The organism is Microbacterium sp. GXF0217, from assembly GCF_054798195.1.
The window spans coordinates 170,010-226,864 of sequence record NZ_JBSJZG010000003.1 but is presented as its reverse complement, the minus strand read 5'-3'; the positions used below and the strand labels follow the sequence as shown (position 1 = coordinate 226,864).

Here is a 56,855-nt window from a genome sequence, read left to right as displayed (position 1 = left end):
CATGACCAATGCCCTCGAGTGGGCTCCCGAGGTCGCGGAGCACCGACGGGTCCGCACGCTCGCCGACTGGCCGAGTGCGATGGTCCACGCCGATGACATCGCGGCGGCGGCGATCGTCCTGCTGACCGAGGACGGGCATGACGGTCAGCTCTACTATCTGACCGGTCCGGAGGCGCTGACACCGGCCGAGCGCGCAGCCCGGCTCGGAGAGGCGCTCGGCGAGAGGGTGGAGTGGATCCACCTCGACGAGGACGAGGAGATCGAGCGGCTGCGCGCGCTCGGCCACGACGAGGAGTACGTCGCGTTCGGCCTCGAGCTGGCGAAGAATCCGCCGGAGGTCGGGCAGACCGTCCAGGACACGGTCACGCGGCTCACGGGACAGCCGGGTCGCACCTTCGCCCAGTGGGCGCGGGAGAACGTCGAGGCCTTCCGCGGGTGACGAGTGCGAGCGGGCCCGGGTTTCATGCTCCGGGCCCGCTTCGCCTCAGTCGGTTCGGGTGGAGAAGGCGGCGTCGAAGGCCGCGGCCGGTGGAGTGATCGCGTTCAACTCGCGCACGAACGCCAACGCCTCCGGAGCACCCTGCAACCGGTCCATGCCGGCATCCTCCCACTCCACACTCGTCGGCCCCTCATACCCGATCGCGTTCAACGCACGGAACAACGGATGCCACGGCACCTCACCATGCGCCGTCGACACGAACGTCCACCCGCGGCGCGGATTCGCCCACGGCAGATGCGAACCCAGCACCCCGTTGCGCCCGTCCAGGTTCGTCACCGACTCCTTCACATGCACATGGAAGATATGCGGCGCGAAATCCAGCACGAACGCCACCGGATCGAGCTGCTGCCACATGAAATGCGAGGGATCGAAGTTGATCCCGAAACTCTCCCGATACCCGATCGCCTCCAACGTGCGCTTCGCCGTCCAATAGTCATACGCGATCTCGGACGGATGCACCTCCAACGCGAACCGCACCCCGACCTCCTCGAACACATCCAGAATCGGATGGAACCGGTCTGCGAAGTCCTGATACCCCGCCGCAACCCACTCGTCGGACGCGGGCGGGAACATGGCCACGCCCTTCCAGATCGACGACCCGCTGAACCCCACCACCGTCCTCACACCCAGCGCGGCGGCCATTCGGGCCGTCATCTTGAGCTCCTCGGCTGCCCGCTGCCGGACGCCCTCCGGGTCGCCGTCGCCCCACACCCGATCGTTGAGAATGTCACGATGACGCTGATCGATCGGATCATCGCACACCGCCTGTCCCGCCAAATGATTCGAGATCGTCCACACCTTCAGCCCGTTCCGCTCGAGGATGTCGCGACGCGACTGCACGTACTCCTCGTCATCCCAACGGGCCACATCCAGATGGTCGCCCCAGCAGGCGATCTCCAGCCCGTCATACCCCCACTCCCCCGCCAGCCGAGCCACCTCCTCGAACGGAAGATCAGCCCACTGCCCCGTGAACAACGTGATCGGACGCGTCATATCCAGCTCCTTCGCTCGATTGGTGTACTTCTGGTGTCTAGGCCGTCGGCGGCGCCGTCGACTCCCGGCTCTGAACTACGCGAGCAGCCGCGCGAAGAGCTCGTCCATCGCCGGGTCGACCCGCTGCAGCTCGGGGTGCGCGTCGTGCCAGTCGATGATCTCGCGCGCGGCGTGATGCAGCGCTGTGGTCGGGCGGAAATCCGGAACCACGCTGCGGATCTTCGTGTTGTCGAACACGACCGAGTGCGCCATGTCGCCGGTCAGCTGACCGGCGCGCCCGGGGGCGGCCTGCTCGATCGCGGCGCTGGTGGCGTACCGGATCTTCGGCTCTGCGCCTGCCGCGCGGCCGAGGATCGCGTAGATCTCGTTCCAGGTGTAGACGAAGTCGCTGGTGATCTGGAACGTGTCGCCGTGCGCGAGCGGGTTGTCGAGCAGCCCGACGAAGCCGACCGCGAAGTCGCGCGCGTGGGTCAGCGTCCACAGGGAGGTGCCGTCTCCGTGCACGACGATCTCCTCGCCTCGACGGATGCGGTCGATCGCCGTCCAGCCGCCGAACGCCGGGATCGTCCACTTGTCGTACGTGTGGGACGGACGCAGCACCGTGACGGGGAACCCGCGGTCCCGGTACGCGGCCGACAGCAGATCCTCGCAGGCGATCTTGTCCCGCGAGTACCGCCAGTACGGGTTGCGCAGCGGCGTCGACTCGGTGATCGGCAGCCGCGCGACCGGCTTCTGATACGCCGACGCCGAGCTGATGAAGACGTACTGCCCCGTCCGCCCCTCGAAGCGGTCGATGTCGCGCTGCACCTGCTCAGGGGTGAAGGCGATCATGTCGGCGACGACATCGAACTCGCGCCCGGCGAGAGCGGCGTCAACGGCCGCGGCATCCGAGATGTCCGCCGTGAGCACTTCCACGCCGTCGGCCGGCGCGCGACGCGACTGCCCCCGGTTCAGCAGCGTCACCTCCATGCCGCGCTGCGCCGCAAGGGCGCTCGCCGCCGAGGAGATGATTCCGGTTCCACCGATGAACAACACCTTCGTCGCAGACATGCTCAGCACTCTATCGAGACGAAGGCCCTGTGCGGGCCGACGGGTCAGTCCGCCGAGTCGAACGCCAGCAGCACCTTGCTGGAGACCGTGGGATCCGCGGCGAGCGCGAACGCCTGCTCGACCGCATTCCACGGTTCGACATGACTGACGACCGGCGAGATCGCGAGCGATCCGTCCGCCAGCGCACCGATGACCTCGTCGATCTCGTCGTTGAAGCGGAACGATCCGAGCAGATCGAGCTCGCGCGCGATCGCCAACGAGATCTGCACCGGCTGCGGGCCGCTCGGCAGCAGCCCGACCATGGCGACCGCACCACCGCGCGATGCACCGCGGATCGCGATGTCGAGCCCGCTGTGATGCCCGGAGGACTCGATCACGACGTCCGCGTCGATCGCGGCGACATCGGCCGCATCCGGCTGCTTGAGAACGCGGTCGGCGCCGACCTGCTTCGCGATCTCGAGCGGCCGGTCGTGCAGATCCACTGCCGTGACCTCGCTCGCGCCGCGCGCCTTGAGCACGGCGATCGCCAACAGCCCGATCGGCCCGCAGCCGACGACGAGGGCGGACAGTCCCGTCACATCGCCGAGGCGTGAGACGGCGTGCCACGCGACGCTCGCCGGCTCGATGAGTGCCGCCTCGCGCAGATCGATCTCGTCCGGGAGGACGCGGAGCATCCGCGTCGGCAGCGCGATCTGCTGCGCGAACGCTCCGTCACGATGCGGGAATCGCGCCGCGGAGCCGAGGTAGCCGCCTCCGGAGATGTTCGGCCGGTCCGCGGGGTGGCGCACGTACTCCTTCGCCGGCGTCGCCGGATGCACGGCCACGCGGGCTCCGGCCCACGGGCCGCTGCCGTCCGGAGCGGCCGTGCGGACGACGCCGACGACCTCGTGGCCGAGCACCATCGGCGCCTTCAGGATCGACTCCCCCGCCGCACCGTGCCGCCAGTAGTGCAGATCGGAACCGCAGATGCCGCCGTAGACGACGTCGATCACGGCTTCGTCGGATGCCGGGACGGGCGAGGGGACCTCGTCGATGCGCAGGTCTCCTGCCTCGTGGATGACGATCGCGTGGTTCTGGTCGCTCATCACACCACCGCCGTCATTCCGCCGTCGACGAAGACGACCTGGCCGGTGACGAAACGCGAGGCATCGGACGAGAGCCACACCACGGCACCGCCGATGTCCTCCGCTTCTCCCCAGCGACCGGCCGGCGTGCGGCCGAGCACCCACGTGTTGAAGGCCGGGTCGTCGACGAGCGCCTGGGTGAGCTCCGTGCGGATGTAACCGGGGGCCACGCCGTTGACGCGCACGCCGTGCGGCGCCCACTCGGCCGTCATGGCCTTCGTGAGGTTGCGCAGCCCGCCCTTGGCCGCCGTGTAGGCGCCGATCGTGGGGCGGGCGAGGTCGGTCTGCACCGAGCAGATGTTCACGATCGCCCCGCGTCCGCGCGGAATCATCGCCCGCGCGACCTCGCGGCCGACGAGGAACGCGCTCGTGAGATCGGTGCGCAGCACGCGGTCCCAGTTCTCGAGACTCACATCCAGCATCGGCTCCCGGTGCTGCACACCGGCGTTGTTCACGAGGATCTCGATCGGGCCGGCTTCGTCGATGGCGCGGATGCCGCGGGCGACGGCATCCTCGTCGGTGATGTCGAAAGCCGCAGAGGACACGGCATCCGCACCGTATTCACCCGCGATCGCCGCAGCCGTGGCCTCTGCGGCCTCGGCTCCTCGGCCGTGGATGACGACGTGCGCACCGGCATCGAGCAGCGATCGTGCGATCGCCAGGCCGATGCCTCTGCTGGATCCCGTCACGAGCGCGCGGCGCCCGGTGAGATCGAAAGGATTGGTCATGTTCGTGTCCTCTGCGTGCTCAATAGAATTCGACCGTATCGACGACGTTACGCAACGGCGAGCCGTCGAGGAACCGCGTGGCGTTGTCGGCGAACAGTTCGGCGATGCGGCGATCCTCGAGATCGGTCAGCGCCGCCGTGTGCGGGCTGACCAGCACGCGCGCGTGAGCCCACAACGGGCTCTCCGCCGGCAGCGGCTCGACCTCGAACACATCGAGGGCGGCGAAGCCGACCTTTTCCGATTCGAGGGCAGCGAGCAGCGCGGTCTCGTCGACCACTGTCCCGCGGCCGACGTTGACGATCGTCGCGCCCGGACGCAGCGCCGAGAAGAACTCGGGTCCGATCAGGTGATGCGTCGCGTCCGTCCCGGGAAGGGTCGTGACGACCGCGTCGACCTGCCCGAGCACCTCGGCGACGTCATCCGGATGCACGGTCCGGGCGACGCCTCGCGCGCTGGCTCCCGACCGCGAGGTTCCGATGACCGTCATCCCGAGGGCGGCGAGCTTGGCCGCGACCGACGAGCCGATGCCGCCGAGACCGAGCACGAGAACGGTCTGCTCCGACAGTTGCGACATCATCCAGCGACCGCCCCATTCCCCGGCGCGCTGCTGGGCCTGCAGCCGGGGGAGGTGCTTGGCGCCGGCGAGTACGCCGAACACGGCGAACTCGGCGAGCGCGTCGCCGTGCACGCCGGCGGACGTCGTGAAGACGACGCGCTCGAGCTCCTCAGTGGTGAGGCCTGCGGCGCGGACCTGACCGCCGCCGCCTGCGGCCATCGTGTGCACCCAGCGCAGCCGCGGATTGGCGCGGACCGTGCGCGCGAGCGCAGCGGGATCCACATCGGGGATGCCGTACAGGACGTCCGCGCTGTCCAGCATCGCTTCGTAGGCCGCCTGCTGCGGCGGGGTCCGGGTGAAGGACGGGTCACCGGAGAAGTCGGCGGGATGCCGCATCGGCGGCAGCAGCGTCTGATCGACGATCAGATCGATCCGCGGCTCGAGGGAGGTGAGCAGCGCGCACAGCTCGGGCGCCAGGGGGGCTGCGACAGCGACGCGGAGCGCGCTCATCGCAGCGCTCCGACGGCTGCGGCGATCGCCTCGACCGCGTCGGTGATGGTGTCCAGATCCGTCGCGAAAGAGATGCGGAAGCACGGGGACTGCCCGTACGCCGACCCCTGGATCACGGCGACTCCGGCCTCATCCAGCAGGTGCAGCGTCACGTCCTGATCGTTCTCGAGAACGTGTCCGTCGCTCGTGCGCCTGCCGATCAGGCCCGCGCAGTCGACGTAGAGGTAGAAGGCGCCGTCCGGCACCACGGGCGTGAGCCCGTCGATGGCTCGCAGCCCAGCCAGTGCCGCGTCGCGGCGAGCACGGTAGACGGGGACGGAGTCCGCGATGAAGTCCTGCGGACCGTCCAGAGCCGCCGCGGCGGCCGCCTGGCTGATCGAGGACGGGCACGACGAGGTCTGGGACTGCAGGGTGTTGATCGCCCCGACGAGAGCCGGGTCTCCGGCGGCATAGCCGAGGCGCCACCCGGTCATCGCGTACGACTTCGAGACTCCGGACACGACCAGCACACGATGGCGGAGATCGGGTGCGACGGCCGCGAGGCTCGGCGCCGGAGACCCGGTGAACGAGATCTCGCTGTAGATCTCATCGGAGAGGACCGAGACCGCTGGGTGGCGCCGCAGGACATCGGCGAGACCCGCGAGCTCCTGCTCGGTGTAGACGGCACCGCTCGGGTTGCCTGGGCTGTTCAGGATCAGCCAGGTCGTGCGCTCGCCGATCGCTTCCTCGAGCGCGTCAGGGGTGAGCTTGTATCCGGTCTCCGCGGACGTCGGAACGATGACGGGCGTGCCCTCGTTCGCCCGCACCATGTCGGGGTACGACACCCAGTACGGCGCGGGGATCAGCACCTCGTCTCCGGCATCCACCGTGGCCATCAGCGCGAGGAAGATGACCTGCTTACCGCCGCCGCCGACCGTGAGTTCGGCATCCGAGTACTCGATGCCGTGCGTGCGGCGGAGCGATCCGCGGATCGCCTCGCGCAGCCGCGGGGTGCCGTTGACCGGGGTGTACTTGGTCTCCCCTGCCGTGATCGCGTCGATCGCGGCCTGCTTGATGTGCTCGGGCGTATCGAAATCGGGCTCTCCGACCGTGAGGTCGAGGATGCGGCGGCCGGCCGCCTTCAGCTCGCGCACTCGGGCGGCCGCCGCCGTGCTCGGCGAGGGGTTGATGCGCCCCAGCCTCGCCGCGGCGCGGAAGGAGGAGGACGGGGTCATGAGGCGTCCTCGATGTCGGTGGTCAGGCCCTTCGCCTTGAGCACATCGGTCAGGTTGCACAGCTCGATCGTCGTGCCACCGGCCCAGTACTTCTCGATCAGCTCCGCCTCGTGCGCGTCACGGGCGGCGGAGAGCTCGGCGACTTCGCGCGCTTCCTCACGGCGGACGACGACGACGCCGTCGGCATCGCCCTTGACGATGTCACCCGGACGGATGTATTCGTCGCCGAACACGACGGGCTGGTTCAGCGCGCCGAGGGTCTCCTTCACCGTGCCCTTGATCGACACGCTTCCGGAGAACACCGGCAGGCCGAGCTCGCGCAGCTCACGGGTGTCGCGTACACCGGCATCCGTCACGAGCGCCGCGATCCCCTTGGCCTTGCAGGCGTTGCCGAGCACGTCGCCGAACATTCCGGCCTCGGAGAACTCCCCCGCCGCGACGATGAGGACGTCGCCGGGCTGGGCGTAGTGGATCGCGACCTGGAGCATGAGGTTGTCGCGGGGGGCGCAGACCACGGTGAATGCGGAGCCGACGAACGAGCTGGCGTCGTCGATCGGCTTGATGTGCGAGGAGACGGCGCCGCGGCGTCCCTGTGCCTCATGGATGGTGGCGGCGGTGAACTCGCCCAGCCGTGCGATGTCCGCGGCTGCGGCCCGTTCGATCTTCGTCGTGACGTGAACCATGGTGTTCTCCTTAATCGGCGTCCTGCTGGCGGCGGTCGAAGGTGAGGCCGCCAGGGACCTGGAATGTGGGCATGAGCTCGATGAGCCCGATGTTGACGTGCACGGGGGCGCTCACTGCATAGTCGATGGCGGCGATGACGTCGTCGACGGTCAGGGACTCGTAGCCCTCGTAGAAGGTTGCCCAGGCCTGGGCATCCGTCTCGGGTGTGCCGCCCAGATTGCGCGAGAAGATCTCGGTCTCGATGCGCCCGGGGCTCAGCTCCGTCACGCGGACGCGCTTGCCCAGCGCATCGTTGCGGAGCTGGCGCGAGAGCTGGTGCACGGCGGCCTTGGTCGCGTGGTAGCCGGTGTGGCCGAAGAAGTTGTAGTGCCCGGCGATCGAGGAGATGTTGAGCACGTGCCCGCGGTCGCGCTCGACCATCCCCGGGTACAGCAGCCGGAGGAGGTGCATGACGGCGCCGAGGTTGACCTCGATCATGTCGTCGATGTCGTCGGCCGACGAGTCCAGGATGTTGCCCGCGCGGCTGACGCCGGCGCTGTTGAGGACGATGTCGGCCTCGACGCCGTCCAGCGCGCGCGTGAGCGCGGCGGTGTCGCGGACGTCGAGCGCGTGGGTGATGACCCCCTTCTCGGCGAGGGCCGCCAGGCGGTTCTCATCGCGCGCGATGGCGTGAACGGTGAGTCCCTTCGCGAGGAAGAGGTCGACGGCGCCGCGGCCGACGCCACTGGTCGCGCCGGTCACGACGGCGACTCGATAGTCGGAGAAGGTCATGAAAGGGTCCTTTCGAAGGAGGGATCTGAGGGCGCCTCGAGCGCCGCGAAGACGCTTTCGGTGCGAGAACGGAGGGCATCGAGCGACGCGCGGTCGGCCCGCACTCGGGCGGCGGCGTCCGCTGCCGATATGCGACGGAAGCGGAGTTGCTGCCCCGGCCGGATCTGGGCGAGCACATCGAGTGAATACGAGGTGACGACCGCCAGCACGGGGTAACCCGCCGTCACGCCGCGTCCGCGATGCAGCACGAGCAGTTCGTCTCCCGGCGGAGCCTCGACCGCACCGACCGGCACCCCGCGCGACAGCACCTCGCCGCGCGACCGACGCTCAGGAAGCGGCCCGGTCATGCGCAGCCCGATGTGGTTGCTCGCGGGGCCGACGAGGTAGGGCTGCTCGAAGATCCGCTCGGCTGTCTCGCCGAAGTCCGCGATGTCGGGGCCGTCGGTGACGTCGACGATGAATCCGGTCCTCGCCGGGGGCACGGCGAGCCGGTAGAGCTCCGAGCCGAAGTGGTCGTTGATGACCGGCGCTGTCTCGTCGCGCACCGGGATCGTGTCCCCCGCGGCGAGTCGTCCGCCGAAGCCGAGCACCGAATCCGGCGCGCAGCTGCCCAGCAGCTGCGGCACGTCGAAGGAGCCCCGCACCGCGACGTAGGCGCGCAGACCTCCGTGGATGCCGCCGACCGCGACGAGCTCGCCCGCCTGCACGGACACCGGCTGATCGCTGTCGCGCTGGATGCCGCCGACGGTCACGAATGCATCTGCACCTGCCACCGCGATGAGGACGTCGACGTCCACGACGAACTCGAAGTCGAGAGCAGTGAGCTCCAGCAGGGGCGCCGCTTCGGCGTTGCCGACGAGGATGTTCGCGATGCGCGCCGACCGCTGGTCGAGCGCACCGTTCACCGGAACGCCGAAGCTCGGCCCGCGTCGGCGTCCGAGGTCGGTGATCTGCGTCGAGCCCGCTGCGACGACGGTCAGCTGTCCCGCGTTCACAGCGCGGCCATCCGGGTTCCGAGCAGCGCGTCGTACTCGTCCCTGTCGATCGAGCGGAAGCGGATGAGGTCGCCGGGCTCGTAGGGCACGAACGGCTCGGCATCCAGATCCAGCACGGTCAGCGGGGTGCGTCCGATCAGTGCCCAACCCCCGGGGGCTGCGGCGGGAGTGATCGTGGCCTGGCGTCCGGCGACGGACACGACGCCCTGGGGCACGTGCGCGCGCGGGCTGGCCAGACGCGGCACCGGTTCGGGGAACGGCGGGCCGTCGAGCATGGGCGAACCGCCGGGAGCGCCGAGACACCGCACCACGTAGGTCGACTCGCTGTGCAGCCGGATGATGTCGGAGACCGCGACGCCCTGCGCGCGCGCGACGTCGGCGAGATCAAGTTCGCCGTCCTCGTCGTAGAGGACGGGGACCTCGAAGGTGCGCGGATCGGCACTGAGCGGCTGTTCGCAGTCGATCCCCGCGACCACGTTGAGGAGGAATTCGCGAAGGCGATCGATCGACACGTCGATCGGATCGAGCTCGATCAGTGCGGCGTCGTACGTGGGGATGACGCATTCCACTCCTGGCACCCCTGCGGATTCCAGGTACCGCGCGAGATGGTGGACGAGTCGCCAGCCCGCTTCGCGGTCAGCCATCGTGCTGGCGACCCGCAGGGCGGCGGTACCGCTTGCGGAGATGACGACGGAGGGCTCGGTCACGATGCCCTCACTCCAGCCAGTCCGCGAGCGGGGCGATCGTCACGTCCGCGGCCTCGAGGCCTGCCCGGATCCGGTTCGCGAGTGCGACGGCTCCGTCGGTGTCGCCGTGCACGAGCACCGTGTCGCAGGCGACGGGGATGAGGACGCCGTTGCGGCTCTCGATCACGCCGTCGACGACCATGCACACCGTCCGCTGTTCGATCTCTGCCGGGTCGTGGATGACCGCTCCCGATTCGCTGCGGCGCACGAGTGTGCCGTCGTCCTCGTATGCCCTGTCCGCGATGCCGACGATGCCGACGCGCAGCCCTGCGGCACGTGCCGCCTCCGCGAGCTTGCCGTCCTTGGCCAGCACGATCAGCTCGGGGTCGAGTCGACGGGCGGCCGTCGCGACGGCATCCGCGTAGTCCTCGCGCACCGCGACGAGATTGCCGAGGCGGCCGTGCGGCGCGATGTGCGTCACGGAAGCTCCGTGGAAGGCGGCGATCGCCTGCAGGGCGCCGAACTGGTACAGCACGTCCGTGCGGACCTCTTCGGCCGTCAGGCCCATGTCGCGTCGCCCGAAGCCCTGAAGGTCGGGGAACGACGGGTGCGCACCGATGCCGACGCCGCGCTGAACACACGCCTGGACGGTCTGATCCATGATCTGCGCGTCGCCGGCGTGGAATCCGCAGGCGATGTTGGCGGAGGTGAGGACGTCGAGCAGAGCGGCGTCGTCGCCCATCCGCCAGGGTCCGAATCCCTCGCCGAGATCCGCGACGAGATCGATCATCCGGCTCATGGCCACCTCCGCTCCGAGTGCTTGCGCTGTCCTGATCAGGTTAGAACTGTGGCATCGGATCGTGCAGGACTATGCCAGATCTATGCCAGATAGGCCGTGCTTGAGTCGCTATTGAGCGCATATACTTCGATTCGATGGCACAAACCGTGCCATCAAATCGTCGCCAAGGCGACTCGGGAGGAGACGTTCTCATGGTCGTTCCGGCACGCAGAGTCCAGCGCCGCGTCACGCTGACCGAGATCGCCGAAGCGTGCGGCGTCGCACCATCCACCGTCTCGCGTGCGCTTTCGAATCCGAACCGGGTCAGCCCTGGCATGTACCAGCGGATCACGAGCAAGGCGCAGGAACTGGGCTACACCTCAGCGCTCCTCCCCAGCCGCGACGATCGACTGGCCCGCGGGACCATTGCGCTCGTCCTGCCGAACCTCACGAATCCTTTCAACCTCGACGTGACGCGCGGCGCTCAGGCGCAGATCCGCGCGGCGAGCTACCTGCACCTGATCGTGAGCACCGAGGAATCGCTGCCGATGGAGGAGCAGTGGCTGCGCGAGATGGCTCGGACCGTCGACGGCATCGTCGTGTCGTCCCCCCGCGTCGACGACGAGACGCTGCGATCGGTCGCTCAGATCGCTCCGACCGTCCTCATCAACCGCGAGGCACCCGGCCTGTCCGGTGTCGTCATCGACACCCCTGGCGGGCTTGCGCAGTCGCTTCAGTACCTGCAGTCGCTCGGACACTCGCGCATCGCCTATGTCAGGGGTCCGCACGGATCGTGGACGGATCAAGCGCGCTTCGACGCGATCGCCGAGGCCGCAGCCGCGCTGGAGGTCGATCTCGTGACGGTCGGCAGGTATCAGCCGACGCTGCCGAACGGTGCGGCCGCCGCCGATGCCGTGGTGCTGACGCGAGCGACGGCCTGCATCTTCTTCAACGACGTGCTCGCGATCGGCGCCCTCGATCGCTTCCGGCAGCTCGGGGTGTCGATCCCCGACGACCTCAGCGTCGTCGGCTGCGACGACATCTTCGGTTCGTCGTTCTCCCACCCGCCGCTCACGACCGTGACCTCACCGGGCGAGAGTGCGGGACGAGCGGCCGTCGACATGCTCATCGGGCGGTTCGCGACGCGGGACCGCTCGGACCGGATCGATCACATCTCCGCGCATCTCACCGTGCGCGCGTCGACGGGTCCCTCCCCGCGCTGATCCGGCGGACGCGCACAGGGCCCCGGACCGACTGAACGGTCCGGGGCCCTGGTCTCGGGGTTCTCAGCGGGCGACCGGCAGCACGATCGCAGCGGTGACGGTGTCCTTCTCGAGCGTCGTCTGCTGCACGTCGTCGAGCTCGTCGAGCGTGTACCGACGGGTCTCCTTGGCGGTCAGCGCGGAGACGGTGGCGATCAGCATGAGTCCGATCGCGAGCGCCGCAGGCCCGATCCAGTTCGTGAGGTCCGCTCCGGCCAGCGCGGTCGAGGCCACCGGTCCGATCGCTCCCGCGATCGCGAACCCGATCTGGGTGCCGGTCGCGAGGCCCGAGACGCGCACGCGGTTCGGGAACATCTCGGCGAAGAACGCCGGCCACGCGGCGTTGGCCGTCGAGTAGAAGAAGCCGTTGCACAGGATGCCGAGGACGAAGATCAGCGGCCAGTTGCCCTCGGTGATCGCCCACAGGTACGGCACGGTCGTGACGCCGGCGCCAACGGCCCCGATGATGAACACCGTCTTGCGCCCGATCCGATCCGCCAGGATGCCGGCGAGCGGCGTGTACAGGATCGCCAGGAAGCTCGCGCAGACAGGGACCCAGAGCATCGTCGCCTTGTCCAGTCCGAACCCGACCGTCGCGAAGGAGATCGAGAAGGAGGCGAACAGGTAGCTGACCCCGGCGATCATCGCGCAGGCCGCGATGCGGGTGATCGCGACCCAGTGGAATCGCGTGGCCTGCTTGAGCGGCGACAGGCTCACCTTGATGGCCTGGGTCTCGAGGAAGGCGGGCGGCTCCTCGAGTGTGCGTCGGATGATGTACGCGACGACGACCACGACGGCGGAGAGCCAGAACGGGATGCGCCATGCCCAGCCGAGCAGAGCCTCCTGAGGGAGAGCCGCGAAGGGGATGAACACGGCGGTGGCGAGCAGGCCACCGGATGCCGATCCGCTCGTCACGAAGCTCGTCGCGAACGACCGGCGGTTGTCCGGGGCGTGCTCCAGCGTCATGGTGATAGCGCTCGCCTGCTCGCCCGAGACCGAGAGCCCCTGGATGATGCGGATAATGATCAGCAGGATCGGTGCGAGGATGCCGACCTCGTCGTACGTCGGCAGGCAGCCGATCAGGAAGGTGCAGGCGCCGATTCCGAAGAGCGTGATCATCATCACGAACTTCCGTCCGAAGCGATCGCCGAGCGGCCCGAGGATGAAGGCGCCCAGCGGTCGTACGACGAATCCGATCGCGAACGTGGCCATGCTGAGCAGGACCTTGATCCCCTCTGGCAGGTCCTCGGGGAAGAACAGCACGTTGAAGACCAGCGCAGCGGCGGTGCCGTACACGGCGAAGTCGTAGTATTCCAGCGTCGTGCCGACCCAGGAGGCGATCGCTGCTTTCGCCGGGGTCTTCTTGTGAGGTGCGGTCGTCATCATTCGCCTCCATTGGCGGGTTCTCGGGGGCCGCCAGGTTGCCGGGTGGGTAGTCACGGCCTGGCCTGCAGGTGCCCTGATCTGAACGGTGCTCGATGGCGGGGTGCTTCCCGCCTGCTGGAACTGTATGAACGGGCGTGACGGCGCGGCAAGCAACGTGCCGGTTCTGTGCCAGGAATCGCGAACGCATCCCCGGAAAATCAACCACCTCGACGACGGCACACCCCTGATCGTGCCGTCGGTTTTGCCAACTTTGCCGTGGCGGATCAGCGTAGGCCTCCTCGCCTTCGCCGGCCGGAGACGCCGCTGATCAGCTCGAGGGCCCCCGGACCAGCGTGGGTTCCACGAAACGCTCGCCGCCGGCGGGCACAGGTTCGATGATGTTTCCGGCGGCGACAGCGCCCACCCGCATGAGATCGAGATCGATCGTGGTGAGACGCCTCAGCTTCTGATCGACGATGGTCTCTTCCCAGTTGTCGACGCCGACCACCGCGACGTCGTCCGGCACGCGCATGCCACGAGTCGCCAGCGCGTCCAGAACGCCGAACCCCATGTGGTCGTTGCCGCAGAACACCGCGTCGAACGAGGTCCCGGCGGTCACCAGCTGGTCAACGGCCTGGTCGCCCCATTCCTGGCGCCATTACCCGTAGAGCGTGGCGACCGGTTGCAGCCCCACCTCCTCGAGTGCACGCCGCAGGCCTCGCTCGCGACGCCGAACAGCGAGGTCGTCATGATCGGCTGTCACGTAGGCGACGCGGGTTCGGCCCCCCTCGATGAGGTGGCGTGCGGCGAGATAGCCCGCCTGTTCGTTGTCGGGCAGGAAGACCGAATCGTCCGGGTTGTCGGAGGCTGCGAACGCGTACGTCACCGGGACTCCGAACTGATCGGTGATCGACGGCGTCACACGGCCGTACCCGGCACCGACCACGAGCAGCCCGTCGATACGGCGGTCGGCGACCTCGCGTACGCGAGCCTTCGTCGCCGCCGAGACCAACGGGCTCCCGTTGAGCTCCTTCGACGCGGTGGCCTTCGAGACTCCTGCCACGGCGGCCACGTCACTCAGCCGCACAGTTCGTTGTGTGACCATCAGGCGACCCTACTGACCGGCACGCGCGAACAGCGCATTCGAGGCCGCGCCGAAGGGAAGCTCAGTCGTGCGGACCGGCATCCCCGTCTCGAGAGATCTGTTGCCTGCTACGCCGACAGCCATTGCGCGCACGCCGTCCAGCCCCTTCGAGATTGCGACGCTTCGGTTCTCGCCGGCACCGAGCACCTCGTCGGGAACCGAAGGGTGACCCGAAGTTTGAACCCGTCGCGCCGCGACGATCTGTCACGCCCGGAAACGACAAAACCCCCGGCATCACCGGGGGTTTTCGTCTGTAGCAGGAGCGGGGCTTGAACCCGCGACCTCACGATTATGAGTCGTGCGCTCTCACCAACTGAGCTACCCTGCCGCACGTGCATTCTCATCGAAGTGAGAATGCTGCGAGCCCCGAGTCAGGATTGAACTGACGACCCCTTCCTTACCATGGAAGTGCTCTGCCACTGAGCTATCGGGGCGTTGTCACCTTGTTCAGGCAACCACACGAGAATACCAGATCCCCGCGCTACTCACGAAACCGGGGTGACCCCGTCGTAGCGCCCAGCGTTCTCCCGCATCCACGGCAACGGGTCGATCGTGGAGCCGTTGACGATGATCTCGAAGTGCAGGTGCGCGCCGTACGAGTGACCGGTGTTGCCGACCAGCCCGATGATGTCGCCGACCTTGATCTTCTCGCCGGCCTTCACGCGCAGCGAGCCGTACTGCATGTGCGAGTAATGGCTTGTCACGACCTTGCCGTCGATCACGTGATCGACATAGGCGGTCACGCCGTACCCGCCACCGGACTCCGTGGCGATGCGGACGGTGCCGTCAGCGATCGCCTGGATCGGGGCGCCGTCACCCGGCACGAGGTCGATACCGGCGTGCAGACGGCCCCAGCGCGGCCCGTAGCCCGAGCTCATCGCCACGCCGACCTTGAACGGCCACTGGATCGCCGCCTCCGGGTCGTTCGTGTACAGCGCGTCGGAGTACTGGATGCCCTCTTCAGCGGCGACATCGATCAGCGAGACGGTCGAGTAGTCCTCGCTGCGCTCGAGGTTCGGGTCCGCGACATCCGAGGATGCGACGAAGGCCTGGATCTCTTCATCGGAGGCATCCGCGCCCGGCACATCGGTTCCGGTCGCCACGAGCGACATCGCTGACGTCACCTGCGCGCCCTGGGCGGCGGCGACGGCCTCAGCGGGAAGCGTCATGGACACGGCGAGCAGACCGGCGATCCCCATGACTCCGAGGGTCGCACCGGCGGCGACGAGCTTGCGCGCGCGCGAGCGGCGCACGCGTCGGGGCGCGACATGCTCAGTCGTCTCGGCAGGTGCGGCTTCGGATGCTGCGGACGGAGCGGCGCCGGCAGGTGCTGCAGTCGCCTGCGATCGGAAGGTCTGGGATGCCGCGGTGAAGAGGTCTCCGTCCGCGGCCGGCGCCAGGGGAATGCGCGGGGCGTCGGCGGTCGCCTGGGCGGCGACCTCGACCTCCTCCACAGCAGCTGGCACGTCGATCGGACCGGTCTGAGAGGTCACGATCACGACGGATGCCGCGAGGATCGCCTCGACGGGAACCTCGGGCCTGGGGATGGCGGGTGCCTCGGGACGCTGAGCCGCACCGTTCGTCGCGGGCATCGGCGAGAGATCGACCGCGGGCGATGCGATCGGCTGCGTCATTCGCTGGCGCGCTGCGCGTCGCGAAAGCGGTGCGGCGGCACCGGACTCGGCCGACGTCTCGCGGATCTCACCGGTGGTCACTTCGTCCACCGGGGTCGCGGAGGCCGCGATGCGGTGGCGGCTCGAGCGGCGCGTGGGCGCACTCTCAGCCTCGGATGTGTCGAAGGGCAAAACGGGATTCTTTCGGTCAAGCTCGGGGGCGCTTACTCACCTGCGTCTTCGGGTGACGAAGGTAACGAATGGATAAACACTACAGGGCGGACGCTGAGAATGCCATGAGCGCCCGCCGCATCAGGCGACGATCGAACTCAGGCGATCGTAGGCCCCGACCCCCGCGGCGATCAGCATCGGGCGCGGCGACGACGAGTCGACTCGACGGACGCGACCGCCTGCCTCCTCGACGAGCAGCGCTCCGGCCGCGTGGTCCCACGCTTTGAGCCCGCGCTCGAAGTAGCCGTCGAGCCGACCGGCCGCCACGTAGGCGAGATCGATCGCGGCCGAGCCTCCGCGACGCAGATCGCGTGCGATGGGCATGACCGATCGCACGGTCTGCAGGTCTCCGTCGTGCGTATCAGGGTCGTAGCCGAACCCGGTGGCGAGCAGCGCTCCGGCCGGGATCTCCGTCGTGACGTGCAACGCGCGCCCGTCGTGCCAGGCGCCCCCACCACGCCAGGCCGAGAACAGTTCACCGAGCGCCGGCGCGTAGACCGCCGCGGCCAGTGCCTCCCACTCGTCGGGCAGTGCTGGCCCGCGAACCGCGGCGATGCTCACGCTGTACCACGGGATGCCGTAAGCGTAGTTCACCGTGCCGTCGATGGGGTCGACGACCCACGTCACGCCCGTGGCACCGGCATCCGGAGCCGACTCCTCACCGAGGAACCCGTCGCCCGGCCGTTCGGCGGCGAGCCGCGCGCGGATGAGGTCCTCAACCTCGCGATCGGCCTCGGTGACGATGTCCGCCAGAGTCGACTTCGTCGCCGCGAGCGAGACGCCCGCGGACCGGCGCAGCTTCGCCAGGTCGCCGGCCTCGCGTGCGATATCGACCGCGAGCTCGTGCAGCTGCGCGGCGTCGACCTCTCCCCCGCTCACTGCTGCGGAGCCGCGGGCGGGACGACCGGCGGCGCGGGAGGCGCCGGTGGCGGGGGCGCGAATGCGGTGGTCTGCTCGGGTGCGGCGGGCTGTGCCGGGGCCGCAGGAGGCGTCTGCTCCTGCGCCGGAGGCGTCGCCTGGACCGAATCGGCTGCGGCCGGCTGCGCACCGGGAGCGAAAGGCTCCACGGTCTGCCATCCCGGCGCCGTCGTGGCCGCAGCATCCGGAACCGACCACGCCTGAGCCTGCTCCTGGGCGGGCCAGACCGGCGCCTGCTGCACGCCGGGGTAGGCCGGCGCGACCGGGGCGGCGCCGTATCCGTCGGCGGTCGGGTATGCGGTCGGGAGTGCCGCCTGCTGCACGGTGGGCTGGCCGGTGTAGTACGCGTTCCAGTCCGGCGACCCGTCGGCGAGAACCGGCAGCGGCGTCGCGCCGTCGGCGTACATCGGCCACTGCTGCACGGCGGCCGGAGCCTGCGCCTTCTCCTTCTTCGGAGCGAACAGGGCGTTCAGCAGCGGGATCAGCGTCGTGCCGACGGCCGCCAGGATCGCGAGCGCGACCACGATCCGCCAGTAGAGATCGTTGTAGGTGAACGTGTGCGGGAACGTGAGGTAGAACACCAGCATGGCCACGAGACCCACGAGGAAGACCAGCGTGAGGTAGTAGATGACGCGGGTGAAGACGGTCACGTAGCGATCGGCCGCAGGCCGGAACAGACGCACGTGCAGTAGCGCGAGCTGCAGGATGCCCACCACGAGCAGCAGCTGGAAGAACCGCTCTGCACCGCCGCCGAAGTAGCCGGTGTCGTCCGGAAGCCAGATCTTCACCGCACCGACCAGAAGCGCGATGATCCAGGTGATCATGCTGGTCAGCGCCAGCCAATCCGGGCGGTTCGGGGCGAGCCCCGCCTCGAGGATCGCGATCCCGGCGAATCCGGCGAGCAGCAGGATCGTGAGGAACGCGCGGCCGATCAGACCGTCCTGGTCGCCGATGAGAACCCAGACGACGCACACCAGAGCAGCGGCGATCAGGGCTCCGATGGCGATCCAGATCGCCCCTCTGATCAGCAGCGATGCGTTCGGCTTCGCGACTGCGACTTCCTCCGGTTGCGACATGGCGATCCTCTCGTCGGCCTGCGTGCTCTCATCCTGCCATGCCGCCCCGACGCGCGGGAGAAGCCGCTCGGCACCGTGGGGGAACCGGCCCCTCAGGCGCGCTGAGCGGATGCCGCGGCGAAACCGGCGACGCGCGCCCTGGCGTCCGCCGTGTCGAACGAGGCGCCGATCGAGCGCGCCTCCTCGCTCAGCTGCTCGGCGAACGTCCGGGACGGCTGCGAACGGATCAGTCGCTTGGCCTGCCCGTAGGCGCCAGCGGCCCCGGCGAGCCAGAACCGGGCGATCTCCTCGGCGCGAGCCCTGACGCGCTCGGCCTCGTCCGCGGCATCCGCTCCGTCCACGATCTCGGCGACCAGCCCCCAGTCGAGCGCCTCCTGCGCCGACAGCAGCCGGTCCTGCAGGACCAGCTGCAGCGCCCGCCGCTCTCCGATCGCTCTCGCGAGCTGCGCGGAGACGGACAGATCGGGCGTGAGGCCGATGTTCGCGTACAGGCTGCCGAGCTTCGAGCGGCTGCCGACCACGGCGTAGTCGCCGCTGAGCAGGATGCCGAGGCCGCCGCCGGCCGTCGTTCCGTGCGCTGCCGTCACGACGGGCACGTCGGATTCGACGAGCGCGCGGATGCCGGAGTTGATGACCTCGGCGAGCGCTGAGATCTCGGCACCGGACCCCATCGTGGACGCCATGTCGAGTACATCCCCGCCCGCGCAGAACGCGGGCCCGGCGGCATCGATCAGGATCGCGCGCACATCGTCGCGGGTCGTCGCCTCGATCGTCGCGTCGCGCCACGCGTGAGCGAGGTCCGCGTTGAAGGCGTTGAGTCGGCTCGGACGGTTCAGCGTCAGCCGAGCCATCCCCTCGGACACGGACAGCAGAATGGCGTCGCTCACGGCGTCTCCTTCGATGCGCAGGACAGGTCCGTCCAGCGTAACCGCGGTGACGAGCTCAGGACTCCTCGAGCACGCGGGTGACGAAGCCCTCCATACGTCGACGCGTGCCGTCCAACCGCATGTCGACCTGGCCGGACGCCCTGATCTCGTTCGGAGCGAGCGGATGCGCGAGCCGCACGTTCTCGTGACAGGAGAGGTCGGCGCAGATATAGGTCCCGATGCTGTCGCCGCGGCTCCCTGCCGCTCCGGCGCGACGTGCGGAGAACAGGGCTACCTGATTGCCCGGCTGGAGCGTGTGGCAGATGTTGCACAGACCGTTGCGCGCTCGCCCTGGGTCCGTCGCCCGCAGCACGATGCCGACGACGCCGCCGTCGAGCTGCGCGAGGACGTAGCCGCGCCTGGCGACGGATGGATCGCGCCAGGCGAAGAAGTCGAGGTAGTCCCAGTCGGTGAGCACGAAGTCGTGCGGCATCTCCATGACGCGCAGCTCATCCGCCTCGGCGTTGACGAAACTGGCGCGGACGTCTGCTTCGGTGAGCGCTCGCATCGCTCCAGTCTATGAAGTGCGCCGCGGCACGGGGGCCGCGGGCGGCGGCGCACTGGCGAACGACGAAGGGCCCCGCTGTGCGGGGCCCTTCGAGGAAGTACGTGGCGAGTGAGGGATTCGAACCCCCGAATGCTGAGCAGTCTGATTTACAGTCAGATCCCTTTGGCCGCTTGGGTAACTCGCCAATGCGCACCCGTCCGGCTTCTCCAGCCAACCGGGGGCACGAAAATCCATCATACCCGTGGGAGGCGAGCGGGAGAAATCGAGCCCTCAGGTGCTCAGACCCGCTCCATCGCGCTTGGACAGCGACTCCGGCGTGCGCAGCAGTCCCCCCTCCGCGCGGCACGTCGCCGCGGCGACCGCCATCGCCCGGTCGAGCAGTCGCTGCCAGCCGTGATCGTCGACCGGCGCTCCATCGACGAGCCCCGCGGCCACGGCCGCGAGCGTCGCATCGCCCGCGCCGACCGTGTCGACGACCGGCCATGGGAGCGTGGCGATGGGAGCCTGAAACGTCCCGGCATCCGACTCGAGAACGGCGCCATCCGCCCCCGCCGTCGCGAGCACGGCGCCGGCACCGAGTCCGCGCAGGCGGGCGCGCAGCGCATCGAGATCGCCGTCGTACAGCAGCCCCGCATCGTCCGCGCCGACCTTGATGATCTCGGCGTCCTCCGCCAGCGACTCGAACCCGGTGACGAACGCGTCCCGATCGCTGAGCATCCCTGACCGCGGGTTCGGATCGATCGCGACCCGTGCGCTCTCGAGCACCGGACGGAGAGCCGCGACTTCCCCGGGGACGTCGAACGGGAAGCAGCTGATCACCACGAGGGATGCCTGCGAAATCGCCTCGCGTGCTGCCGCGTCGTAGCGGATGGTGCGCTGCTGCGCCGCCCTGTTGAAGACGTAACTCGGCTCACCGGTCGCCGAGCGCGTGACGATCGCGCGCGAAGATCCGTTCGGCGCAGGGGTCGCGATCAGCCGCACGTCATGGTCGTGCAGGTACTCGCGAATGTGCGCACCGGCCACGTCGTCGCCCACCATGGCGATCAGCGAGGTGGACACACCCAGCCGCCGCAGTCCGACGGCGACGTTGAGCGCTGCTCCTCCGACCAGCTCGCGGATGCCGGTATCGTCACGGATCTCATCGATCAGGGCATCGCCGATCACGACGACGCCTCCCGAAATCTCTGCACTCACGTGACGAACCTACCCTCTCCACGCCGCGCCGACGCGGCAACGTCTGCGCTGCGCGGTACCGTGACGGCATGAACGCGCGCACCGCCCCGATCGCCGCGGCCGTCCTGCTGACGGTCGCACTGGTCGGATGTTCCCCCACCGCAGAATCGGACGGCTCAGGCCCCGAGGCGAGCGATTCGGCATCCCCGTCGACGAACCCGTCCGAGTCGACGACTCCGGGCCCGGTGCGGACACCGCCGACGATCACGATGCCGACCGATTGCCGCGCCATCCTCTCGGAGTCTCTGCTGGATCTGCTCGCGGATGTGCCCCTCAACGACAAGGCGTTCGCGCCGACCGGCGTCCAGGACGACGGCTCCCTGATCTGCGTGTGGGGCGACCCGAAGGCCGACACGACGGGCCTCACGACGACGATCTCGGTCGTGCCGCGCGAGGAGGCGATGGCTGACCTCAACGAACTCGCCGACGACGACGGCTTCTCCTGCTACCAGCCGGATGCCGGAGTCCGGTGCGAGAAGACCTGGGAGAACGAGGACTACCCGGTCACCGACGGTCGAACGCTCTATTGGCGCGATGACGTGCTGATCGACACCCAGTACTCGAACCTGGCCCCTCCCGGCTACACGTCCGACATCGTCCTGCACCTGTTCGGCGCGTCCACCCCGTCCCCGACGCCGACTCCTACTTCGACGCCGACACCGGCCGCCTGAGGAGCGGATGCCGCGACATCCTCAGCCCGCACGGGAACGACGAAGGCCCCGATCCCTTGCGGGATCGGGGCCTTGTCAGTGATTCAGCTCGGCTCGGTCAGTTGTAGGTACCGGGCGTCACATCGTCGGTCGAGAACGCGTCGAAATCGACGTAGCCGAAGTCGCCGTCGGCGTACGCACCGTCGGATGCGAAGATCCGGTTCGGGTAGCGCTCGCTCTTGGCCTCCTCGGTGGCCTCCACCGTGATGTTGCGGTACTTGGACAGACCGGTACCGGCGGGGATGAGCTTACCGATGATGACGTTCTCCTTGAGACCGACCAGCGGGTCGCGCTTGCCTTCCATGGCGGCCTGCGTCAGAACGCGGGTCGTCTCCTGGAAGGATGCGGCCGACAGCCAGGACTCCGTGGCGAGCGACGCCTTGGTGATACCCATCAGCTCCGGACGACCGGACGCGGGACGCTTGCTCTCGCCGACGGCCTCGCGGTTGATCTGCTGGTAGCGCTTGAGGTCCACCATCTCGCCGGGGAGCAGCGTCGTGTCGCCGTGGTCGACCACGGTGACCTTGCGCAGCATCTGACGGACGATGACCTCGATGTGCTTGTCGTGGATCGGCACACCCTGCGAGCGGTAGACGCCCTGGACGCCGCCGACGAGGTACTTCTGGACCTCACGGGCACCCATGACGCGCATGACCTCCTTGGGGTCGAGCGTGCCGACCTGCAGGGGCTGACCGACGGTGACGTGCTGGCCGTCCTCGACGAGAAGCGTCGCACGCTTCAGCACCGGGTAGATCACTGCCTCGTCGCCGTTGTCGGGCGTGAGGATGACCTTCTTGGCCTTGTCGGTCTCGTCGATCGTGATGCGACCGTCGGCCTCGGCGATCGGGGACGCACCCTTGGGGGTACGCGCCTCGAACAGCTCCTGCACACGGGGCAGACCCTGGGTGATGTCATCCGCCGATGCCGAACCACCGGTGTGGAACGTACGCATCGTCAGCTGGGTACCGGGCTCACCGATCGACTGGGCCGCGATGATGCCGACGGCCTCGCCGATGTCGACGGTCTTGCCGGTCGCGAGCGAACGGCCGTAGCACTGCGCGCAGACGCCGACAGCCGAGTCGCAGGTCAGGACCGAGCGGACCTTGATGGTCTCGACACCGAGCGCGACGAGCTTGTCGATCAGAACGTCTCCGACGTCCTCACCGGCGGTCGCGACGACCTCGCCCTTCGCGTCGACGACGTCGGAGGCCAGCGTACGGGCGAACACGGAGTTCTCCACGTTCGCGTCGCGCACCAGCTCGCCGGCCGCGTTCGGAGCGGCGATCGGGAGCTCGAGGCCCTTCGACGTGCCGCAGTCCTCTTCGCGGATGATGACGTCCTGCGAGACATCCACCAGACGACGGGTCAGGTAACCCGAGTCAGCGGTACGCAGAGCAGTGTCGGCCAGACCCTTACGGGTACCGTGCGTCGCGATGAAGTACTCAGCAACCGACAGCCCCTCGCGGTACGAGGAGATGATCGGGCGAGGGATGATCTCACCCTTCGGGTTGTTCACCAGGCCGCGCATACCCGCGATGTTGCGGATCTGCAGCCAGTTGCCGCGAGCACCCGACGACACCATGCGGTTGATGGTGTTGTCCTCGGGGAAGTTCGCCCGCATGGCGGCCTGAACCTCGTCGGTCGCCTCGGTCCAGATCTTGATGAGCTCCTGACGACGCTCGCCGTCGGTCGTGAGGCCCTTCTCGAACTGGGACTGGACCTTCGCGGCCTGCTTCTCGTAGCCCGCGACGATCTCGGCCTTGTTCGGCGGCGTGAGGATGTCGCTCAGCGCGACGGTGACACCCGAGCGCGTGGCCCAGTAGAAACCGGCGTTCTTGATGCGGTCCAGCGTGGCAGCCGTCTCGACCTTGGGGTACTCCTCGGCCAGCTTGTTGACGATCTGCGACAGCTTGCCCTTGTCAGCCTGCTCGCGCACGAACGGGTAGCCCTTGGGGAGCGTGTCGTTGAAGATCGCCTGACCCAGCGATGCGTCCACGAGGCCGTGGCGCTCGTAGCCCTCGGGGGCTTCGCCCTCGAGGAAGGTCAGACCCGGGATGCGGATGCGGACCTTCGCCTGCAGGTCGAGGGATCCCTCGTCCTTCGCGAGCAGGGCCTCGGCGACCGAGCCGAAGGCACGACCCTCACCGGCTGCGCCGTCCTTGACCGTGGTCAGGTGGTGCAGACCGATGATCATGTCCTGCGAGGGCAGGGTGACCGGACGGCCGTCGGACGGCTTCAGGATGTTGTTCGACGCGAGCATCAGCACGCGGGCCTCGGCCTGAGCCTCGACCGACAGCGGCAGGTGCACAGCCATCTGGTCACCGTCGAAGTCGGCGTTGAACGCCGCGCAGACGAGCGGGTGCAGCTGGATGGCCTTGCCCTCGACGAGCTGCGGCTCGAACGCCTGGATGCCGAGACGGTGCAGCGTGGGCGCACGGTTCAGCAGCACGGGACGCTCGCGGATGATCTCCTCGAGCACGTCCCAGACCTCGGGACGCGTGCGCTCGACGGCGCGCTTGGCCGCCTTGATGTTCTGCGAGTGACCGAGGTCGATCAGGCGCTTGATCACGAACGGCTTGAACAGCTCGAGAGCCATCTGCTTGGGCAGACCGCACTGGTGCAGGTTCAGCTGCGGGCCGACGACGATGACCGAACGGCCCGAGTAGTCGACGCGCTTTCCGAGCAGGTTCTGGCGGAAGCGCCCCTGCTTTCCCTTGAGCATGTCGCTCAGGGACTTCAGGGCGCGGTTGCCGGTGCCCGTGACGGGGCGACCGCGGCGGCCGTTGTCGAACAGCGCGTCGACGGCCTCCTGCAGCATGCGCTTCTCGTTGTTGACGATGATCTCGGGGGCGCCGAGGTCGATCAGACGACGCAGACGGTTGTTGCGGTTGATCACGCGGCGGTACAGGTCGTTCAGGTCGCTGGTCGCGAAGCGGCCACCGTCCAGCTGCACCATCGGACGCAGCTCCGGCGGGATGACCGGAACGACATCCAGCACCATCGCGGCCGGGCTCATGCCGGTCTCGAGGAAGGAGCTGACGACCTTGAGGCGCTTGATCGCGCGGATCTTGCGCTGGCCCTTGCCCTCGGAGATCTGCAGACGCAGGTTCTCGGCCTCGGCGGCCAGGTCGAACGCTGCCAGACGGCGCTGGATCGACTCGGCACCCATGTGGGCCTCGAAGTACTGACCGAACCGGTCCTGCAGCTCGTGGAAGACGTCGTCCTCGGGGCGGAGCGCTCCGACCTCGAGGGTGCGGAAGTCCTCCCACACGCGCTCGAGCTTGGCGATCTGCTCGTCGGTGCCCTTGCGGACGAGACCCATCTCCTTCTCGGCGGCGTCCTTGACCTTCTTCTTGGCGTCCGCCTTGGCGCCCTCAGCCTCCAGGGCTGCGAGCTCCTCCTCCAGCTTGGCCAGACGAGCCGCAATCTTGGAGTCGCGACGGTCGGCGAGTGTCTTCAGCTCGAGACGGATGTTGTTCTCCTGCGTGGCCAGGTCGCGGTGACGAGCATCCTCGTCGACCGAGATGACCATGTAGGCCGCGAAGTAGATGACCTTCTCGAGGTCCTTGGGCGCCATGTCCAGCAGGTATCCGAGGCGCGACGGGACGCCCTTGAAGTACCAGATGTGCGTGACGGGCGCCGCCAGCTCGATGTGGCCCATGCGCTCACGACGGACGGAGCTCTTGGTGACCTCCACGCCGCAGCGCTCGCAGACGATGCCCTTGAAGCGGACGCGCTTGTACTTGCCGCAGGCGCACTCCCAGTCGCGGCTCGGTCCGAAGATCTGCTCGCCGAAGAGGCCGTCCTTCTCGGGCTTGAGCGTGCGGTAATTGATGGTTTCGGGCTTCTTGACCTCACCGTACGACCATCCGCGGATGTCATCTGCGGTGGCGAGGCCGATGCGAAGCTCATCGAAGGTTGTTGCGTCGAGCACTAGTTCTCCTGTGTCGAAATTCTTTAAGAAATCAGGTGATCCGACGAGATTCAGATCTCGTCGATCGAAGCGGACTCGAAGCGGCTGGAGATGTTGATCCCCAGCTCCTCAGCTGCACGGAAGGCCTCGTCGTCGGTGTCGCGGAGGTTGACCGCCGTGCCGTCTGCCGAGAGGACCTCGACGTTCAGGCAGAGCGACTGCATCTCCTTCATGAGGACCTTGAACGACTCCGGGATGCCGGGCTCCTGGATGTTCTCGCCCTTGACGATGGCCTCGTACACCTTGACGCGGCCGAGGATGTCGTCGGACTTGATCGTGAGGAGCTCCTGCAGCGCGTACGCGGCGCCATAGGCCTCGAGGGCCCACACCTCCATCTCACCGAAGCGCTGTCCACCGAACTGCGCCTTACCACCGAGCGGCTGCTGGGTGATCATCGAGTACGGACCCGTCGAACGCGCGTGGATCTTGTCGTCGACCAGGTGGTGCAGCTTCAGGATGTACATGTAGCCGACCGAGATCGGAGCCGGGAACGGCTCGCCGGAGCGGCCGTCGAACAGCTGCGTCTTTCCGGAGCGGTCGATCAGGCGCACGCCGTCGCGCGTCGGCAGCGTCGAGTCGAGAAGACCGGCGATCTCCTGCTCCTCGGCACCGTCGAACACCGGGGTGGCGACCTTCGTACCGGGGGCTGCCTCGAAGGCATCCTTCGGCAGGTGCACTGCCCACTCCGGGTTGCCCTCGACCTTCCAGCCCTGCTTGGCGATCCACCCGAGGTGGGTCTCCAGCACCTGACCGAAGTTCATGCGGCCCGGGATGCCGAGCGGGTTCAGGACGATGTCGACCGGAGTTCCGTCCGCGAGGAACGGCATGTCCTCGATCGGGAGGATCTTCGCGATGACACCCTTGTTGCCGTGGCGGCCGGCGAGCTTGTCGCCCTCGGTGATCTTGCGCTTCTGGGCGATGTAGACCACGACGCGACGGTTGACGCCGCTGCCGAGCTCGTCGTCGCCGTCCTCGGCGTTGAACTCCTTGACCGCGATGATCGTGCCCTGCTCACCGTGGGGCACCTTCAGCGACGTGTCGCGGACCTCACGGCTCTTCTCGTTGAAGATCGCGCGGAGCAGGCGCTCCTCGGCGCTGAGCTCGGTCTCGCCCTTCGGCGTGACCTTGCCGACCAGGATGTCGCCGGGGCGGACCTCGGCTCCGATGCGGATGATGCCGCGCTCGTCCAGGTCCTTCAGCAGCTCAGGGCTGACGTTGGGGAGGTCACGGGTGATCTCCTCCTTGCCGAGCTTCGTGTCGCGGGCGTCGACCTCGTACTCCTCGATGTGGATCGACGAGAGGGTGTCGTCCTTCACCAGGTCCTGGCTCAGGATGATGGCGTCCTCGAAGTTGTAGCCCTCCCACGTCATGAACGCGACGAGAAGGTTCTTTCCGAGGGCGAGTTCGCCGTTCTCGGTCGCGGGGCCATCTGCGATGACCTCGCCCTTCTCCACGCGCTCGCCGGCGGAGACGACGACCTTCTGGTTGTAGGACGTGCCCTGGTTCGAGCGATCGAACTTGCGCAGGTAGTACTCCTGCGTCCCGCCCTCGTCGAGCATGACGACCACGCGGTCTGCGGAGACCTCGGTGACGACACCGGCCTTGTCGGCGGTGAGCACGTCACCGGCGTCGATGGCGGCGAAGCCCTCCATACCGGTTCCAACGAGCGGCGAGTCGCTGCGCAGCAGCGGCACGGCCTGACGCTGCATGTTGGCGCCCATGAGCGCGCGCTGCGCGTCGTCGTGCTCGAGGAACGGCACGAGCGAGGTCGCGACCGACACCATCTGGCGCGGCGAGACGTCCATGAAGCCGATCTCCTCGGGGTGGAACAGGTCCACCTCGCCGTCGCGGCCACGGCGGGCGAGAACGCGCTCGTCGGCGAAGTGGCCATCCTTCTTCAGGACGGCGTTCGCCTGGGCGACGACGTGCTCGGCCTCTTCGGATGCCGTGAGGTACACGATCTCCTCGGTCACGCGACCGGCGACGACCTTGCGGTACGGGGTCTCGATGAAGCCGAACGAGTTGATGCGGGCGAACGTCGCGAGCGAGCCGATCAGACCGATGTTCGGGCCTTCAGGCGTCTCGATGGGGCACATGCGGCCGTAGTGCGACGGGTGGACGTCGCGGACCTCGACACCGGCGCGGTCACGCGAGAGACCACCGGGGCCGAGCGCCGACAGGCGGCGCTTGTGGGTCAGACCCGCGAGCGGGTTGTTCTGGTCCATGAACTGCGACAGCTGCGACGTTCCGAAGAACTCCTTGATCGCGGCGACGACGGGGCGCACGTTGATCAGGGTCTGCGGCGTGATCGCCTCGATGTCCTGCGTGGTCATGCGCTCGCGGACGACGCGCTCCATGCGGGACAGACCAGTGCGGACCTGGTTCTGGATCAGCTCGCCGACCGCGCGGATGCGACGGTTGCCGAAGTTGTCGATGTCGTCGGTGGCCAGACGGATCTCGGCCTGCTTGCCGGCGCGGGTTCCCTCGAAGGTCTCGTCGCCGCGGTGCAGGCGGACGAGGTACTTGATCGTGGCGACGATGTCGTCGACGGTCAGGACCGACTCGTTCAGCGCAGCCTCGAGGCCGAGCTTCTGGTTGATCTTGTAACGACCGACCTTCGCGAGGTCGTAGCGCTTGGCGTTGAAGTAGAAGTTGTCCAGCAGCGCGCGGGCGGCCTCGGCGGCGACCTGCTCGCCCGGACGCAGCTTGCGGTAGATGTCGCGCAGCGCGTCTTCCTTGGTGAGGATGGTGTCCTTCGCCAGGGTCTCCTCGATGGAGGGGAAGCCGGCGAACTCGGCGAGGATGTCCTCGCTCGACAGGCCGAGGGCCTTGAGGAACACGGTGACGGACTGCTTGCGCTTGCGGTCGATGCGCACGCCGACCTGGTCGCGCTTGTCGATCTCGAACTCGAGCCATGCGCCACGGCTGGGGATCACGCGAGCGGAGACGATGTCCTTGTCACTGGTCTTGTCTGGCGTCTTGTCGAAGTAGACACCGGGCGAGCGGACCAGCTGGGAGACGACGACACGCTCGGTGCCGTTGATGATGAACGTTCCCTTGTCGGTCTGGAGCGGGAAGTCGCCCATGAAGACCGTCTGGGTCTTGATCTCACCGGTCTGGTGGTTCATGAACTCGGCCTCGACGTACAGCGGGGCGGCGTAGGTCTTGCCGCGCTCCTTGCACTCGTCGATCGAGTACTTCTCAGGCTCCAGATACGGGTTCGTGAAGCTCAGCTGCATCGTTTCGCTGAGGTCTTCGATCGGAGAGATCTCCTCGAAGATCTCCTCGAGCCCTGAGACCTCGTTGACGTCCTTGCGGCCGGCCTCGCGGGCCTCGGCGACACGGGCCTTCCAGGCCTCATTGCCGACGAGCCAGTCGAAGGACTCGGTCTGCAGCGCGAGAAGGTCGGGGACCGTCAGCGTGTCGGAGATCTTCGCGAACGAAAGACGGGATGCTCCGCGTCCGTTCTTGGTGGTGGTGGATGTGGATGCGTTGCGAGCAGCAGCCAAGGGAATAACCTCCGTGAGCCCCGCAGGGCTTCTCGATTCCTTTGTCGTCAGGTGGAGTGCGTTCGAGAGCTCAACATCTGCCGACCACCATATGAGGGCAGGGAGATACGAACGCAAAGATCAACTATACGTCGGATTTCACGACATGTCCAGTCGGTCCTTGACCTATTTCGGATGCTGCGGTAAAAGCCGATCAGCCGACGACCACGACCGCGCGGCAGCGGTCCTCCTCGATCGCCGCCATCGCATCCAGCGAGCGATCCGCTACCGGAAGCAGGTGGGCGTCCACCCAGGTGTCGCCGGTTCCCGGCCCAGTCCATGGGTCCTCGATCACCAGTGCACCGGGCACCTCCCCGTGGCACAGTACCCAGTGCGGAACGTCGAAGCCCTGCATGAGATCCAGGGACAGCAGCAGCAGCGCACTTCGCCGTGCCGCCACTGTCGCGCGCACCGCGGACAACGGCATCCGCTCCGCGGAGACGTCCAGCTCGAGAGCCGCGGCCTCCGCTCGTGAGACCCGCTGGAGCTCAGCGCGCCACTGCTGCTCAGACGAAGACAGGTGACCGATCATCAGCGGCCGATCGACGTCGAGCGCGACACCCACGTACTCCTCAGGCCACCTGTTCCGCACGGCAACAGCGAGCCCGACGGGATCACAGGACGGGAAGTTCGTCGCAGCGCGCCACAGCGACAGCTCCGCCGCGCGATTCAGATCGGACGAGTCCACGCGTCCGGCGATCGCCTGCGCCATCAGAGCGACCACTGCTCCGCACGTGAAAGTCTCGGTCTGCCGGTAGTACTGCGGCTCGGTCACCTCCGCATCCACCAGCCAGCGCACATATCCGCGCTCCGGTTCACCGTCCTCGACTCGGTTCTCGGAGGGCGCGGTGAGCACGGCGAATCCCGCCGTCTCGGCATCCTGGGGCGTCGCCGTCCAGCCTTCCCACTTGAGCTGAACGAGTCCGCGCGAACGCGCGAGCTGCGCGGCGACGTCGAGGACGGCCCGCACGTCGCCGACGGCGTCGACGATCTTCAGATAGGCGCAGCCGGAACGGGCCGTGATGAGGGCGAATCCCACCGCAGCGCCGTCCTCATCGATCGCCGCGAGGATCTCAGGCGACCGGGAGGAGCGATCAGCGCTCAGCCAGCGGTCTGCGACCTCGCGCGGGATCGGCACCGCGGGCAGAGCCTCCGGATCGTAGGGGAAGACGGCGACGCGCGGCATCCGTCCAGACTACGGAATCGCCGCGGTTCACGAGGCGATGTTCAGCTCGTTCCCCGGGATCGAGGCGAGCAGCCGACGGGTGTACGGGTCGCGCGGATTGGTGAAGATCTCCTCCGAGCTCGCGGCCTCCACCAGCGCCCCGTCCTTCATGACGCAGACGTAGTCGCTGATCAGCCGGACGACCGCGAGGTCGTGCGAGATGAACAGGTAGCTCAGTCCGTACTCGCGCTGCAGGTCGCCCAGCAGCGTGAGGATCTGGTCCTGCACGAGCACGTCCAGCGCCGACACGGGCTCGTCGCACACGACGAGATCGGGAGACAGCGCGAGGGCGCGCGCGATCGCGACGCGCTGGCGCTGACCACCGGACAGCTCGGACGGGTAGCGCCGCAGCATCGACTGCGGCAGCGCCACGTCGTCGAGCAGGCGGCGGACCCTGGCCCGGCGCTCGGTGCGGCTGCCGCGCTTGTAGACGTCCAACGGCTCCCCGATCAGGCGTTCGATCGTGAACATCGGGTTCAGGCTCGAGTACGGATCCTGGAAGATCGGCTGCACGCGCTGGCGGAACGAGCGGGTCTGGTCCCTCGTCATCCCGGCGATGTCCGTGCCGTCGAATCGGATGGTGCCGCTGGTCGGCTCCACGACCTTCAGCAGCATCCGGGCGGTCGTGGTCTTGCCCGACCCCGACTCCCCCACGATCGCGACGGTCTCGCCGCGCGGGATGGCGAGCGAGACGTCGTTCACCGCGACGAAGTCCTCGCGCCGCCCTCGCACGGGGTAGATCTTCGTGAGGTTCTCGATCTCGACGATGTGGTCGGATGCCGCGGCGGGCGCGGCATCCTCGGCCGGCGGTGCCGCCGGCCGCTCGACGACGGCGGCCTGCGGGATCAACCGGACAGCCGCGACCGATGGCGCCGCGTGCACGAGCGACTGCGTGTAGGAATGCTGCGGGTTCTCGAGGATCTGCTTCGCCGGCCCCTGCTCGACCACCTTGCCGCGGTGCATCACGATGACCCGCTCCGCGCGTTCCGCAGCCAGGCCCAGATCATGCGTGATCAGGAGCACGGCCGTGCCGAGCTCGCGGGTCATCGTCCCGATTTGGTCGAGGATCGTCTGCTGCACCGTGACGTCCAGCGCGCTCGTCGGCTCATCCGCGATCAGCAGCCGAGGGCTGCAGGCGAGCCCGATCGCGATCAGGGCGCGCTGGCGCATGCCGCCGGAGAACTCGTGCGGGTACTGCTTCGCGCGGCGCTCCGGGTCGGGCAGCCCAGCCGCGGTGAGCGCCTCGACGACCTTGGCCGAGACGTTCTGCCTGGTGGCCAGCCCGTGCGCGAGCAGCGTCTCGGCGACCTGCGTGCCGATCTTCGCGACCGGGTTGAGGTTGGACATCGGGTCCTGCGGGACGAGACCGATGTGGCGGCCACGGATCGTGCGCATCTCGTGCTCGGCCGCGTGGGCGATCTCGCGCCCGTCCAGGCGGATACTGCCCGCGGTGACGCGCCCTCCGCCCGCGAGAAGACCGATGATCGCCATGGCGGTCGTCGACTTGCCGGAGCCCGATTCGCCCACGATCGCGACGGTCTGACCCGCGGCGATCTCGAGGTCGACGCCCTCTACGGCGTGGACGACGCCATCCGTGGTGGTGAAGTCGACGGTGAGACCCTCGACCTGCAGCAGCGGCTGCGCGTTCATGTTGTCGTCCTTCATGGCGCTCACCGCGCCCTCGTCCGGGGGTCCATGGCCTCACGCAGAGCCTCGCCGAAGAGCGTGAAGCCCAGTGCGGTCACCGCGATGCAGATGCCGGGCAGGAACGCCAGCCACGGCGCGATCGACAGCTCCGCCTGCGCGTAGGTCAGCATCCGCCCCCACTCGGCCGTCTCCGGGCGTCCGCCGCCGAGACCGAGGAACGAGAGCGCGGCGGCGTCGATGACGGCGGTCGCCAGTGTGAGCGTGCCCTGCACGATCACGGGGCCGATCGCGTTCGGCAGCACGTGCGACATCGTGATGGTGCCGCGGCCGAGACCGAGGGTCTGCGCCGAGAGCACGTACTCGCTCGAGCGCTGCTGCAGCATCGATGCGCGCAGCAGTCGAGCGAAGATCGGCACCTGCGATGCCCCGATGGCGATCATCACCGCATAAGGGGTCTGCCCGAGGATCGCCGCGATCGAGACGGCCAGCAGCAGGTTCGGCACGGACAGGATGATGTCGACGATGCGCATGATCAGCGTGTCGACCCAGCCGCCGAAGGTGCCAGCGATGAGGCCGAGCACCATGCCGCCGACGAGCCCGAGCGCCGTCGAGACGACGCCGACCATGAGCGAGGCCTGCGCACCCCAGATCAGCTTCGACAGCACGTCGCCGCCGAACCGGTCGAGCCCGAGTGGGAATTGCGCCAGTTCGCCCGGCCCGGGGATGTGCGTCGGCGTGATGTACTTCGCGCCGGGCAGAGCGGTCTCCGGATAGGGCGCCAGGATCGGCGCGAGCACGGCGATGAGCAGGAACAGCAGCACGATCGCTGCACCGATCCACGCCGTCGGGTTGTGCCGCAGGCGTCGGAAGACGTCCCGCCAGAAGCCGCCGCTGCTCTTCAGCCCCTCGTGCGCCACCGCGACCGTGTCGATGATGCCGGCGCCCTGCGCCGGAGGGAGGATGGGGGAAGTCATTGGACCCTCACTCTCGGGTCGATCACGCTGTACGAGACGTCCACCGCGAGGTTGATCAGCGCGTAGGCGATCGCGATGAAGATGATGAAGCCCTGCAGCACCGGGAAGTCGCGGGTGAAGATCGCCCGCGCGAGGAACGAGCCGATGCCGGGGAAGGCGAACACCGTCTCGGTGAGGACAGCACCCGAGATCAGCAGCCCGGCCTGCAGGCCGATGGTCGTGATCACGGGCAGCATGGCGTTGCGCAGGATGAACCGACCGCGCAGCACACCGGGTGCGACTCCTTTGGCCCGCCCGGTGCGCACGTAGTCGGCGTTCTGCACTTCGAGGACGCTGGCCCTGGTGATGCGCACGATGATCGCGAGCGGGATGGTGCCGAGCGCGAGCGCGGGCAGGATCAGGTGCAGGATGGCGTCCCACGAGGCATCCAGCTCCCCGGTGATGATGCCGTCCCACACGTAGAACCCGGTGGGGTGCGTCGCGTCTATCCGCGGATCCTGTCTGCCGTCGGCCGGCAGCCAGCCGAGCTGGACGGCGAAGACGTACTTGAGGATGAAGGCGAGGAAGAACACCGGAATGGTGATTCCCACCAGGCTCAAGACGACGGACGCGTGATCACTGAACTTGCCGTGTCGTCGAGCGGCCCAGTAGCCGAGCGGGATGCCGATGCCGATCGCGATGATCAGCGCCGCGACCGAGAGCTCGAGCGTCGCAGGGAAGCGTCGGAGGAACTCCTCGGTGACGGGTCGGTTCGTCTGGATCGAGGTGCCGAAGTCACCCTGGAGGAGTCGCCCGATCCACGTGAAGTACTGCTGGATCAGCGGTTCGTTGAAGCCGTACAGCTCGTTGACGCGTTCGATCGACTCCGGCGTGGCCTTTTCGCCGAGAAGGGCGACCGCTGGGCCGCCGGGGAGGGCCCTGACCCAGGCGAAGAGCAGGATGCTCAGCCCGAACAGGGTGGGGATGAGAAGCAGCAGTCGCCTGCTGATGGTGCGCAGCACGGATAGGTCTCCGGTTTCCGGGTGCGTCCGGTTCCCGTCGCGCTCGGCGCGACGGGAACCGGACGCAGGATGTCACTCGGTCAGGACGATGTCCGTGAAGACCTCGTCGTTCACCGGGCTGGCCGGATAGCTCTCGACCCGCGGGTCGAACGCCAGCGTCGGAGCAGGGTGCGCGAGCGGCACGCCGGGGACGAGCTGCGCGACGTCCTCGTTGATCTGCTCGTACAGGGGCGTCTGCTCCTCGAGGCTCGAGACGCCGCGCGCGTCGGCCAGCTTCTGGAACAGCTCGGGGTTGTCGAAGCCCCACTCCGAGCTCTTCGCACCGAAGAACACGCCGACGAAGTTGTCGGTGTCGTTGTAGTCGCCGGTCCAGCCGAGCAGGTGGATGCCGTGGTCGGCCGTTCCTGTCGTGCGGTCGAGGTAGTCGATCCACTCCTCGGAGACCGGGGTCGTCTCGACGCCGACCTCGGAGAGCTGGGTCGACAGCACGGTGAAGATCTGCTCGGGGTCCGGCATGTACGGCCGCGACACGTTGACCGGGTAATTGAACGTCAGCTTCAGCGGGTTGGCCTCGGTGTATCCGGCCTCCTCGAGCAGCTGCTTGGCCATGTCGGGGTCGTAGTCGTAGGTCGTGACGTCCGGGTTGTAGCCGTTGACGGTGTCCGGCATGAACTCGATCGCCTTCTCGGTGCCCTCAGGCAGCACCTGGGTGATCAGGGCATCCTTGTCGATCGCGTACGACAGCGCCTGGCGCACCTTGACGTCTTGCAGTTCGGGGATCGCCTGGTTGAACGCGAGGTACAGGATCGTGAACGGCGGACGCGACACCATCGTGAAGCCGTCCTCCTCGAGAGCCGCCGTGTCGGCGGGGCCGACCAGGTCGTAGCCGTCGATGTCGCCCGCCTCCAGGGACTGCCGGCGCGCGGTCGGGTCATCGATCGTGCGGAAGATGATCTCCTCGATCTGTCCCTTCTCGCCCCAGTAGTCGTCGTAGGCGCTCAGCGTGACCTGCTCGCCCGGCGCCCATTCGTCGAACTGGAACGGTCCGGTGCCGGCGGGGTGCCCCATGCCGTACTCGGACATCTGCGGGGCATCGGCGGTGCCGCTGACCTCGTCGGCGCCGAACTCGGCCATGGCTGTCGGACTCTGCATGGCGAACGCCGGCAGCGACAGTGCAGGGATGAAGCCGGCGAACGGCTTGTTCAGCGTGATCGTGGCGGTGTACTCGTCATCGGCGGAGCAGGACTTGTACACGGCATCCGCCGCGTTCGATGCGTAGCCGTGGAACAGCTTGGCGTAGTAGTACCCGAACGCCTCGCTGGCGGCGAGGCCGGTCCAGTTGTACCAGCGGTCGAAGTTGGTGCACACGGCCTCGGCGTTGAACGGCGTGCCGTCGTGGAACGTCACGCCCTCCTTGAGGGTGAAGGTGTGCGACATGCCGTCCTCGGCGGATTCCCACGACTCGGCGAGCAGCGGGGCGGGGTCGGCGGTGCCCGGCTCTGTGCCGACGAGGCCCTCGAAGATCTGGCGGGAGACCCGGAAGGTCTCGCCGTCCTGCGCGAACGCGGGGTCGAGGCTGGCCGGATCGGAGGAGGCGGCGAAGATGAAGGTCGAGTCGACCTCACCCGATCCTTCGCCGGCGTCGTCGTCGCGTTCGCTGGCGACGCAACCTGCGAGGAGCAGTGCCGCGACTGCCGTGCCGGCGACGGCGAGGATTCCCCGTCGTCGCAGAGGTGTGTGGTGCATGGGTGATGCCCTTCCCTGTATAGCGCTTCGTTGCGCGCACCGGGAGCGTCGTCGCTCTCGGATACGGTGATCCTTCGACGCTACCCAGCCCGCTTCCGGAATCCAATCCCACGCTCATTGCGATCCGGTATCGGCTGTGTAACGGGTGCAACACATGCGCGGCACACCATCGACGGCTAGGTTCGAGCCATGCGGATCCTCCTCGTCGGCGCCTCCGGCCTCATCGGCTCGGCCACGGCAACCCTCGCCACTCCGACGCACGAGGTGCGCACTCTGGTCCGACGCGATCCGGTGGATGCGACCGAGCGCCGGTGGGATCCGGCGTCCGGTTCGGCCCCGGCGGACAGCATCGCGTGGGCGGATGCCGTCATCAGCCTCTCCGGCGCCAGTCTCTCTCATCTGCCGTGGACCGCGCGGTATCGCGACGAGATCCTCCAAAGCCGCGTGGACGCGACGTCGGCGCTGGCGCGCGCGATCGCGGCCTCCGATTCCCCTCCGCAGGCGTGGATCTCGGCCTCGGCCGTCGGGATCTACGGCGACCGGCCCGGCTCAGAGCTGGACGAGGATGCCGGCCGAGGTTCGGGCTTCCTCGCCGACGTCGTCTCGGCCTGGGAAGAGGCCACGCGGCCGGCCGAGGCGCGCACGCGCGTCGTGCACGCCCGCACCGGTCTGGTGCTCGCCGCCGGCGGTGCGCTCACGCCCCTGATGCTCACCACGCGTCTCGGCCTCGGGGCGACGGTCGGCGATGGCAGGCAGCACTGGCCGTGGATCGCGCTCGAGGACGAGGCCCGTGCTCTGCTGCATCTCGCGACCGCCTCGTCGCTCGCCGGCGCCGTCAACCTCGTCGCCCCGGCCCCGGCCACGGCGAAGGACGTCACCCGAGCACTCGCGCACGCCATGCACCGACCGCATCTCTTCCGTTTGCCGGCGTTCGCGCTGCGCGCCGGCATGGGCACCGCAGCGGAGGAACTGCTCCTGGCGGATCAGCGCGCGGTGCCGCGGCGGCTGCTCGCTGACGGCTTCGCGTTCCGGCACACGACGGCGGATGCCGCGATCGCCGCCGCGCTCAGCGCCCGCCGTTGAACGGGGTCCTCCCGCTCGTTCAGCGAACGAGCAGATCGTGGACGACCTGAGCCGAGATCCGGCTCGCGGCGCCCGCATCGACGAACGGCAGCGGCAGCGTCCCGCTGACGGGCAGCCCGACGTTCACCACGATCGCCTCGGCATCGAGCCCCGCCGCCCGCTCGATGAGCGCGCGCTGGGCCGGCTCGACCTCAGGGCGGTCCACCAGCAGCACGAGGCGTCCGCCTGCGGCGAGTGCGGTCTTCAGTGCGGCGTCGCGCTCGGCATCCGTCGCCCGTTCGGCATCCAGGCGCACCCGGAATCCGTCCCCGGCGAGCGCGTCGGCCACGTAGCCGGCCGCACTGTCGACCGCGAGGGTCGATCGCCTGCGGGCGTCGACGACGGCGACCGAGGAAACCGCGACGATCGGCCCTCCGACCACCCGCAGAGCGCGGCGGACGATCTCCGCCGCGTCGTACGGCGCTGCCGGCACCGGCGTCGCGGCGCGCAGCTTGGCCGCCAGCGCCCGAACGCGATCACGCGCCTGCTCGACGCGCTCGCGCGACAGCGTTCCGTCCCGCAGCGCGGCGACGATCGCCTCGCGCGCGGTGAAGAAGTCGCGCTCGTCCTGATCCGGCAGCGCTGCGGCACCGGGGTTGGTCGGATTCCCGATGCAGAGCAGGTCGGCGCCGGCGGCGAGCGCCTGCACGGCTCCCCCGCCGATCCCGACGCTCTCGCGGATGGCGGCCATGTCGAGCGCATCCGTGATGATCACTCCCTCGAAGCCCAGCGCGCGCAGCGTGCCCAGCACGAGCGGATTCAGGGTCGCGGGCTTCTCGCCCCAGGCCGGGACGACGATGTGGGCGGTCATGACGGTGTCGACTCCGGCCGCGACGGCGGCGCGGAACGGTTCGAGGTGCACGTCCTCGATCTCACGCGTCTCCAGCGTGATCACCGGCAGCGCGTGATGGGAGTCCAGATGCGTATCGCCGTGGCCGGGGAAGTGCTTGACGCACGCCGCGACGCCACCCGACTGGATGCCGTCGACGACCGCTGCCGTGTGCCGCGAGACGAGCGCGGCATCCGCCCCGAACGAGCGCACCCCGATGACCGGGTTGCGCGGGTCGGTGTTGACATCGGCCACAGGGCCGAGCACGACGTCGACGCCGGCGGCTCGCACCCGCTCGGCCAGCGCGGCGCCGGTCGCCCTGCTCACGTCGACGTCGTCGACGGCCCCGAGCTGCGCAGCGCCGGGCAGGGTCGATCCGGTCGCGGCTTCGAGACGCGTGACGCTGCCTCCCTCCTCGTCGATGCCGATCAGGGCGTCGGGGTGGGCTTCATGCAGAGCAGCGCTCAGCTCCGTCATCCGATCGGAGATGTTCTGACCGAAGTACACGACCCCGGCGAGTCCGTCGCGGAGCTCGGCGAGCAGCCACTCCGGCGCCTCGGTGCCGAGGAAGCCGGGCCACAGGACGGCGTTGGCGAGGCGGGTGAGCTCGTCGCTCATCCCTTCACGGCTCCGGAGACGAGACCGGCCGAGAGCCGCCGCTGCACGATCACGAAGAAGATCATGACCGGGATCGTGATGATCGTCGACGCCGCCATGATGCTGCCCCAGTCGTTCGAGTGCAGCCCGAAGAAGGACTTGAGGCCGATCGCGACGGTGTACTGGTCGGACGCGCCGCCGAGCATCGTCATCGCGAAGATGAACTCGTTCCACGCGGTGATGAAGCTGAACACGCTGGTGGCCACGAGACCGGGCATCACGAGCGGCAGCAGCACCGAACGGAACATCCGCCACCAGCTCGCGCCGTCGATGTAGGCCGCCTCCTCGAGCTCGATCGGCACCGCCGCGACGAAGCCCCGCAGCATCCAGATGCCGAAGGCGAGCGAGAGGGCGATGTACACGATGATCAGACCGAGCAGCGTGTTCAGCAGCCCGAAGCTCTTCACCTGCAGGAACAGCGGGATCACGAGCGCCTCTAGCGGCACCATCTGCACGACCAGGATCATCATCAGGATCGTGGTGCGGAACTTGAAGCGGAAGCGCGCCACTGCGACGGCGGCGAGAAGACACACCAGCGCGCTGACGAGCACCGTGGCGATCGCGACGATCGCGGAGTTGCGCAGGTAGACCGCGAATCCGCCGTCCGTGAGGACGTAGGCGAAGTTGTCCCAGGTGAACTCCTGCGGCAGGAACGACTGCCCGCCGCTGGAAGCCTTGCCGTCGAATGCGCTGGAGATCATCCAGTACACCGGGAACAGGGTGAAGATCAGCACGGCGGCGACGGCGATGCCGGTGCCGGTGCGGGAGAGGACGGACCGACGGGTGCTCACAGCTCGTCCTCCTTCATGAGCGAACGGATGTACACGATCGTGATGCCGATCAGCACGAGCGTCAGCAGCACGGCCAGTGCGGCGCCGAAGCCGTAGCGGTTCTGGCCGAACGATTCGACGTACGACCACACGCCGAGATTCAGCACTGTGCGATTCGAGCCGGAGCCGCCGGGCATCAGGTAGACCTGAGCGAACACCTTGAAGTCCCAGATCGTGGACAGGATGATGACGACCGAGAACACCGGACGCAGCGTCGGGAAGATGATCTGCCAGAAGCGGCGCCACGCGCCCGCGCCGTCGAGCGCCGCGGCCTCGAGCATCTCCTTGGAGACGCCGAGGAGACCGGCCAGGACCGTCACGGCGACGAACGGGAAGCCGTGGTGCACGACGTTCAGCAGCACGATGGCATAGAACGACCACTGGTTCGTGAACCAGTTCACGGGGCCGTCGATGAGGCCCAGATCCAGCAGCATGGCGTTGAAGATGCCGTGGTCGGCATCGAAGATGAATGTCCACACGTACGTGCCGGTCACTGCGGGCATCGCCCACGCGATCATGATGCAGCTGGAGACGATCGTGCGCCATACGGTGCCGAGTCGCGCGAGCAGCAGCGCGACGAGCGTGCCGAGGGCGACGGTCGTGAACACCGCGACGGCGGCGAAGCCGACGGTGTTCGGCAGGACGACACTCCACAGCGTGGAGTCCGTGACCGCCTCGATGTAGTTGTCGAGCCCGATGAAGTTCGGTTCGCCCGTGTTGATCTCGCGCAGACCGTAGTCCTGCAGCGAGTACAGGAACACCTGCACGAGCGGCCAGAGCATGAGCCCCGCCAGGAGGATCAGCCCCGGGGCCAGCAGGACCCACGGCCGAGCCTTCGCCCAGGTGAGGACTCGATTCTTCCGAGCACCGGCCTCGGAGGCGGGGGTGGTCCCCGCCTCCGAGGTGGTCGGCGTCGGTGCGTGCACCATCGACATGAAGGAGGACGTCCTTTGGTAGTGGTGCTGCTCGGATTACTGGTTGAGCAGCTCGGTCATCTCGGTCGCAGCGTCCTTCGTCGCGGTCTCGACGTCCTTCTGACCGCTGAGGATCGACTGCATCATGGCGTTGGTCGTCTTCTTTGCCTGGACGGCGCCGAAGTTCGGCGTGACAGGGACGGACCCGCCGCCCTCGACCATCTGCTGCGCGAACGGAGCCACCAGCGGATCGGTGGATGCGAGCGCCTCTTCCATGGCGGACTGGACGCCGGGGAAGTAGCCGGTCTCGTTCGCCCACTTCTCGGCGAACTCGCCCGTGGTCATGAGCTCGACGAGCTGCCAGGCGAGGTCCGCGTTCTCGGTCGTGTTGAAGACCGAGAGGTGCGATCCGCCGAGAACGGAGGGCGCGATGCCGCCGTCCTTGCCGGGGATGACCGCCGCGCCGAGCTTGCCCTCGAGGTCGGGGTTGGCCTCGAGAATGGCGTTCGGCGTCCACGAACCGGACAGCATCATCGCGACGTTGCCGGCGACGAACGCGTCACGCAGGTCCGTCTCCTTCCACGTCGTGGCGCCGGCCGACGAGAAGCCGTGCTCCGTGGCCAGGTCGGTGTAGAACTGGATGCCCTCCTGCGACTCCGCGCTGTCCAGCTCGCTGGTCCAGGTGTCGCCGTCCTGCGTGGCGATCTCGCCGCCGGCGCCCCAGACCCAGGGGTAGACCTGGAACTCGGCGTCGCCGGGAACGGGGAACGGCATGATCTCGGGGTGCGCGGCCTTGATCGCCTCGCCGGCGGTGATGATGTCATCCCAGGTCTTCGGCGCCTCGAGGCCGAGCTCCTCGAAGATGTCTGCGCGGTAGATGATCGAGCGCACGCCCGCGTACCAGGGCATGCCGTACAGCTCCTCGTCGTAGGTGCCCGCGACTTCGAGCCCCTCGACGAGGTCGTCGCGCAGGCCGTTCTCGGCATCCACGTACTCGTCGATCGGCAGCAGCGCGCCCGCATCGGCGAACTCCGCCGTCCAGGTGGTGCCGGTCTCGGCGATGTCCGGGGTGGTGCCGCCGGCGATCGAGGTCACGAAGCGGTCGTGCGCGTCGGCCCACTGGACCTCCTCGAACTCGACCTTCGCACCGGTCTCCTCTTCGAACGCCGTGGCGACCTCGTCGAGGAACGCAGTGGAGTCCGGGTTCGTGCCCTGCATGATCCAGACGTTGAGGGTCTTGCCCTCGCCGCTGGCGCTGTCGCCATCGCCGGAACCGCTGTCGCCGGAGCAGGCGGCCAGGCCCAGCGTCGCCGTGACGCCGAGCGCCACGAGGGGAAGAATGCGCTTCTTCATCGGGTGAATCTCCTCATTGAAAACGTCCTCGGCACGCTGGGATGCATGTCGATCAGGAAAAAGTATTCACGACTAACAAACTCGCTGCAACTTCTCACGGGGATCGTCACAGAGACGTAACACGTACTCTGGAGCGCATGGGACGATCGCGCGCACGGGATGTCGTGCATCCGACGGCACGCCTCGACCACGGCGGAATCGCCTCGATCGAACCGAGCGAGTTCACCAGCGGATTCGAGCTCATCGTCGACGGGACGCCGCAGTCGCACGTCGATCTGGACGACCCGACGCACCTGCATTTCGAATACATCGTGCGGATGGGAGCCGTGATCGACCAGCTCTCAGGGGCGGCACTGTCCGCCGTGCACCTCGGTGCAGGCGCATTGACGATCCCCCGCTACATCGAGGCGACGCGGCCGGGTTCACGACAGCAGGTGATCGAGCTGGAGGCGCCACTCGCGAGCCTCGTCCGCGAGCACCTCCCCCTGCCGAAGGGCGCGGCGATCCGCATCCGCATCGGCGATGCGCGCGAGGGTGCGAAGCGTCTGCCACCGGCCATGACCGGCGCCGTCGACCTCGTCGTGTCCGACGTGTACTCCGGCGCGCAAACGCCGGCGCATCTGACCAGCGTCGAGTTCTACCGCGAGCTGTCAGGGCTCCTCGCACCGGGCGGCGTCCTGCTCGTCAACGTCGCGGATGGCCCCGGCCTCGCCTTCGCCCGCCGCCAGGTCGCGACGATCTCGGACGTGCTGCCCGAAGTGGCCGTCCTCGCCGATACGCAGGTGCTCAAGGGACGCCGGTTCGGCAATCTGGTGATCGCAGCATCCGCCTCTCCCCTGCCGACCGAATGGCTGCCGCGGATCCTGGCAGCGAGCCCGCACCCGGCCAAGATCGCGCAGGGTGCCGAGGTGTCCGCTTTCGCGCAGGGCGCTCGGATCGTGACGGATGCCGATGCGACCGCCTCTCCGAAGCCCGACGCGTCGATCTTCCTGCGCTGAGCGGCGTCCGATCTCGGCATCCGGGGCGTGCCGCCCCTCCCGTATCGCGAGTGCCGGGCAGACTGGATGACGGCGCTGCGGAAGGGAGAGCAATGAGTTACATCCGGGGTTATGACTCCGACACCCTTCGGGAACGGGTCGATCCGCTCGAATGCGAACGACGCCTCGCGGAGATCGAATCCCAGCGGAGCCTGCCGGCGATGCTGGAGCGGGTCTGGCTGCTGAAGGTGCTCGATCGGCTGGACGAGTCGCTGGTCCTCGCCGACGCGGCCGTGCGTCAGGCCCGAATGGCCGGCACCCGCAAGGATGTGCTGCGCGCCCGCGTCCTGCACGCCACGATCCTGCAGTACCGCGGGGCTCACGCCGCCGCCGACCAGGAGCTCGCCACGTGCGCGGATGAGGCCGAGGGGCAGCGCTGGGCGTCGATCGCCGCGTTCGCCCACCAGCATCGGGGCAAGAACGCCCTGGAGGCCGGCGACTTCGAGCAGGCGAAGGAGAGCTTCAAGCGCTCGCTGTTCCTGCGGCGCGAGACCGGCGCCGATGACCGGGATCTCGAGACCGTCCTGCTCGCGATCGAGACCGTCGAACGACGCCGCGTGGAGTCACCAGTCGCCATCTGACGCCTCCGTCGACGCCGATGTCCGCGGCGTGATCTACCCTGAGCGTATGGCGGAATTGGACCGTGTGCGCATCTGGGCCGACGCGCTCATCCGGATGCATCTGGACGACACATGGACGTTCGGATTCGACAACGCGAAGCGCCGTGCGGGGCAGTGCGATTACCGCACCAAGCGCATCACGGTCTCGCGCTATCTCGCCGCCCGGTTCGATGACGACGAGATCCATCAGGTGCTGCTGCATGAGGTCGCGCACGCCCTCGCGGGACACCAGGCGGGGCACGGCGCACGCTGGCAGCGGGTCGCTCAAGACCTCGGCTACGTCGGCGGCACGACTCATCACGGCGAGACCGCGACCGAGCTCGCCCCCTGGGTGGGGCGCTGCCCTGCCGGTCACGTGACCTACCGGCACCGCAGCCCGACGCGCGCCACGAGCTGCGCCAAGTGCTCGCGCGATTACGATCCGCGGTTCCAGTTCGAGTGGACGCGGCGCGAGATCACGGCGGCGACCAAGCTCGCCGCCCAGACCCCGCGCTGATCGCGTTCAGGCGAACCGGACGAAGACTCCGTCGCGGAGCACGGGCACGGTATCGGTCGCGTCGATCTCGGCGGCTGCGGCCGTGCTCGTCGGCGTGGTTCCGGATGCTTCCATGCGCGCCGTCGCGGCGACGCCGTCCGCGAGCTCCCGCCCTGATCCGCATGCCGCCAGCAGATGCCGCACGGCACGGCGCAGCCCCCGCGCCGATTCGCACGCGGCCGCCGCCTCGGGAGACGTGTGGTCGATGCCGAGGTCGCTGAGCGCAGCGATGATCGCGCCGGCGCCGAGATGGTCCTCGACCGCGAAGCGCAGACCGCCGTCCGGTGTGCGCTCCCCCGCAGCGATCACCGACACGGGGGTGCGCTGCTGCCGCCGATCCTGGATCGCCAGCACGGCGCGCGCCACGGCTGAGGCATTGCGCAGGCAGCCGATCAGCACGGTCTCTGCGCGTGCGGAAGCGGTGACCGCCGCTCCGTTCGGCGACCAGCCGATGGCGCTGGCGAGCTCGAGCGAGGATCCGGCGTCCACAGCATCCGTCACGGTCGACGAGAAGCGCAGCACGTCGACGACCACGACGATGTCCGCGGGTGCCAGTCGCTCGATTCCGGCGACTCCCCAATCGAGGCGGACCTGATACGCGGACTGGTCGAACGGCTGAGGCATCCTCTCAGCCTATTCGCCTCGCGAGACGGGCCGCGGGCCCCAGCGTCAGTCGACGGCGAGGGCCTCGACCGGGGCGACGCGCGTGGCGAGACGGGTCGGGGTCGCCGCGGCGACGAGGGTCAGCGCGGCGGTCGCGACGACGATGACCGCCACCGGGATCCACGGCACGGCGGGGGCGACCAGTCCGGCGGTCTGCTCGAACAACGGGGGCATGCGCACGGATCCCAGCAGGGACTGCGCGGCGATCCAGCCGTACAGCACCCCGAGCACGAGGCCGGTGGCGGTCGCCGTGATCGTGATGTGCGCCGCCTCCAGCAGTATCATCCGGCGCACCTGGCGGTTCGACAGCCCGATCGACCGCAGCAGCCCCAGCTCCCGACGCCGCTGCACGACGCCGATGGTGAGCAGGTTCACGAGTCCGACCGCGGCGATCATCGCGGAGATCCCGACGAGCACCATCATGACGGCGGCGAAGCTGTCCATGATGACCGTGAACTGCGCATCCAGTGCGCCGCCGCCTGCCGTGGTGAGCAGCGCCTTCACCGATTCGAGCGCGACCGCGAACATCGTCACGAGCGTCACGCCCATCACCACACCGATCGCCATGCGGCTCGAGCGCTCCGGATAGCGCAGGGCGTTCTCGGCCGCGAGCGTCGCGGTCGCCGAACCGCCGAAGAGCCGGCCGACCAGGCGCAGCACCGGGGGCATGAACAGCACGGCTCCGAGCGACAGCCCGGTGAAGGACAGCAGTCCCCCGACGAAGGCGATGATCACTCCGAGCGGCGTGACGAGCCCGACCATGATGCCGAAGACGAGCAGCGCTGCGCCGACGATCAGCAGGATCAGCGCACCCACGTGCCTGGCAGGGCGGGCGGCCGCATCCTCGTGGGTGCGCTCGACCGAACTGCCGATCGCCTGCAGCGGCGTGACGGTCAGCACCCGTCGGGAGCCGGCCCAGGCGGCCGCCCAGGTGGTGAGCGCGACCCCCGCCGCGGGAATGAGGATGCCGAACTGAGCGAGCGAGAAGTCGGGAAGCTCTCCGAGCAGCCGGTCGGCGAGCACCAGGCCGAACACGGAGATCAGCATGCCGACGGCGATGCCGATGACGGCGCCGATGAGACCGACGACGAGGCCCTGGCGTGCGACCTCAGATCGCTGCGACTGCGCGGTCGCACCGATCAGCCGCATGAGCGCGATCCTTCTGACGCGCCCGGCGATGATCGTCGAGAACGTGTTCGCCGTGACGATCGCCGCGACGTAGAGCGCGACCCCGATCAGCAGGACGCTCAGGATCGCGACGACGACCGCGAGCGTTCCGCTGTCGCCGATGTACGGATCAGCCTTCAGCATCACGCCGATGTACGCGGTGGCCTCGACCAGTACGACACCGAAAGCCGAGGCAAGACCGGCGACGAGGACGCTCGCCCCCATGCCGCGGTCGCGCAGCCCCCCGAGCCGTGGGCCGGTCCGTGCGGTGTCGGCGATCACGGATGCCGGGGTCGCCGCCACCGTGGTCATGCCGCGACCTCCGCGGCGAGCATGTACGCCGCGATCTGCTCGGCGCTCTGCTTCGGGTGATCGGCGACGATGCGTCCGTCCCCGAGGTACAGCACGCGGTCGGCGTGGCTGGCGGCGATCGCGTCATGCGTGACCATGGCGATCGACTGCCCGTGCTCGCGGCTGGCCTCGGAGAGCAGCTGCAGCACCTCGCGTCCCGTCCTCGAATCGAGGTTGCCCGTCGGTTCGTCGGCGAAGACGAGATCGGGGGCGGTGGCGAGCGCACGGGCGATCGCGACGCGCTGCTGTTGCCCTCCGGACAGCTCGTGCGGACGGTGCCGCAGGCGCGAGGCGAGCCCGAGCGTCTGGACCAGTCCATCGATGCGGGCGCGCTCGATCGCACTCGGACGGCGTCCGTCGAGCTCGAACGGCAGCATGATGTTGCCGATCGCATCGAGCGTCGGCACGAGGTTGAACGCCTGGAAGATGAAGCCGACGCGGCGACGGCGCAGGATCGTCAGGTCGAGGTCGCCGAGGCCGGTGATCTCGGTGTCGCCGATCCACGCGCGCCCCTCGGTGGGGGCGTCGAGGCCGGCCATGATGTGCATCAGGGTCGACTTGCCTGAGCCGGACGGGCCCATGATGGCGGTGAACTGTCCACGGCGGATGCCGACGCTCACGCCGTCGAGCGCGTGCACAGTGCTGTCGCCGGAGCCGTAGGACTTCTTCAGATGCTGGACGCGGGCGGCGAGCCCCAGGTCGGTGGTCGTGATCTCCATGCTGACCACGTTAGGAATCCGGCATCCCTCCGCACATCGCCCGCCCGACGCATTCGGCGTACATCGGAAGGATGATCCCGTTCAGGCCAGCCCGTGCTCGAAGGCGAACACGACCAGCTGCACGCGATCGCGCAGACCCAGTTTCGTGAGGATGCGACTGATGTGCGTCTTCACGGTCGCCTCGCTGAGGAACTCCCGCGACGCGATCTCGGCGTTCGAGAGTCCACGGGCGGCGAGCGCGAAGATCTCCCGCTCTCGGTCGGTGAGCTCGCCATAGGACGCCGGGACCGGCTTGGACTCCTCCGCGAAATGCGCGAACAGATCACGGGTCGCGGATGCCGCGATCACACTGGATCCCGCATGCACGGTCCGGATCGCGGCGAGCAGGAACTCGGGATCGGCATCCTTGAGGAGGAAGCCGCTGGCCCCCTGGCGGATGGCCTTGGCTGCTGCTTCATCGAGGTCGAACGTCGTGAGCATGACGACCTTCGGCGGATCCGGTTGGGCGAGCAGCTCGCCGGTGGCGGTGAGGCCGTCCATCACCGGCATCCGGATGTCCATCAGGACGACGTCCGGGCGAGTCGCGGCGATCACCGCCAGCGCTTCGCGGCCGTCGCCGGCTTCCCCCGCGACCTCGAGATCGGGCTGGGAGTCGACGAGCATCCGGATGCCGGCGCGGAACAGCCCCTGGTCGTCGACGAGCACGACGCGGATCATGAGTCCCCTCTCCCGGCGACCGATGCGCCGGTTCCATCCTGCCCGGCATCCGCTGCCCCCACGGGCAAGCGCGCACGGACCACGAAGCGTCCATTTTCGCGTTCGGCGCGCAGGACTCCGCCGACGAGCTGCGCGCGTTCGCGCATGCCGATGATCCCGTGTCCACCGCCGAGGCTCTGGGCCATCGACTCGTCGACCGGGTTGGCGACCGTGATGTCGACGAAGTCCCGGTGCCAGGCGAGGTGTATCTCGACCGACTGGCCGTCGCCGTGGCGCAGAGCGTTGGTGAGCGCCTCCTGAAGGATCCGATAGATCGCGAGCTGGAGGCCACCGGGGAGATCTTCCGGCGGCATCGGATCGACGGTCACCCGCGGCTCGATGCCCGCCAGGCGCACGTGCGCGAACAGCGTCTCGAGATCGGCGAGCGTGGGCTGCGGTCCGTCGCCCTGCCGATGTCGCAGCTGGGTCAGGAGCATCCGGACGTCCGACAGAGCACCGCGCGCGGTCTGGGCGATCGTCGTCAGCGCGGCCGGCGCGGCATCCGGATCCACGGCCGCGGCGTAGCGGGCGCCGTCCGCCTGCGCGATGACCACGGCGAGCGAATGGGCGACGATGTCGTGCATGTCGCGGGCTATGCGCACCCGCTCCTGCTCCTCGGCTGTCGCGGCCTCGGCGCGCATCTGGGCGTCGCGGATGCGGCGCGAGCGCAGCACCATGCGCCATCCGAATCCGGCCACCCACGCGAAGCCCAGTGCCAGCACCGACACCAGCACGAGCAACGTTGCCGCGGCGAACGTGATCCCGAAGCCTCCGGAGGACGCACCGTTGAAGAACGAGATGTACAGCCCAGCCACCACAGCGCCGACGCCGGCGGAGATGAGCCCTGCCCACATCACACGGCGCGAGCCCCAGGCCGCGGTCGCGTACAGCACCATGAGGATCGCGATGTTGAACGGCAGCGGCGAGAGCCCGCCTAGCATCTGCACGATCGCGCCGACCCACGCCACCGCGAGCGCGATCCCCGGTGCGAGCCTGCCGATGGCGACCGCACCGCACTGGATGGCTCCGGCGAGCACCATCGCCGCGACACCGACCGCTTCGGAGACGCCGATGAAGCTCAGGGTCCCCGGCGCGTAGAACGCCAGCGATACGGGCATCAGGATCACGAACAGCAGCACGGCCCCGACGATGTCGAGGACGAGGGCGGTGCGGGACAGCGGGCGGATCACCCTCTCACGCTACGCGAGGGCGTCGAGCGCGGCATCCGCCTGGCGATGTATCAGACGCTGGCGATGATCTCCCCGTGCGGGACGAGGTACCAGCCGTCCTCGGCATCCGCCCATGCCTTCCAACCGGCGCTCATGCGCTCGAGGTCTTCGCGCGTGGCGATCCCGGTGTCGACTGCCTGGCGCGCGAGTGCGGATTCCAGGATGCGGTCGGCCCACATCCCGCCCCACCAGGCCCGATCCTCCGGCGTCGCGTAGCACCAGGTCGAGACGGTCGCGGTGACGTCGTCGAAGCCGGCGGCCTTCGCCCACGAGAGCAGCCGGCGCCCGGCATCCGGCTCTCCCCCGTTCGCGCGGGCGGCCGCGTGGTACAGCGCGAGCCATTCGTCGAGCGCGGGGATCAGCGGGAACCAGATGAAGCCGGCGTAGTCGGCGTCGCGCGCGGCGACGACGCCGCCCGGCTTGGTGACGCGGCGCATCTCCCGCAGCGCCTGCACGGGGTCTGCGACGTGCTGGAGCACCTGGTGCGCGTGCACGACGTCGAAGCTGTCATCGGCGAAGCTCAGTGCGTGCACGTCCTCGACCGAGAAGTCGAGATTCGCCAGGCCGCGGTCGGCGGCGGCGCGCTGCGACAGCGCGAGAGCCGCTTCGTCGATCTCGGTCGCCGTGACGTGCGCGACCTGCTCGGCGAATTCCACCGTGATCGTGCCCGGCCCTGCGCCCACGTCGAGGAGCGTCGCGTCCGGCGCGAGGAACGGTCGGAGGTACTCCGCCGAGTTCGCGATCGTGCGGTTGTTGTGAGACCGCAGCACTGTTTCGTGATGCCCGTGGGTGTATGTCGCCATCAGCCCAGTGTGGCACCGGTCAGCGCAGCTGACCCGCCAGGCGACCGATCGCGTCCCGGTCCGGCTTGCCGCTCGGGAGTGTCTGCAGTTCGTCGACGAGCACGAGGCGCGCGGGGCGCGCGTGCTTGCCGATCTCGGTCGCGACCGCTTCACGCGCATGCTCGAGCTGCTCGGCCTCGCTGCGGCGCAGCGCCTCGCCGCGCACAGCGACGATGACCGACGCCTCGCCCCACCGTTCGTCCTCGACGCCGACGACGACGGCCGAGGTCAATCCAGGAACGCGGCGCACGATTCTCTCGACCCGATCGAGCGACACGTTGATGCCGCCCGAGACGATCACGTTGTCCGCGCGCCCGTGGACCAGGACGACGCCGTTCTCGACGAAGCCCAGATCTCCCGTGCGGTACCACCGGATGCCCAGCTCATCCCGCTCGAACGTGCGGGCGGTGAGCACGGCGTCGTCGAGGTAGCCGTCGGCGAGCATCGGACCTGCGATGCGCAGTTCGCCGTCCACGACGTGGACGTTCACGGTGTCGAGCGGGATGCCGTCGTACACGCATCCACCGCTCGTCTCCGTCGAGCCGTACGTGCGCACGAGGTGCGCCCCGGCATCCGCCGCTCGCTCGCGCAGCACCTCGGGCAGCGCCTGTCCGCCGACGAGGATCGCCCGGTAGGACTGCAGCGCGGCGCGCACACCCGGTTGGTCCACGGCATCGAGGAGACTCGCGACCTGTGCAGGCACCAGCGACGTGAACAGCGCGTCGTCCCGACCCGTGCGCAAGTTCCTGAGCGTGGCCTCGGCGAACGCGAGCGGCGAGAAAGCGCCGGACAGGACGACGGGCTCGGTCCCGGCGAGGATCGACCGCACGAGCACCTGCAGACCGGCGACGTAGCCGCCGGGCAGCGCCAGCAGCCAGCGGCCGGCGCCGACCCGCTCGGCTGTGGCCTCGGCCCCGGCCCGCAGCGCTTCGCCGCTGAGGACCACGCGCTTCGGGATGCCGGTGGACCCCGACGTCCCGATCACGACGGCTGTGCCGTCCGGCACGGAATCCGGCTGTTCGCCCAGCATCCCGAGCCCGAGCGCGGGCCCGCCGTCCAGAGCACGCCGCAGCTGTTCGGCGAGAACATTCGGGTCCTCGGCAGAGGTGGCGATCAGGCTGGTCATGGCGGTCAGAAGTGGTAGGGGAACGACGACCAGTCGGGCTCGCGCTTCTCGAGGAACGAATCCCTGCCCTCGACCGCCTCATCCGTCCCGTACGCGAGCCGCGTCGCCTCACCGGCGAACACCTGCTGGCCGACGAGTCCGTCGTCGACGGCGTTGAACGCGAACTTCAGCATCCGGATCGCGGTCGGCGACTTCGTGAGCACGGTCCGCGCCATCGTGAGCGCCTCGCGCTCGAGTTCGGCGTGCGGCACGACGCGGTTCACCGCCCCCATCTCGTACGCGCGCTGAGCGGAATACTCCTCGGCGAGGAAGAACACCTCTCTCGCGATCTTCTGCCCGGTCTGGCGCGCCATGTACGCGGACCCGTATCCGGCGTCGAACGATCCGACATCGGCATCCGTCTGCTTGAACCTGCCGTGCTCGGCGGAGGCGATCGTCAGGTCGCACACGACGTGCAGCGAATGCCCGCCGCCGGCCGCCCAGCCGGGGACGACCGCGATGACGACCTTGGGCATGAAACGGATCAGCCGCTGGACCTCGAGGATGTGCAGGCGGCCGGCGCGGGCCGGATCGTGCACCTCGGTCGTGGAGTCGCTGTACTTGTACCCGTCACGACCGCGGATGCGCTGGTCGCCGCCGGAGCAGAACGCCCAGCCGCCGTCCTTCGGGCTCGGCCCGTTGCCGGTGAGCAGCACGGCACCGATGCGCGGGTCCTGCCTGGCGGCGTCGAGTGCGCGGTAGAGCTCGTCGACGGTGTGCGGGCGGAAGGCGTTGCGCACCTCAGGCCGGTTGAACGCGATGCGGGCGACGCCGCCGTCGACGGACACGTGCGCGGTGATGTCGGTGTACGCCTCGGCCCCCGGCGCGAGCTTCCACTCGGAGAGGTCGAACAGATCGGAGACGAATGCGTTGTCCACGCATACGAGCATATTCCGCGATGGCAACCGGCCGAAGACACTTCTTACCGGAGCGGCCGGCAAGTCTGCGGACACTTGTAAGCAAATAGTTACGCATCACACCGAGGAAGAAAACCACGACAAATCAGAGTCCATGGCCGATCTCTATCGTCTGCCGCCTCTCGCGTTCGACTCCGACCTCGTCGCCACGCTCTTCGAGATCGAACGGTTGCGTGCGGACATCGGAACGGGCACGACGCCTCGAGATACGTTCACGGAACTGCATCGCCTTTTCGACACTGTCATGAGCGTGGTTTCGGCCCGCAGACCTGCACGCCCGCATCGTCGAAGATCTCACGCGAGAAGGGGACCCGACGCCCGGCGCGTACCGGACTCAGGATGTGGCGATCTCCGGCTCGGTTCATCGGCCACCGGCCTGGATCACCGTCCACCCTGAGATGTCGTCGCTGCTCGAGTTCGCGAATGCCGAGCGTCCCCTGCACGAGCAGTTGATGCAGATTGCACTTGCGCACCATCGTTTCGTCTGGATCCATCCGTTCCGGAACGGAAACGGGCGAGTTTCGCGTCTCTTCACCTACGCCATGCTCCGGCGGACCGTCTTCGCCACTCGCGGGTTCGGCGCGCTCAATCCCACTGCAGTCTTCGGCAACGATCGAGCCGCCTACATCACAGCATTGGAGGCCGCAGACACTCTGAGCGACGAGGGCACGATCGCCTGGGCATCCTTCTTCGCCCGGGGCATCCGGGAGGACATCACGCGACTGATCCATCTCCAGGACCGCGACTACGTCATCGATGCTCTGATCGGGCCCGCCCTGACTCGCCTAGCCCGCGACGGGCGCATCTCGGACGGCGAGCACCGGGTGCTGAACGAGGTCCTGCAGCGCGGGACTGTGAAGGCCGGAGATCTTGCCCAGGCAGCACCGGGTTCCGCCTCATATCGATCCCGACTCATCCGGCAACTGGATGCTCTCGGCTTCCTGCCGAGAATGCTGTCCGACGACTGACGACGTCCCGGCAGCGCGTTTCCCCGAGGAGCGCGCTGCTCCCCGGGGAAACGGAACGGATCAGACCAGCTGTGCGCGCTCGGCCCGCCGCGCCTTGCGCCAGCCGTCGACGATGTCCCAGACCGCGCCGACGCCGACTCCGAAGCCGATCAGGACGGCGAGGATGCGGAAGATGCCGCCGTTGCCAGCCGCCTCGGCGTCGCCGGCCGCGAAGCCGTCCCCACCGGCATCCGCGACGAAGGCCAGGAAGTCCGGGTTGATGAGTTCCCCGCGCAGCAGCGGGATCAGCACCAGGGCCGAGAACGCCAGCGCGAGCACGGTGTTCAGCAGCGCCATCGTCGTGGTCCAGCGCCGCAGCCGGAACAGCACGACGGCGAACACCGCCTCCAGGACGATGAGCGCGAACAGCGCTCCGATCCACCAGGGCCACAGTCGCGGGTCGAGGATCGCGATCGGGTCGCCTCCGGTCGGGAAGAAGCCACGGACGCGATCCCAGATCACCGCCACAGCGGCGATGCCGAGGAACACCAGCGTCGCGATCAGCTCGCTGCGCCCCGCACCGTTCTCCTGCGCCTCGGGAAGCTGATCGACCTCCCATTTCGCACCGGTGTCCGCACCGGTGCGCTCCAGGACGGCGAACACCAGCGTGGTCCAGAAGCACAGGTGCACGATGACCTGCAGCGTGACGGGCACGACCTGGCCGATCGTCTCGCCGACGCCCTGCCCGGAAAGCAGCAGCCCGAGCGTCATGGCGCCGAGCACGCAGATCGGCACGATCCACAGCAGCAGCTTGAGCAGACGCCACCAGGTCAGGTAGTACTTCGGACCGATCAGGTGCAGCGGCCGGTCGGCATAGCCGGCGGCGAGGATGTCGGGGTCGCCGAGCTCGGTCAAGACGGCGCGCTCGGCATCCGCCCGCGCCTCGCCCTGCTCGACGCGCGCTTCGACGGCGTCGGCGATGGAAGCCTCGAGTTCGGCACGCACGTCGTCCTGTGTGTCGGGTGCGAGGCTGCGGATGGTGGCCGAGATGTAGCGCTCGGACAGGGTGGCGGTCATGTCAGTGCTCCTCTTCGGTGAGCGACGCGATCGCCGTGGTGAGCGATCGCCAGTGCGTGGTCAGGGTGTCGGCGAGACGGACGCCGTCGGCGGAGGTCCGGTAGAACTTGCGCGGCCTCGCCTCCTCGGTGTTCCACTCGCTCGTGAGGTATCCCTGTTTCTCCAGCCGCCGCAGCAACGGATACAGGGTGTTGGCGTCGGTCGTGAAGCCGTGCCCGTCGAGCCGCTCGAGCAGGCTGTAGCCGTAGCCGGCGTCGCGCAGCAGCTGCAGGCAGGCGAGCACGATGGTTCCGCGTCGCAGCTCCTGCAGGTGGATGTCGAACTGTTCGTCCATACGGATCACAGTACTGTGCGTCACACACTATTGTCAACGACACATCGCTGTTCCTTCGACAAGAGCTAACGTGAGCGAGTGAGTCTCACGATCAGCCGCATCGACCCGTTCGACGACGACGCCTACAACGCATGGTGGGAGGCATACGCCGCCGCGCGCCGCGTCGACATGGGCGAGAACGCCGTCATCTGGTCGCGCGATGAGAGCCGGGCCGAGCTGCAGCAGCCATCGGCGACGACCGAGCGACGCGCATTCGTCGCTCTGCAGGGCGGCGCTGTCGTCGGCTCGGCATCCATCGGCCTGCCCCTCAAGGACAACGTGCGCACCGCGGGCATCGGCGTGAACGTGCCGCCGGAGCACCGGCGCCGCGGCGTGGGCTCTGCACTGCTGGCGCACATCGAGGGCGAAGCGGCAGCTGCCGGACGCTCGACGCTTCGGGCGGACATCTTCTGGCCGGCATCCGCCCGCGCAGACGGCTCCGGTGAGCCGGGGTACGAGTTCGCGCGTCGGCACGACTACGCCGTCGCGCTCGGCGACCTGCAGGGCCGCCTGGATCTTCCGGTTTCGGATGCCGTCATCGAAGAGCTCCTCGCCGAGGCTCCGGCCACGGGGTACACGATCCGCAGCTGGAAGGGCGCGGTACCGGACGACGTGGTCGCCGAGTGGGCCGCGCTCGACGCCCTGCTGGACACCGAGGCGCCGACCGGCGAGCTGGACATCGAAGCCGCGACGGCGGACGTCGCCGACTTCCGCGCCGATGAAGCGCTCGTCGCACGCCAGGGGCGCACCTCGTACGGCACGATCGCGCTCACCGCCGATGGTCATGTCGCCGCCTACACGCAGATCGTCGTGTCGCTCGATGACGGCAACGGCTACCAGTGGGGCACGCTCGTCCGCCGAGAGGACCGCGGACACCGTCTCGGTCTGCGCATCAAGCTGGAGAACCTGCGGATGTTCCAGCAGCACTCCCCCGGAACGACCCGCATCTACACGTTCAACGCCGATTCGAACGCGCACATGCTCGCCGTGAACAGGCAGCTCGGGTTCCGGACCACCGCCCGCATGGCCGAGTTGCAGAAGCGACTGGACTGACGGCCGCACCGCGAGAAACCACTTAGTTCGCGAGAAACCACGACCGCGGAGATTCCTCGCGCAAGAGATGGTTTCTCGCGGGATGATGGGGCGATGACGCCACCGCTTGCCGACATCCTCGCCACCGCCAGGGTGGTCGCGCTTCCGATGACGACCCGCTTCCGCGGCGTCGACGTCCGTGAGGCGCTTCTGCTTGAGGGACCAGCCGGCTGGGCGGAGTTCTCGCCCTTCGTGGAGTACTCGGATGCCGAGGCGTCGACGTGGCTCGCAGCAGCGCTCGATTTCGCGTGGAACGAGCAGCCCACGCCGCACCGGACGACGATCAGCGTGAACGCGACCGTGCCCGCCGTGCCGGCCGAACAGGTCGCCGCGGTCCTCGCACGCTTCCCCGGATGCCGCACCGCGAAGGTCAAGGTCGCCGACCCTGGACAGACGCTCGCCGACGACGTCGCGCGGGTCGGAGCCGTGCGAGCGACGCTCGGGCCGGAGGGGCGGATCCGCATCGACGCGAACGGCGCATGGAACGTCGATGAGGCTGAGCATGCAATCCACTCGCTCGCCGCCTTCGACCTCGAGTACGTGGAGCAGCCGTGCGAGAGCGTCGACGAGCTCGCCGAACTCCGCACGCGCGTGAAGTACATGGGCATCCCGATCGCCGCGGATGAGAGCGTCCGCAAGGCGTCGGACCCGATCGCCGTCGCCCGCGCCGGTGCGGCCGACCTGCTGGTGATCAAGGCGCAGCCGCTCGGTGGCGTCCGCCGAGCCCTGGAGATCGTCGCGGAGGCAGGACTCCCGGCTGTTGTCTCGAGCGCCCTGGATACGGCGGTCGGCCTGTCGCAGGGGGCGATGCTCGCGGCTTCCCTCCCCGAGCTGGAATACGACTGCGGGCTCGGCACCGGGGCGCTGTTCGTCGAGGACGTCGCCGACCTCGTTCCCCGCGCGGGGGAGATTCCGGTCGGCCGGGTCACCCCGGATGCCGTGCGGCTCGACCGGCTCGCGGCCTCAGCGGAGCGCCGGGACTGGTGGCTCGACCGACTCACGCGGTGCCACGCCCTGCTCGCGTGACGCGGCCGCCCGAGCTGGTGGCTATTCGGTCGGTGCGATGATGAGGTCGACGAGCTGACTGAGCGCTTCGGCCCCGACATGATGCAGCGGCTCGCCGTCGAGCCCTTCGAGCGCCGCACGCGCCATGCAGCCCTCCCACTGGATCATCAGCATCCGCGCGGCCGACGGGACATCGATGCGCAAGGCGAAGAGTCCGGTGTCGATGAGCCCCTGGATGATGTCCTCGATGCTCGACACCATCGCGCGGTCCTGCTCGAGGTAGGCCGTGGCGAATTCCTCGTCGCGCAGTGCGCGGATGCGGATCTCGCTCATCATGAGCACGCCGAGGCGATCGTCGAGGCCCGAGTCCATGATGCGCTGCACGAGTGCGGTCGGATCCGCGTCGCCGGCGAGCACTCCTGATGCGACGAACTCGTCGATACGCCCTCTGACCGACGAGAGCCGCTGCTCGGCGACGGAGGAGGCCAGCGCGAGGAACAGCTGGTCCTTCGACTCGAAGTTCGAATAGAACGCGCCGCGGGTGAAGCCCGCGCGCTCGCAGATCGCCTCGACGCTCGCCCCCTCGAGACCGATCTCGGCGAACACCTGCGCCGCGGCATCCAGCAGGCGAGCCCTGGTGTTCTCGCGGCGTCTCGTCACCGGAATCGTCATCGAAGCCTCCACAGTCCCACTCTCACACCTCGCCCACAGTTTCGCACGCTCGACTCACCATAGGATACAGACCTGTATCGGATACGCTTGTGTATCAAACCCGCACCGGCCCTTCACGGAGGATCCTCGTGTCCACATTCCTGTCGTCCCTCGGACGCTGGTCGTTCCGCCACCCCTGGCGCGTACTCGTCTCCTGGCTGCTGGTGCTCGGCATCGCCGGCGGCGGTGCGCTCGTGCTCGGCACAGGGACGGACAACTCGTTCTCGATCCCCGGCACCGAATCGCAGGCCGGCCT

The 56,855-nt window shown here is 68.5% G+C and carries 51 protein-coding genes, 3 tRNA genes and 2 pseudogenes (2 of these 56 cut by a window edge); 12 read left to right on the top strand and 44 right to left on the bottom strand.

From position 1 onward, the window contains the following. Positions 1–439 carry the 3' portion of an NAD(P)H-binding protein gene (locus tag ACWAT3_RS07305; protein ID WP_460797113.1) on the top strand. The gene continues 380 nt to the left of window position 1, outside the view, so the window shows 439 of its 819 coding nt (coding positions 381–819); the start codon falls outside the window, past its left edge; it ends in the stop codon at positions 437–439. Between the two features lie 45 nt (positions 440–484). Here ACWAT3_RS07305 and ACWAT3_RS07300 read toward each other — a convergent pair whose 3' ends face one another. The 11 genes from ACWAT3_RS07300 to ACWAT3_RS07250 form a co-directional block, all read right to left on the bottom strand. Continuing rightward, positions 485–1,492 carry a sugar phosphate isomerase/epimerase family protein gene (locus ACWAT3_RS07300; protein ID WP_460797111.1) on the bottom strand — a complete coding sequence of 336 codons (1,008 nt, stop codon included), beginning with the start codon at positions 1,490–1,492 and terminating at the stop codon, positions 485–487. A gap of 75 nt (positions 1,493–1,567) precedes the next feature. Then, positions 1,568–2,542 (bottom strand): NAD-dependent epimerase/dehydratase family protein, encoded by a 975-nt coding sequence (locus ACWAT3_RS07295; protein WP_460797109.1) that lies wholly within the window; start codon positions 2,540–2,542, stop codon positions 1,568–1,570. 44 nt (positions 2,543–2,586) lie between these two features. Then, on the bottom strand, positions 2,587–3,627 hold the full coding sequence (locus ACWAT3_RS07290; protein ID WP_460797107.1) for an L-idonate 5-dehydrogenase: 1,041 nt from the start codon (positions 3,625–3,627) through the stop codon (positions 2,587–2,589). Beyond that, positions 3,627–4,394 carry a glucose 1-dehydrogenase gene (locus tag ACWAT3_RS07285; protein ID WP_460797106.1) on the bottom strand — a complete coding sequence of 256 codons (768 nt, stop codon included), beginning with the start codon at positions 4,392–4,394 and terminating at the stop codon, positions 3,627–3,629. Before ACWAT3_RS07285 ends, ACWAT3_RS07290 begins: the two co-directional genes overlap by 1 nt. Before the next feature lie 19 nt (positions 4,395–4,413). Further along, positions 4,414–5,460 carry a D-2-hydroxyacid dehydrogenase gene (locus tag ACWAT3_RS07280; protein ID WP_460797104.1) on the bottom strand — a complete coding sequence of 349 codons (1,047 nt, stop codon included), beginning with the start codon at positions 5,458–5,460 and terminating at the stop codon, positions 4,414–4,416. Then, positions 5,457–6,674, bottom strand: a complete 1,218-nt coding sequence (locus ACWAT3_RS07275) for an aspartate transaminase (protein ID WP_460797102.1) — start codon at positions 6,672–6,674, stop codon at positions 5,457–5,459. The genes ACWAT3_RS07280 and ACWAT3_RS07275 overlap by 4 nt, the downstream gene beginning before the upstream one ends. Further along, positions 6,671–7,357, bottom strand: a complete 687-nt coding sequence (locus ACWAT3_RS07270; RefSeq protein WP_460797100.1) for a 4-carboxy-4-hydroxy-2-oxoadipate aldolase/oxaloacetate decarboxylase — start codon at positions 7,355–7,357, stop codon at positions 6,671–6,673. The genes ACWAT3_RS07275 and ACWAT3_RS07270 overlap by 4 nt, the downstream gene beginning before the upstream one ends. A gap of 10 nt (positions 7,358–7,367) precedes the next feature. Further along, positions 7,368–8,129 (bottom strand): SDR family oxidoreductase, encoded by a 762-nt coding sequence (locus tag ACWAT3_RS07265; protein WP_460797099.1) that lies wholly within the window; start codon positions 8,127–8,129, stop codon positions 7,368–7,370. Next, entirely contained in the window at positions 8,126–9,124 is a 999-nt protein-coding gene (locus ACWAT3_RS07260) for a 5-oxoprolinase subunit C family protein (protein ID WP_460797097.1), read from the bottom strand. Before ACWAT3_RS07260 ends, ACWAT3_RS07265 begins: the two co-directional genes overlap by 4 nt. Continuing rightward, positions 9,121–9,831 (bottom strand): 5-oxoprolinase subunit B family protein, encoded by a 711-nt coding sequence (locus ACWAT3_RS07255; protein ID WP_460797095.1) that lies wholly within the window; start codon positions 9,829–9,831, stop codon positions 9,121–9,123. The genes ACWAT3_RS07260 and ACWAT3_RS07255 overlap by 4 nt, the downstream gene beginning before the upstream one ends. Before the next feature lie 7 nt (positions 9,832–9,838). After that, positions 9,839–10,609 (bottom strand): LamB/YcsF family protein, encoded by a 771-nt coding sequence (locus ACWAT3_RS07250; protein WP_460797094.1) that lies wholly within the window; start codon positions 10,607–10,609, stop codon positions 9,839–9,841. Positions 10,610–10,800: 191 nt separating this feature from the next. Between ACWAT3_RS07250 and ACWAT3_RS07245 the strand changes: the two genes are divergently transcribed. Continuing rightward, positions 10,801–11,811, top strand: coding sequence for a LacI family DNA-binding transcriptional regulator (locus tag ACWAT3_RS07245; protein WP_460797092.1), 1,011 nt, complete (start codon positions 10,801–10,803; stop codon positions 11,809–11,811). 63 nt (positions 11,812–11,874) lie between these two features. Here ACWAT3_RS07245 and ACWAT3_RS07240 read toward each other — a convergent pair whose 3' ends face one another. From ACWAT3_RS07240 to ACWAT3_RS07190, 11 genes and pseudogenes are all read right to left on the bottom strand, one after another. Continuing rightward, positions 11,875–13,233, bottom strand: coding sequence for an MFS transporter (locus ACWAT3_RS07240; RefSeq protein ID WP_460797091.1), 1,359 nt, complete (start codon positions 13,231–13,233; stop codon positions 11,875–11,877). A 310-nt stretch (positions 13,234–13,543) separates the two neighbouring features. Next, a pseudogene (locus ACWAT3_RS07235) lies at positions 13,544–14,320 on the bottom strand (LacI family DNA-binding transcriptional regulator). A gap of 293 nt (positions 14,321–14,613) precedes the next feature. After that, a tRNA-Met gene (locus tag ACWAT3_RS07230) sits at positions 14,614–14,687 on the bottom strand. Positions 14,688–14,721: 34 nt separating this feature from the next. Then, a tRNA-Thr gene (locus ACWAT3_RS07225) sits at positions 14,722–14,793 on the bottom strand. Between the two features lie 51 nt (positions 14,794–14,844). After that, positions 14,845–16,164 carry a M23 family metallopeptidase gene (locus ACWAT3_RS07220; RefSeq protein WP_460797089.1) on the bottom strand — a complete coding sequence of 440 codons (1,320 nt, stop codon included), beginning with the start codon at positions 16,162–16,164 and terminating at the stop codon, positions 14,845–14,847. A gap of 120 nt (positions 16,165–16,284) precedes the next feature. After that, positions 16,285–17,082 (bottom strand): inositol monophosphatase family protein, encoded by a 798-nt coding sequence (locus tag ACWAT3_RS07215; protein WP_460797088.1) that lies wholly within the window; start codon positions 17,080–17,082, stop codon positions 16,285–16,287. After that, positions 17,079–18,197 (bottom strand): hypothetical protein, encoded by a 1,119-nt coding sequence (locus ACWAT3_RS07210; RefSeq protein ID WP_460797086.1) that lies wholly within the window; start codon positions 18,195–18,197, stop codon positions 17,079–17,081. The genes ACWAT3_RS07215 and ACWAT3_RS07210 overlap by 4 nt, the downstream gene beginning before the upstream one ends. A gap of 92 nt (positions 18,198–18,289) precedes the next feature. Next, positions 18,290–19,084, bottom strand: coding sequence for an enoyl-CoA hydratase/isomerase family protein (locus tag ACWAT3_RS07205; protein ID WP_460797084.1), 795 nt, complete (start codon positions 19,082–19,084; stop codon positions 18,290–18,292). A 55-nt stretch (positions 19,085–19,139) separates the two neighbouring features. Next, positions 19,140–19,631 (bottom strand): FBP domain-containing protein, encoded by a 492-nt coding sequence (locus ACWAT3_RS07200; RefSeq protein WP_460797083.1) that lies wholly within the window; start codon positions 19,629–19,631, stop codon positions 19,140–19,142. A gap of 102 nt (positions 19,632–19,733) precedes the next feature. Continuing rightward, a tRNA-Tyr gene (locus ACWAT3_RS07195) sits at positions 19,734–19,815 on the bottom strand. Between the two features lie 86 nt (positions 19,816–19,901). Further along, positions 19,902–20,825 (bottom strand): carbohydrate kinase family protein, encoded by a 924-nt coding sequence (locus ACWAT3_RS07190; RefSeq protein WP_460797081.1) that lies wholly within the window; start codon positions 20,823–20,825, stop codon positions 19,902–19,904. 68 nt (positions 20,826–20,893) lie between these two features. On the opposite strand from ACWAT3_RS07190, the gene ACWAT3_RS07185 reads away from it, so the two are divergent. After that, on the top strand, positions 20,894–21,535 hold the full coding sequence (locus ACWAT3_RS07185) for a hypothetical protein (RefSeq protein ID WP_460797080.1): 642 nt from the start codon (positions 20,894–20,896) through the stop codon (positions 21,533–21,535). A 97-nt stretch (positions 21,536–21,632) separates the two neighbouring features. Here the strand turns inward: ACWAT3_RS07185 and rpoC are convergent, their stop codons facing one another. From rpoC to ACWAT3_RS07150, 7 genes are all read right to left on the bottom strand, one after another. Then, positions 21,633–25,508, bottom strand: a complete 3,876-nt coding sequence (gene rpoC / locus ACWAT3_RS07180; protein WP_460797078.1) for a DNA-directed RNA polymerase subunit beta' — start codon at positions 25,506–25,508, stop codon at positions 21,633–21,635. A 50-nt stretch (positions 25,509–25,558) separates the two neighbouring features. Then, positions 25,559–29,056, bottom strand: a complete 3,498-nt coding sequence (rpoB, locus tag ACWAT3_RS07175; protein WP_460797076.1) for a DNA-directed RNA polymerase subunit beta — start codon at positions 29,054–29,056, stop codon at positions 25,559–25,561. 193 nt (positions 29,057–29,249) lie between these two features. Then, positions 29,250–30,281 carry a peptidase C39 family protein gene (locus ACWAT3_RS07170; RefSeq protein ID WP_460797075.1) on the bottom strand — a complete coding sequence of 344 codons (1,032 nt, stop codon included), beginning with the start codon at positions 30,279–30,281 and terminating at the stop codon, positions 29,250–29,252. 27 nt (positions 30,282–30,308) lie between these two features. Then, on the bottom strand, positions 30,309–31,985 hold the full coding sequence (locus ACWAT3_RS07165) for an ABC transporter ATP-binding protein (protein ID WP_460797727.1): 1,677 nt from the start codon (positions 31,983–31,985) through the stop codon (positions 30,309–30,311). Between the two features lie 5 nt (positions 31,986–31,990). Then, entirely contained in the window at positions 31,991–32,941 is a 951-nt protein-coding gene (locus tag ACWAT3_RS07160) for an ABC transporter permease (protein WP_460797073.1), read from the bottom strand. After that, on the bottom strand, positions 32,938–33,942 hold the full coding sequence (locus ACWAT3_RS07155; protein ID WP_460797071.1) for an ABC transporter permease: 1,005 nt from the start codon (positions 33,940–33,942) through the stop codon (positions 32,938–32,940). Before ACWAT3_RS07155 ends, ACWAT3_RS07160 begins: the two co-directional genes overlap by 4 nt. Before the next feature lie 72 nt (positions 33,943–34,014). Next, positions 34,015–35,688 carry an ABC transporter substrate-binding protein gene (locus tag ACWAT3_RS07150; protein ID WP_460797069.1) on the bottom strand — a complete coding sequence of 558 codons (1,674 nt, stop codon included), beginning with the start codon at positions 35,686–35,688 and terminating at the stop codon, positions 34,015–34,017. Between the two features lie 189 nt (positions 35,689–35,877). Between ACWAT3_RS07150 and ACWAT3_RS07145 the strand changes: the two genes are divergently transcribed. After that, positions 35,878–36,771, top strand: coding sequence for a TIGR01777 family oxidoreductase (locus ACWAT3_RS07145; protein WP_460797067.1), 894 nt, complete (start codon positions 35,878–35,880; stop codon positions 36,769–36,771). Between the two features lie 19 nt (positions 36,772–36,790). Here the strand turns inward: ACWAT3_RS07145 and ACWAT3_RS07140 are convergent, their stop codons facing one another. The 4 genes from ACWAT3_RS07140 to ACWAT3_RS07125 are packed head-to-tail and all read right to left on the bottom strand — an operon-like array spanning position 36,791 to position 41,393. Further along, entirely contained in the window at positions 36,791–38,257 is a 1,467-nt protein-coding gene (locus ACWAT3_RS07140) for a glycoside hydrolase family 3 protein (RefSeq protein WP_460797065.1), read from the bottom strand. Next, entirely contained in the window at positions 38,254–39,087 is an 834-nt protein-coding gene (locus ACWAT3_RS07135; RefSeq protein ID WP_460797063.1) for a carbohydrate ABC transporter permease, read from the bottom strand. The genes ACWAT3_RS07140 and ACWAT3_RS07135 overlap by 4 nt, the downstream gene beginning before the upstream one ends. Beyond that, positions 39,084–40,061 (bottom strand): carbohydrate ABC transporter permease, encoded by a 978-nt coding sequence (locus tag ACWAT3_RS07130; RefSeq protein WP_460797062.1) that lies wholly within the window; start codon positions 40,059–40,061, stop codon positions 39,084–39,086. The genes ACWAT3_RS07135 and ACWAT3_RS07130 overlap by 4 nt, the downstream gene beginning before the upstream one ends. Positions 40,062–40,097: 36 nt before the next feature. Beyond that, positions 40,098–41,393: a sugar ABC transporter substrate-binding protein gene (locus ACWAT3_RS07125; RefSeq protein WP_460797060.1), complete on the bottom strand. Its 1,296-nt coding sequence runs from the start codon at positions 41,391–41,393 to the stop codon at positions 40,098–40,100. A gap of 137 nt (positions 41,394–41,530) precedes the next feature. Between ACWAT3_RS07125 and ACWAT3_RS07120 the strand changes: the two genes are divergently transcribed. The 3 genes from ACWAT3_RS07120 to ACWAT3_RS07110 all read left to right on the top strand — a co-directional run bounded on the left by ACWAT3_RS07120 (position 41,531) and on the right by ACWAT3_RS07110 (position 43,546). Next, a complete protein-coding gene (locus ACWAT3_RS07120) occupies positions 41,531–42,391 on the top strand; it encodes a spermidine synthase (protein WP_460797058.1) in 861 nt (286 codons plus the stop codon). 92 nt (positions 42,392–42,483) lie between these two features. Beyond that, positions 42,484–43,011: a hypothetical protein gene (locus tag ACWAT3_RS07115; protein ID WP_460797056.1), complete on the top strand. Its 528-nt coding sequence runs from the start codon at positions 42,484–42,486 to the stop codon at positions 43,009–43,011. Positions 43,012–43,057: 46 nt separating this feature from the next. Beyond that, positions 43,058–43,546 carry a SprT-like domain-containing protein gene (locus ACWAT3_RS07110; RefSeq protein WP_460797054.1) on the top strand — a complete coding sequence of 163 codons (489 nt, stop codon included), beginning with the start codon at positions 43,058–43,060 and terminating at the stop codon, positions 43,544–43,546. A gap of 6 nt (positions 43,547–43,552) precedes the next feature. Here the strand turns inward: ACWAT3_RS07110 and ACWAT3_RS07105 are convergent, their stop codons facing one another. The 8 genes from ACWAT3_RS07105 to ACWAT3_RS07070 form a co-directional block, all read right to left on the bottom strand. Next, the gene (locus ACWAT3_RS07105) at positions 43,553–44,209 is read right to left on the bottom strand and encodes a 2-phosphosulfolactate phosphatase (RefSeq protein ID WP_460797052.1); all 657 of its coding nucleotides are present in this window, start codon (positions 44,207–44,209) and stop codon (positions 43,553–43,555) included. Positions 44,210–44,254: 45 nt separating this feature from the next. Next, entirely contained in the window at positions 44,255–45,727 is a 1,473-nt protein-coding gene (locus ACWAT3_RS07100) for an ABC transporter permease (protein ID WP_460797051.1), read from the bottom strand. Further along, positions 45,724–46,485 carry an ABC transporter ATP-binding protein gene (locus ACWAT3_RS07095; RefSeq protein WP_460797049.1) on the bottom strand — a complete coding sequence of 254 codons (762 nt, stop codon included), beginning with the start codon at positions 46,483–46,485 and terminating at the stop codon, positions 45,724–45,726. The genes ACWAT3_RS07100 and ACWAT3_RS07095 overlap by 4 nt, the downstream gene beginning before the upstream one ends. 81 nt (positions 46,486–46,566) lie before the next feature. Next, positions 46,567–47,202, bottom strand: a complete 636-nt coding sequence (locus ACWAT3_RS07090) for a response regulator (protein WP_460797048.1) — start codon at positions 47,200–47,202, stop codon at positions 46,567–46,569. Then, positions 47,199–48,431 (bottom strand): sensor histidine kinase, encoded by a 1,233-nt coding sequence (locus ACWAT3_RS07085; protein ID WP_460797046.1) that lies wholly within the window; start codon positions 48,429–48,431, stop codon positions 47,199–47,201. The genes ACWAT3_RS07090 and ACWAT3_RS07085 overlap by 4 nt, the downstream gene beginning before the upstream one ends. A 50-nt stretch (positions 48,432–48,481) precedes the next feature. Continuing rightward, positions 48,482–49,273 (bottom strand): class I SAM-dependent methyltransferase, encoded by a 792-nt coding sequence (locus tag ACWAT3_RS07080; protein ID WP_460797045.1) that lies wholly within the window; start codon positions 49,271–49,273, stop codon positions 48,482–48,484. Positions 49,274–49,292: 19 nt separating this feature from the next. After that, the gene (locus ACWAT3_RS07075; protein ID WP_460797043.1) at positions 49,293–50,438 is read right to left on the bottom strand and encodes an AMP-binding protein; all 1,146 of its coding nucleotides are present in this window, start codon (positions 50,436–50,438) and stop codon (positions 49,293–49,295) included. Positions 50,439–50,443: 5 nt separating this feature from the next. After that, the gene (locus ACWAT3_RS07070; RefSeq protein WP_460797041.1) at positions 50,444–51,367 is read right to left on the bottom strand and encodes a 1,4-dihydroxy-2-naphthoyl-CoA synthase; all 924 of its coding nucleotides are present in this window, start codon (positions 51,365–51,367) and stop codon (positions 50,444–50,446) included. A gap of 296 nt (positions 51,368–51,663) precedes the next feature. On the opposite strand from ACWAT3_RS07070, the pseudogene ACWAT3_RS07065 reads away from it, so the two are divergent. Continuing rightward, positions 51,664–51,930, top strand: a pseudogene (locus ACWAT3_RS07065) (Fic family protein); the annotation flags it as partial. A gap of 6 nt (positions 51,931–51,936) precedes the next feature. Further along, complete coding sequence (locus tag ACWAT3_RS07060) at positions 51,937–52,362, top strand: hypothetical protein (protein WP_460797040.1); 426 nt, start codon at positions 51,937–51,939, stop codon at positions 52,360–52,362. A 60-nt stretch (positions 52,363–52,422) separates the two neighbouring features. Here the strand turns inward: ACWAT3_RS07060 and ACWAT3_RS07055 are convergent, their stop codons facing one another. After that, complete coding sequence (locus ACWAT3_RS07055; RefSeq protein WP_460797038.1) at positions 52,423–53,418, bottom strand: permease prefix domain 1-containing protein; 996 nt, start codon at positions 53,416–53,418, stop codon at positions 52,423–52,425. A 1-nt stretch (position 53,419) separates the two neighbouring features. Further along, entirely contained in the window at positions 53,420–53,752 is a 333-nt protein-coding gene (locus tag ACWAT3_RS07050; RefSeq protein WP_460797037.1) for a PadR family transcriptional regulator, read from the bottom strand. Positions 53,753–53,830: 78 nt separating this feature from the next. On the opposite strand from ACWAT3_RS07050, the gene ACWAT3_RS07045 reads away from it, so the two are divergent. Continuing rightward, entirely contained in the window at positions 53,831–54,844 is a 1,014-nt protein-coding gene (locus ACWAT3_RS07045) for a GNAT family N-acetyltransferase (protein ID WP_460797035.1), read from the top strand. Positions 54,845–54,937: 93 nt separating this feature from the next. After that, positions 54,938–55,909: an o-succinylbenzoate synthase gene (locus ACWAT3_RS07040; RefSeq protein ID WP_460797034.1), complete on the top strand. Its 972-nt coding sequence runs from the start codon at positions 54,938–54,940 to the stop codon at positions 55,907–55,909. 21 nt (positions 55,910–55,930) lie between these two features. Here the strand turns inward: ACWAT3_RS07040 and ACWAT3_RS07035 are convergent, their stop codons facing one another. After that, complete coding sequence (locus ACWAT3_RS07035; protein WP_460797032.1) at positions 55,931–56,560, bottom strand: TetR/AcrR family transcriptional regulator; 630 nt, start codon at positions 56,558–56,560, stop codon at positions 55,931–55,933. A gap of 128 nt (positions 56,561–56,688) precedes the next feature. On the opposite strand from ACWAT3_RS07035, the gene ACWAT3_RS07030 reads away from it, so the two are divergent. Further along, a protein-coding gene (locus ACWAT3_RS07030) for an MMPL family transporter (protein ID WP_460797030.1) crosses the window boundary here: on the top strand, positions 56,689–56,855 show its beginning. The gene runs 2,590 nt beyond the window's last position; only the first 167 of its 2,757 coding nucleotides appear in the window; it begins with the start codon at positions 56,689–56,691; its stop codon lies off the right edge, out of view.

Excerpts from the sequence above, each read along its gene's own strand:
- ACWAT3_RS07300 (WP_460797111.1), bottom strand. The coding sequence starts at position 1,492 with ATGACGCGTCCGATCACGTTGTTCACGGGGCAGTGGGCTGATCTTCCG.
- ACWAT3_RS07295 (WP_460797109.1), bottom strand. The coding sequence starts at position 2,542 with ATGTCTGCGACGAAGGTGTTGTTCATCGGTGGAACCGGAATCATCTCC.
- ACWAT3_RS07290 (WP_460797107.1), bottom strand. The coding sequence starts at position 3,627 with ATGAGCGACCAGAACCACGCGATCGTCATCCACGAGGCAGGAGACCTG.
- ACWAT3_RS07285 (WP_460797106.1), bottom strand. The coding sequence starts at position 4,394 with ATGACCAATCCTTTCGATCTCACCGGGCGCCGCGCGCTCGTGACGGGA.
- ACWAT3_RS07280 (WP_460797104.1), bottom strand. The coding sequence starts at position 5,460 with ATGAGCGCGCTCCGCGTCGCTGTCGCAGCCCCCCTGGCGCCCGAGCTG.
- ACWAT3_RS07275 (WP_460797102.1), bottom strand. The coding sequence starts at position 6,674 with ATGACCCCGTCCTCCTCCTTCCGCGCCGCGGCGAGGCTGGGGCGCATC.
- ACWAT3_RS07270 (WP_460797100.1), bottom strand. The coding sequence starts at position 7,357 with ATGGTTCACGTCACGACGAAGATCGAACGGGCCGCAGCCGCGGACATC.
- ACWAT3_RS07265 (WP_460797099.1), bottom strand. The coding sequence starts at position 8,129 with ATGACCTTCTCCGACTATCGAGTCGCCGTCGTGACCGGCGCGACCAGT.
- ACWAT3_RS07250 (WP_460797094.1), bottom strand. The coding sequence starts at position 10,609 with ATGAGCCGGATGATCGATCTCGTCGCGGATCTCGGCGAGGGATTCGGA.
- ACWAT3_RS07245 (WP_460797092.1), top strand. The coding sequence starts at position 10,801 with ATGGTCGTTCCGGCACGCAGAGTCCAGCGCCGCGTCACGCTGACCGAG.
- ACWAT3_RS07240 (WP_460797091.1), bottom strand. The coding sequence starts at position 13,233 with ATGACGACCGCACCTCACAAGAAGACCCCGGCGAAAGCAGCGATCGCC.
- ACWAT3_RS07210 (WP_460797086.1), bottom strand. The coding sequence starts at position 18,197 with ATGTCGCAACCGGAGGAAGTCGCAGTCGCGAAGCCGAACGCATCGCTG.
- ACWAT3_RS07200 (WP_460797083.1), bottom strand. The coding sequence starts at position 19,631 with ATGCGAGCGCTCACCGAAGCAGACGTCCGCGCCAGTTTCGTCAACGCC.
- ACWAT3_RS07185 (WP_460797080.1), top strand. The coding sequence starts at position 20,894 with ATGAACGCGCGCACCGCCCCGATCGCCGCGGCCGTCCTGCTGACGGTC.
- ACWAT3_RS07170 (WP_460797075.1), bottom strand. The coding sequence starts at position 30,281 with ATGCCGCGCGTCGCCGTCTTCCCCTACGATCCGGAGGCTCTGCCCGCG.
- ACWAT3_RS07165 (WP_460797727.1), bottom strand. The coding sequence starts at position 31,985 with ATGAAGGACGACAACATGAACGCGCAGCCGCTGCTGCAGGTCGAGGGT.
- ACWAT3_RS07160 (WP_460797073.1), bottom strand. The coding sequence starts at position 32,941 with ATGACTTCCCCCATCCTCCCTCCGGCGCAGGGCGCCGGCATCATCGAC.
- ACWAT3_RS07150 (WP_460797069.1), bottom strand. The coding sequence starts at position 35,688 with ATGCACCACACACCTCTGCGACGACGGGGAATCCTCGCCGTCGCCGGC.
- ACWAT3_RS07145 (WP_460797067.1), top strand. The coding sequence starts at position 35,878 with ATGCGGATCCTCCTCGTCGGCGCCTCCGGCCTCATCGGCTCGGCCACG.
- ACWAT3_RS07140 (WP_460797065.1), bottom strand. The coding sequence starts at position 38,257 with ATGAGCGACGAGCTCACCCGCCTCGCCAACGCCGTCCTGTGGCCCGGC.
- ACWAT3_RS07130 (WP_460797062.1), bottom strand. The coding sequence starts at position 40,061 with ATGTCGATGGTGCACGCACCGACGCCGACCACCTCGGAGGCGGGGACC.
- ACWAT3_RS07125 (WP_460797060.1), bottom strand. The coding sequence starts at position 41,393 with ATGAAGAAGCGCATTCTTCCCCTCGTGGCGCTCGGCGTCACGGCGACG.
- ACWAT3_RS07120 (WP_460797058.1), top strand. The coding sequence starts at position 41,531 with ATGGGACGATCGCGCGCACGGGATGTCGTGCATCCGACGGCACGCCTC.
- ACWAT3_RS07115 (WP_460797056.1), top strand. The coding sequence starts at position 42,484 with ATGAGTTACATCCGGGGTTATGACTCCGACACCCTTCGGGAACGGGTC.
- ACWAT3_RS07110 (WP_460797054.1), top strand. The coding sequence starts at position 43,058 with ATGGCGGAATTGGACCGTGTGCGCATCTGGGCCGACGCGCTCATCCGG.
- ACWAT3_RS07105 (WP_460797052.1), bottom strand. The coding sequence starts at position 44,209 with ATGCCTCAGCCGTTCGACCAGTCCGCGTATCAGGTCCGCCTCGATTGG.
- ACWAT3_RS07100 (WP_460797051.1), bottom strand. The coding sequence starts at position 45,727 with ATGACCACGGTGGCGGCGACCCCGGCATCCGTGATCGCCGACACCGCA.
- ACWAT3_RS07095 (WP_460797049.1), bottom strand. The coding sequence starts at position 46,485 with ATGGAGATCACGACCACCGACCTGGGGCTCGCCGCCCGCGTCCAGCAT.
- ACWAT3_RS07090 (WP_460797048.1), bottom strand. The coding sequence starts at position 47,202 with ATGATCCGCGTCGTGCTCGTCGACGACCAGGGGCTGTTCCGCGCCGGC.
- ACWAT3_RS07080 (WP_460797045.1), bottom strand. The coding sequence starts at position 49,273 with ATGGCGACATACACCCACGGGCATCACGAAACAGTGCTGCGGTCTCAC.
- ACWAT3_RS07075 (WP_460797043.1), bottom strand. The coding sequence starts at position 50,438 with ATGACCAGCCTGATCGCCACCTCTGCCGAGGACCCGAATGTTCTCGCC.
- ACWAT3_RS07070 (WP_460797041.1), bottom strand. The coding sequence starts at position 51,367 with ATGCTCGTATGCGTGGACAACGCATTCGTCTCCGATCTGTTCGACCTC.
- ACWAT3_RS07060 (WP_460797040.1), top strand. The coding sequence starts at position 51,937 with ATGCTCCGGCGGACCGTCTTCGCCACTCGCGGGTTCGGCGCGCTCAAT.
- ACWAT3_RS07055 (WP_460797038.1), bottom strand. The coding sequence starts at position 53,418 with ATGACCGCCACCCTGTCCGAGCGCTACATCTCGGCCACCATCCGCAGC.
- ACWAT3_RS07050 (WP_460797037.1), bottom strand. The coding sequence starts at position 53,752 with ATGGACGAACAGTTCGACATCCACCTGCAGGAGCTGCGACGCGGAACC.
- ACWAT3_RS07040 (WP_460797034.1), top strand. The coding sequence starts at position 54,938 with ATGACGCCACCGCTTGCCGACATCCTCGCCACCGCCAGGGTGGTCGCG.
- ACWAT3_RS07035 (WP_460797032.1), bottom strand. The coding sequence starts at position 56,560 with ATGACGATTCCGGTGACGAGACGCCGCGAGAACACCAGGGCTCGCCTG.